The organism is Modestobacter sp. VKM Ac-2986 (genome assembly GCF_026967795.1).
Classification (GTDB): Bacteria; Actinomycetota; Actinomycetes; order Mycobacteriales; family Geodermatophilaceae; genus Modestobacter.
The window spans coordinates 341,794-398,998 of sequence record NZ_JAPVBH010000004.1 but is presented as its reverse complement, the minus strand read 5'-3'; the positions used below and the strand labels follow the sequence as shown (position 1 = coordinate 398,998).

50 protein-coding genes (2 of these 50 running past the window's edge) are annotated in these 57,205 nt (G+C 74.7%); 32 read left to right on the top strand and 18 right to left on the bottom strand.

The window, feature by feature from the left end; all coding sequences use genetic code 11:
- Positions 1-828, top strand: the 3' portion of a protein-coding gene (gene neuC / locus O2W14_RS13010; RefSeq protein ID WP_269176518.1) for a UDP-N-acetylglucosamine 2-epimerase. The gene continues 303 nt to the left of window position 1, outside the view; the window shows 828 of its 1,131 coding nt (coding positions 304-1,131); its start codon lies beyond the left edge, outside the window; its stop codon occupies positions 826-828.
- A gap of 7 nt (positions 829-835) precedes the next feature.
- Here the strand turns inward: neuC and O2W14_RS13005 are convergent, their stop codons facing one another.
- From O2W14_RS13005 to O2W14_RS12990, 4 genes are all read right to left on the bottom strand, one after another.
- Entirely contained in the window at positions 836-1,528 is a 693-nt protein-coding gene (locus O2W14_RS13005; protein ID WP_269176517.1) for an acylneuraminate cytidylyltransferase family protein, read from the bottom strand.
- A 64-nt stretch (positions 1,529-1,592) separates the two neighbouring features.
- Positions 1,593-2,054, bottom strand: a complete 462-nt coding sequence (locus O2W14_RS13000; protein WP_269176516.1) for a hypothetical protein — start codon at positions 2,052-2,054, stop codon at positions 1,593-1,595.
- 55 nt (positions 2,055-2,109) lie between these two features.
- On the bottom strand, positions 2,110-2,772 hold the full coding sequence (locus O2W14_RS12995; RefSeq protein WP_269176515.1) for a hypothetical protein: 663 nt from the start codon (positions 2,770-2,772) through the stop codon (positions 2,110-2,112).
- Positions 2,773-2,856: 84 nt separating this feature from the next.
- Positions 2,857-3,375 carry a GtrA family protein gene (locus tag O2W14_RS12990; protein ID WP_269176514.1) on the bottom strand — a complete coding sequence of 173 codons (519 nt, stop codon included), beginning with the start codon at positions 3,373-3,375 and terminating at the stop codon, positions 2,857-2,859.
- 105 nt (positions 3,376-3,480) lie between these two features.
- Between O2W14_RS12990 and O2W14_RS12985 the strand changes: the two genes are divergently transcribed.
- On the top strand, positions 3,481-4,686 hold the full coding sequence (locus tag O2W14_RS12985; RefSeq protein WP_269176513.1) for a 5-(carboxyamino)imidazole ribonucleotide synthase: 1,206 nt from the start codon (positions 3,481-3,483) through the stop codon (positions 4,684-4,686).
- 2 nt (positions 4,687-4,688) lie between these two features.
- Positions 4,689-5,201, top strand: coding sequence for a 5-(carboxyamino)imidazole ribonucleotide mutase (purE, locus tag O2W14_RS12980; protein ID WP_269176512.1), 513 nt, complete (start codon positions 4,689-4,691; stop codon positions 5,199-5,201).
- 4 nt (positions 5,202-5,205) lie between these two features.
- Here purE and O2W14_RS12975 read toward each other — a convergent pair whose 3' ends face one another.
- Positions 5,206-6,324 (bottom strand): glycosyltransferase family 4 protein, encoded by a 1,119-nt coding sequence (locus tag O2W14_RS12975; RefSeq protein ID WP_269176511.1) that lies wholly within the window; start codon positions 6,322-6,324, stop codon positions 5,206-5,208.
- A complete protein-coding gene (locus tag O2W14_RS12970; RefSeq protein WP_269176510.1) occupies positions 6,321-7,589 on the bottom strand; it encodes a hypothetical protein in 1,269 nt (422 codons plus the stop codon). Before O2W14_RS12970 ends, O2W14_RS12975 begins: the two co-directional genes overlap by 4 nt.
- Before the next feature lie 224 nt (positions 7,590-7,813).
- On the opposite strand from O2W14_RS12970, the gene O2W14_RS12965 reads away from it, so the two are divergent.
- Positions 7,814-10,933: an arabinosyltransferase domain-containing protein gene (locus O2W14_RS12965; RefSeq protein ID WP_269176509.1), complete on the top strand. Its 3,120-nt coding sequence runs from the start codon at positions 7,814-7,816 to the stop codon at positions 10,931-10,933.
- A gap of 34 nt (positions 10,934-10,967) precedes the next feature.
- Here the strand turns inward: O2W14_RS12965 and O2W14_RS12960 are convergent, their stop codons facing one another.
- Together O2W14_RS12960 and O2W14_RS12955 are read right to left on the bottom strand one after the other, a co-directional pair.
- A complete protein-coding gene (locus tag O2W14_RS12960) occupies positions 10,968-11,789 on the bottom strand; it encodes a DUF1028 domain-containing protein (protein ID WP_269176508.1) in 822 nt (273 codons plus the stop codon).
- A 138-nt stretch (positions 11,790-11,927) separates the two neighbouring features.
- Entirely contained in the window at positions 11,928-12,731 is an 804-nt protein-coding gene (locus O2W14_RS12955) for a TIGR03089 family protein (protein ID WP_269176507.1), read from the bottom strand.
- Between the two features lie 163 nt (positions 12,732-12,894).
- Here O2W14_RS12955 and O2W14_RS12950 point away from each other — a divergent pair, with 163 nt between their 5' ends.
- The 6 genes from O2W14_RS12950 (at position 12,895) to O2W14_RS12925 (ending at position 20,106) form a co-directional block, all read left to right on the top strand.
- The gene (locus O2W14_RS12950) at positions 12,895-15,258 is read left to right on the top strand and encodes a hypothetical protein (protein WP_269176506.1); all 2,364 of its coding nucleotides are present in this window, start codon (positions 12,895-12,897) and stop codon (positions 15,256-15,258) included.
- Positions 15,255-15,701 carry a GtrA family protein gene (locus tag O2W14_RS12945; protein WP_269176505.1) on the top strand — a complete coding sequence of 149 codons (447 nt, stop codon included), beginning with the start codon at positions 15,255-15,257 and terminating at the stop codon, positions 15,699-15,701. The genes O2W14_RS12950 and O2W14_RS12945 overlap by 4 nt, the downstream gene beginning before the upstream one ends.
- Positions 15,702-15,762: 61 nt before the next feature.
- Positions 15,763-16,383, top strand: coding sequence for an HAD family hydrolase (locus O2W14_RS12940; RefSeq protein WP_269176504.1), 621 nt, complete (start codon positions 15,763-15,765; stop codon positions 16,381-16,383).
- Positions 16,383-18,602, top strand: coding sequence for a lysylphosphatidylglycerol synthase domain-containing protein (locus O2W14_RS12935; protein WP_269176503.1), 2,220 nt, complete (start codon positions 16,383-16,385; stop codon positions 18,600-18,602). Before O2W14_RS12940 ends, O2W14_RS12935 begins: the two co-directional genes overlap by 1 nt.
- Entirely contained in the window at positions 18,599-19,366 is a 768-nt protein-coding gene (locus O2W14_RS12930) for a glycosyltransferase family 2 protein (RefSeq protein ID WP_269176502.1), read from the top strand. Before O2W14_RS12935 ends, O2W14_RS12930 begins: the two co-directional genes overlap by 4 nt.
- The gene (locus tag O2W14_RS12925) at positions 19,366-20,106 is read left to right on the top strand and encodes a glycosyltransferase family 2 protein (RefSeq protein ID WP_269176501.1); all 741 of its coding nucleotides are present in this window, start codon (positions 19,366-19,368) and stop codon (positions 20,104-20,106) included. The genes O2W14_RS12930 and O2W14_RS12925 overlap by 1 nt, the downstream gene beginning before the upstream one ends.
- Positions 20,107-20,179: 73 nt before the next feature.
- Here the strand turns inward: O2W14_RS12925 and O2W14_RS12920 are convergent, their stop codons facing one another.
- Positions 20,180-22,396: an acyltransferase family protein gene (locus tag O2W14_RS12920; RefSeq protein WP_269176500.1), complete on the bottom strand. Its 2,217-nt coding sequence runs from the start codon at positions 22,394-22,396 to the stop codon at positions 20,180-20,182.
- A 270-nt stretch (positions 22,397-22,666) separates the two neighbouring features.
- Here O2W14_RS12920 and O2W14_RS12915 point away from each other — a divergent pair, with 270 nt between their 5' ends.
- Both O2W14_RS12915 and O2W14_RS12910 read left to right on the top strand, forming a co-directional pair.
- Entirely contained in the window at positions 22,667-23,197 is a 531-nt protein-coding gene (locus tag O2W14_RS12915; RefSeq protein ID WP_269176499.1) for a phosphatase PAP2 family protein, read from the top strand.
- On the top strand, positions 23,194-24,228 hold the full coding sequence (locus tag O2W14_RS12910; protein WP_269176498.1) for a decaprenyl-phosphate phosphoribosyltransferase: 1,035 nt from the start codon (positions 23,194-23,196) through the stop codon (positions 24,226-24,228). The genes O2W14_RS12915 and O2W14_RS12910 overlap by 4 nt, the downstream gene beginning before the upstream one ends.
- A 73-nt stretch (positions 24,229-24,301) precedes the next feature.
- On the opposite strand, the gene O2W14_RS12905 is transcribed toward O2W14_RS12910, so the two are convergent.
- A complete protein-coding gene (locus O2W14_RS12905) occupies positions 24,302-25,834 on the bottom strand; it encodes an LCP family protein (RefSeq protein ID WP_269176497.1) in 1,533 nt (510 codons plus the stop codon).
- 325 nt (positions 25,835-26,159) lie between these two features.
- On the opposite strand from O2W14_RS12905, the gene O2W14_RS12900 reads away from it, so the two are divergent.
- From O2W14_RS12900 to glfT1, 6 genes are all read left to right on the top strand, one after another.
- Positions 26,160-29,627: an N-acetylmuramoyl-L-alanine amidase gene (locus O2W14_RS12900; protein WP_269176496.1), complete on the top strand. Its 3,468-nt coding sequence runs from the start codon at positions 26,160-26,162 to the stop codon at positions 29,625-29,627.
- 50 nt (positions 29,628-29,677) lie between these two features.
- Positions 29,678-30,286, top strand: a complete 609-nt coding sequence (locus tag O2W14_RS12895; RefSeq protein ID WP_269176495.1) for a hypothetical protein — start codon at positions 29,678-29,680, stop codon at positions 30,284-30,286.
- Positions 30,283-34,038: a hypothetical protein gene (locus O2W14_RS12890; RefSeq protein ID WP_269176494.1), complete on the top strand. Its 3,756-nt coding sequence runs from the start codon at positions 30,283-30,285 to the stop codon at positions 34,036-34,038. The genes O2W14_RS12895 and O2W14_RS12890 overlap by 4 nt, the downstream gene beginning before the upstream one ends.
- Positions 34,039-34,100: 62 nt before the next feature.
- A complete protein-coding gene (gene wzm, locus O2W14_RS12885) occupies positions 34,101-34,934 on the top strand; it encodes a galactan export ABC transporter permease subunit Wzm/RfbD (RefSeq protein ID WP_269176493.1) in 834 nt (277 codons plus the stop codon).
- A 2-nt stretch (positions 34,935-34,936) separates the two neighbouring features.
- Complete coding sequence (gene wzt / locus O2W14_RS12880) at positions 34,937-35,743, top strand: galactan export ABC transporter ATP-binding subunit Wzt/RfbE (RefSeq protein WP_269176492.1); 807 nt, start codon at positions 34,937-34,939, stop codon at positions 35,741-35,743.
- On the top strand, positions 35,740-36,645 hold the full coding sequence (gene glfT1, locus O2W14_RS12875) for a galactofuranosyltransferase GlfT1 (RefSeq protein ID WP_269176491.1): 906 nt from the start codon (positions 35,740-35,742) through the stop codon (positions 36,643-36,645). The genes wzt and glfT1 overlap by 4 nt, the downstream gene beginning before the upstream one ends.
- A 173-nt stretch (positions 36,646-36,818) precedes the next feature.
- On the opposite strand, the gene O2W14_RS12870 is transcribed toward glfT1, so the two are convergent.
- A complete protein-coding gene (locus O2W14_RS12870; RefSeq protein WP_269176490.1) occupies positions 36,819-38,801 on the bottom strand; it encodes a glycosyltransferase in 1,983 nt (660 codons plus the stop codon).
- A 5-nt stretch (positions 38,802-38,806) separates the two neighbouring features.
- Positions 38,807-39,994: a UDP-galactopyranose mutase gene (gene glf / locus O2W14_RS12865; RefSeq protein ID WP_269176489.1), complete on the bottom strand. Its 1,188-nt coding sequence runs from the start codon at positions 39,992-39,994 to the stop codon at positions 38,807-38,809.
- 170 nt (positions 39,995-40,164) lie between these two features.
- Here glf and O2W14_RS12860 point away from each other — a divergent pair, with 170 nt between their 5' ends.
- From O2W14_RS12860 to O2W14_RS12840, 5 genes are all read left to right on the top strand, one after another.
- Positions 40,165-41,061 (top strand): glycosyltransferase family 2 protein, encoded by an 897-nt coding sequence (locus O2W14_RS12860; RefSeq protein WP_269176488.1) that lies wholly within the window; start codon positions 40,165-40,167, stop codon positions 41,059-41,061.
- A 13-nt stretch (positions 41,062-41,074) separates the two neighbouring features.
- The gene (locus tag O2W14_RS12855; RefSeq protein ID WP_269176487.1) at positions 41,075-42,172 is read left to right on the top strand and encodes a mannose-1-phosphate guanylyltransferase; all 1,098 of its coding nucleotides are present in this window, start codon (positions 41,075-41,077) and stop codon (positions 42,170-42,172) included.
- Between the two features lie 65 nt (positions 42,173-42,237).
- Positions 42,238-43,008: an SDR family NAD(P)-dependent oxidoreductase gene (locus O2W14_RS12850; protein WP_269176486.1), complete on the top strand. Its 771-nt coding sequence runs from the start codon at positions 42,238-42,240 to the stop codon at positions 43,006-43,008.
- A complete protein-coding gene (locus tag O2W14_RS12845) occupies positions 43,005-43,940 on the top strand; it encodes a DNA-3-methyladenine glycosylase family protein (protein ID WP_269176485.1) in 936 nt (311 codons plus the stop codon). Before O2W14_RS12850 ends, O2W14_RS12845 begins: the two co-directional genes overlap by 4 nt.
- 95 nt (positions 43,941-44,035) lie before the next feature.
- Positions 44,036-44,176 carry a hypothetical protein gene (locus O2W14_RS12840; protein WP_269176484.1) on the top strand — a complete coding sequence of 47 codons (141 nt, stop codon included), beginning with the start codon at positions 44,036-44,038 and terminating at the stop codon, positions 44,174-44,176.
- 29 nt (positions 44,177-44,205) lie between these two features.
- Here O2W14_RS12840 and rfbA read toward each other — a convergent pair whose 3' ends face one another.
- Entirely contained in the window at positions 44,206-45,069 is an 864-nt protein-coding gene (gene rfbA, locus O2W14_RS12835) for a glucose-1-phosphate thymidylyltransferase RfbA (RefSeq protein WP_269176483.1), read from the bottom strand.
- 111 nt (positions 45,070-45,180) lie between these two features.
- Here rfbA and rfbB point away from each other — a divergent pair, with 111 nt between their 5' ends.
- Together rfbB and rfbD are read left to right on the top strand one after the other, a co-directional pair.
- On the top strand, positions 45,181-46,179 hold the full coding sequence (rfbB, locus tag O2W14_RS12830) for a dTDP-glucose 4,6-dehydratase (protein WP_269176482.1): 999 nt from the start codon (positions 45,181-45,183) through the stop codon (positions 46,177-46,179).
- Positions 46,176-47,060: a dTDP-4-dehydrorhamnose reductase gene (gene rfbD / locus O2W14_RS12825; RefSeq protein ID WP_269176481.1), complete on the top strand. Its 885-nt coding sequence runs from the start codon at positions 46,176-46,178 to the stop codon at positions 47,058-47,060. The genes rfbB and rfbD overlap by 4 nt, the downstream gene beginning before the upstream one ends.
- A 90-nt stretch (positions 47,061-47,150) precedes the next feature.
- Here rfbD and O2W14_RS12820 read toward each other — a convergent pair whose 3' ends face one another.
- Genes O2W14_RS12820 through cofD form a run of 3 tightly spaced genes read right to left on the bottom strand, consistent with a single transcriptional unit; the run spans position 47,151 to position 49,867 of the window.
- Entirely contained in the window at positions 47,151-47,750 is a 600-nt protein-coding gene (locus tag O2W14_RS12820; RefSeq protein WP_269176480.1) for a dTDP-4-dehydrorhamnose 3,5-epimerase family protein, read from the bottom strand.
- A 49-nt stretch (positions 47,751-47,799) separates the two neighbouring features.
- Positions 47,800-48,924, bottom strand: a complete 1,125-nt coding sequence (locus O2W14_RS12815; protein WP_442928838.1) for a coenzyme F420-0:L-glutamate ligase — start codon at positions 48,922-48,924, stop codon at positions 47,800-47,802.
- Positions 48,917-49,867, bottom strand: a complete 951-nt coding sequence (cofD, locus tag O2W14_RS12810; RefSeq protein ID WP_269176479.1) for a 2-phospho-L-lactate transferase — start codon at positions 49,865-49,867, stop codon at positions 48,917-48,919. The genes O2W14_RS12815 and cofD overlap by 8 nt, the downstream gene beginning before the upstream one ends.
- Positions 49,868-50,168: 301 nt before the next feature.
- On the opposite strand from cofD, the gene O2W14_RS12805 reads away from it, so the two are divergent.
- Both O2W14_RS12805 and O2W14_RS12800 read left to right on the top strand, forming a co-directional pair.
- Complete coding sequence (locus O2W14_RS12805; protein ID WP_269176478.1) at positions 50,169-50,501, top strand: WhiB family transcriptional regulator; 333 nt, start codon at positions 50,169-50,171, stop codon at positions 50,499-50,501.
- A gap of 125 nt (positions 50,502-50,626) precedes the next feature.
- Positions 50,627-51,523 carry a hypothetical protein gene (locus tag O2W14_RS12800; RefSeq protein WP_269176477.1) on the top strand — a complete coding sequence of 299 codons (897 nt, stop codon included), beginning with the start codon at positions 50,627-50,629 and terminating at the stop codon, positions 51,521-51,523.
- Here the strand turns inward: O2W14_RS12800 and O2W14_RS12795 are convergent.
- Together O2W14_RS12795 and O2W14_RS12790 are read right to left on the bottom strand one after the other, a co-directional pair.
- Positions 51,501-52,532 carry a hypothetical protein gene (locus tag O2W14_RS12795; RefSeq protein WP_269176476.1) on the bottom strand — a complete coding sequence of 344 codons (1,032 nt, stop codon included), beginning with the start codon at positions 52,530-52,532 and terminating at the stop codon, positions 51,501-51,503. The genes O2W14_RS12800 and O2W14_RS12795 overlap by 23 nt on opposite strands.
- Positions 52,533-52,693: 161 nt before the next feature.
- Complete coding sequence (locus tag O2W14_RS12790; RefSeq protein ID WP_269176475.1) at positions 52,694-53,152, bottom strand: metallopeptidase family protein; 459 nt, start codon at positions 53,150-53,152, stop codon at positions 52,694-52,696.
- A 126-nt stretch (positions 53,153-53,278) separates the two neighbouring features.
- On the opposite strand from O2W14_RS12790, the gene O2W14_RS12785 reads away from it, so the two are divergent.
- From O2W14_RS12785 to O2W14_RS12765, 5 genes are all read left to right on the top strand, one after another.
- On the top strand, positions 53,279-53,689 hold the full coding sequence (locus tag O2W14_RS12785) for a DUF3499 domain-containing protein (RefSeq protein WP_331253595.1): 411 nt from the start codon (positions 53,279-53,281) through the stop codon (positions 53,687-53,689).
- 105 nt (positions 53,690-53,794) lie between these two features.
- A complete protein-coding gene (locus O2W14_RS12780) occupies positions 53,795-55,174 on the top strand; it encodes a phosphomannomutase/phosphoglucomutase (protein ID WP_269176473.1) in 1,380 nt (459 codons plus the stop codon).
- Positions 55,171-55,371: a Trm112 family protein gene (locus O2W14_RS12775; RefSeq protein WP_269176472.1), complete on the top strand. Its 201-nt coding sequence runs from the start codon at positions 55,171-55,173 to the stop codon at positions 55,369-55,371. Before O2W14_RS12780 ends, O2W14_RS12775 begins: the two co-directional genes overlap by 4 nt.
- 72 nt (positions 55,372-55,443) lie before the next feature.
- Complete coding sequence (locus O2W14_RS12770) at positions 55,444-56,583, top strand: SIS domain-containing protein (RefSeq protein WP_269176471.1); 1,140 nt, start codon at positions 55,444-55,446, stop codon at positions 56,581-56,583.
- On the top strand, positions 56,580-57,205 hold the 5' portion of the coding sequence (locus O2W14_RS12765) for a cation diffusion facilitator family transporter (RefSeq protein WP_269176470.1). The gene runs 439 nt beyond the window's last position; 626 of the gene's 1,065 nt are visible here — the first part of the coding sequence; the start codon lies at positions 56,580-56,582; its stop codon lies off the right edge, out of view. The genes O2W14_RS12770 and O2W14_RS12765 overlap by 4 nt, the downstream gene beginning before the upstream one ends.

Here is a 57,205-nt window from a genome sequence, read left to right as displayed (position 1 = left end):
GACCGGGTGGAGGCGCTCGCCGGTGCCCTGGCCGGCAGCCTCACCAACACCCGGGTCGCCCATGTCGAGGGCGGCGAGGTGTCCGGCACGATCGACGACTCCATCCGCCACTCGATCACCAAGCACGCCCATCTGCACTTCGTCGCCAATGACGAGGCCCAGCGGCGCGTACTTCAGCTAGGAGAGGACGCGGAACGCGTCCATGTGGTGGGCAGCCCCGAGATCGACGCGCTGGTGGCCGCCCTGGACGCCCCTCTGGAGCCCGTCCAGGAGCGGTACGGCACCCCGACCCGGCCGTACGGGGTACTGGCCTTCCACCCGGTGACCACGGAGCTGGACCGGAATCGGGCGCACGCCGAGGCGGTCGTCGACGCGGTGCTCGACCTCGGCGGCGCCTGGGTCGTGATCGACCCGAACAACGACGAAGGCACATTCGACGTCAAGGCGGCGCTGTCCCGGCTGGACGGCGTCCCCGGCGTGACGCGGCTGCCCTCGATGCGGTTCGCCGCCTACCTGACGCTGCTGCGCCACGCGCAGGTCCTGGTCGGGAACTCCAGCAGCGGAGTGCGCGAGGCGCCGGTGCTGGGCACGCCTTCGGTGAACGTCGGTACTCGGCAGGACGGCCGGTCGCCGGCGTCGTCCGTCCGGCACGTCGACGCCGACTGCCGCGCGATCGTCGCCGCCGTGGAGGACGCCAGCCGGGAGGGTCGAACACTCCCTGAGGAGCACTTCGGCACGGCGGGTGCCGCACGACGCATCGTCGAGGTGCTGCGGGAGGCTTCTTCTTGGGCACTGCCGCTGCAGAAGCGCTTCGTCGACCGGGGCTGACCGTGGGTCAACCGTCCGCGAGCTCCCGGGCGCGGGCGAGGTCGGCGGCCCCGTCGATGTCGATGCTGCGGTGTTCGGGCATCTCCACCACCGCCACGTCCGGGACGACGACGGCGCCTGCCCGCCGGAGGTCGCCGACGGCGACGGCGTAGACGGCTCCGTTGATCCGGTAAGCCGGGGGCAGCTGCTGGCGGGGGGCCTCCAGGGCCGACCAGTCGTGCACCGGTACCGCCCGGCCGGAGGAGTTGAGCACGAGCTCCTTGTACGGGTGGTGCTCGGCCCGGCACGCTGTGAGCGTGGTGCGCACGTCCCCCACCGCGTGCCGCTCCAGCACGGCGGCGACGTCCTCGGGACCCCGGAGCGGAGAGGTGGGCTGCAACAACACCAACAGCGTGTCGGGGTCCAGGGCCAGTGTGTCGGCGACGTGCAGCAACGCGTCCACCGTGCGGCTGTCGTCGGCGGCCAGGGCGGGAGGCCGGTGAACGACGGTGGCGTCCAGCCGGGTGGCCTCGGCCGCGATCTCCGCGCCGTCGGTGCTCACCGCCACGGTCTGTACCCCGGCCGCGCGCGCGGCCCGGACGGCCCGCCCCACCAGGGACGTACCGCCCACGGTCGCCAGGTTCTTCCCCGGCAGTCCTCGCGAGCCGGCGCGGGCGGGCACGATCGCGACCACACCGGGTGCGCCCAGGATGCGGGTCACGCGTCGCGGCGGTGGACGGGACCGCCGGCCCGGCCTTGGCTGGCCACTGCAGCGGGCGAGCCGGTCACCGGTCGCTCTGGGCGAGGGCGTGCTGCTCCAGCCTGCGCAGCCGCTCCTCGTAGGCCGACACCAGGGCGAGCCGGGCGCGGATGCGGGCGTGCTCCTCGCGGACGACATCGACCAGCATCCGGGCCTCGGGCAGGTCGGCCAGCTCACCGGTGTAGACCTGGGGTCGGGATTGCTGCTCCAGCCGCGTCTCGAAGGCGGCGACCTGCGGTGCCAGTCGGGCCAGCTCGTTGGCCGACCAGGAGGACTCCTGCTGGACCGGGTCGAGGCGGCGCTCGACGTGGTCGATCCGGCCGTCGACGTGGCGGTCGTGGCCACCGAGCTCGTCCAGCCGGTGCTCGATCCGCTCGACGCGTCCGCGCAGGTCACCGAGTTGGTGATGCACCTCGTCGAACCGGCGGTCGACCCGCCAGGCGATCATGCGGTCGATCCGGGCCCTGAGCGTGTCCCGCAGTGTCATGTTCGTCCTCCTGAGCTGGTGCTGGTGCTGATGCTGGTCGTGCGGCCATGAGGCCTTACGGCCAGATGGTCGTCCGACCGTCGGAGACCCAGCCGTGGAAGAGGGCGGACTCCAGCGCGAGCCGGTGCTCCGGGCCGACGAGGCAGTCGTCGCCGGAGGAGTGGTCCCACCGCGTCTGTTCGGGTGCGTCCAGGAAGGAGTAGCCGACCACCTGCAGGGTGGCGTCGGGAAAAGTGGTGCGGGCCCACCAGGCGGCCATCGTCCCGGTCGTGGCCCAGAGCCCCTGGGCGACGGAGTCCAGCCCCATGTCCACCGACAAGGGGATGGTCAGGTCGTCGTTGTCCATGTGGACCTGGCCGAGGTCCTGCGGCCACCAGGACGGGATCGAGTCCGGCTCCCAGTGCAGCCGGCCGGGCTCCACGAGCAGGTGCAGCCGTTCGCGGTAGCCGGTGAAGAACCACGGCGTGGCGCGCAGCGCCCGGTTGAAGAAGATGACGTCGGCGCGGCGGCCGTAGGTGGGCGCGTCGCCTTCGTCATCGACGCGGAACCCGTTGACCCGGACCACCAGGTCGCAGTCGTCGACGGCGCGGGCCCGCTCGGGCGAGGGGTCCATCGGCTTGTTGCCGACGACGGCCACGGAACGGATGTCGGGGCTGCGGCCGTAGCTGGCCGCCAGTTCGCGGAGCTGGGCCCGCCGCCTCTCGGCCACCTGGAACACGTCGAGGAGGCTACCCACGGACCTGCCGCCGACGTCCCCGCCGTGGGGGAGCAGGCGACCCGTGGGCCGGGTGGGACCGGTGGGTCAGACCAGGTCGGGGTCGGGGGACCGCGGGGCCACGTGCCGCTCGACCACCGGCGCGGCCGGTGCCACCGGGGCGACGGGCTCGGTGAAGACCCAGCGGCGGTAGCCGAGGTAGCGGATCACGGTGCCCAGCACGATCGAGCCGATGTTGGCGATCTGCAGCACCAGGGCGCTGTCCTGGCCCAGCGGGTAGCGCACGAAGGCGACGACGGCCAGGCCCAGCAGCAGCGTGACGCCGTTGATGGCGGCGAACAGCACGTACTCGCGGCGCACGCTGGAGCGCGTCCGGTGGGAGAAGGACCAGTAGCGGTGGCCGACGTAGGCCGCCGTCATCGACACCACGGTGGCGATCAGGTTCGAGCTCACCGCGCCCACGCCCAGGTGGGCGTAGAGCAGTTGGAAGCAGGCGATCTGGAGGACGAAGCACACCGCGCCCACGACGCCGAAGGCGCCGAGCTCCTTGAGCAGCAGCCGGGAGGTGCTGCGGAGACGGTTGGTCAACGCACCCACTCCAGCCACGTCCCGACTGTACGGCGTGCACGCGGGCCCCGCCGTCGGCTCGCGGGGTCGCCGGTGTGACGTCGGCCGACCGGGTGCCGCCGGGCGACCGCTAACCTCTCGTCGATGCCCGGAGCCCTGGACCCCCGCACCGGCCTGCCCGTCGTCGCCATGGTGGGCGGGGGGCAGCTGTCCCGGATGACCCACCAGGCGGCGGTCGCGCTCGGCCAGTCGCTGCGCGTGCTGGCCACCGACCCCGCCGAGTCCGCCGCGCTGGTGACCGCCGACGTGCAGCTCGGCGACCACCGTGAGCTGGCCGACCTGCAGCGGCTGGCGCAGGGCGCCACGGTGCTGACCTTCGACCACGAGCACGTGCCGACCGAGCACCTGCAGGCGCTCGTCGACGCCGGCCACCGCGTCGCCCCGGGGCCGGCGGCCCTGGTGCACGCCCAGGACAAGCTGGTGCTGCGCCGGGCGCTGGCCGCCGCGGGCGAACCCCAGCCGGCCTGGGCCGAGGCGCGCACCGTGCACGACGTCGCGGAGTTCGGCGCCGAGGTCGGCTGGCCGGTGGTCGCCAAGACCCCGCGCGGTGGCTACGACGGCAAGGGCGTGTTCGTCGTGCACGGCCCCGACGAGGTCGCCGCGCTGCTCGAGCGGCACGGCACCCTGCTGGTGGAGGAGCGGGTGCCGATGGTGCGCGAGCTCGCCGCGCAGGTGGCCCGCTCGCCCTTCGGGCAGGTCGCGGTCTGGCCGGTGGTCGAGACCGTGCAGCGGGACGGCGTCTGCAACGAGGTGCTGGCCCCCGCGCCCGGGCTGTCCGACGAGCTGGCCACCGCCGCCCAGGAGCTCGCCGTGCGGATCGCGGACTCCCTCGGCGTGGTCGGGATGCTGGCCGTGGAGCTGTTCGAGACCGCCGACGGCATCCTGGTCAACGAGCTGGCCATGCGGCCGCACAACTCCGGGCACTGGACCATCGAGGGCGCCCGCACCAGCCAGTTCGAGCAGCACTTGCGCGCCGTCCTGGACTACCCGCTGGGCTCCACGGCGATGACCGCGCCGGTCGTGGTGATGGCCAACGTGCTGGGCGGGGCGACCGCCGACGAGGACTGGTCCGGCCCGGGGCTGGACGAGCGGGTGCACCACCTCATGGCGCACTGGCCCGACGTCAAGCTGCACTGGTACGGCAAGACCCAGCGGCGTGGCCGCAAGCTCGGTCACGTCACCGCGCTGGGCGAGGACGTCACCGAGGTCCGTGCCCGCGCCGTGGCCGCCGCCCGCTACCTGGCCGACGGTGTCGTCGACCCGGCCTTCGCCTTCGACGAGGAGCACTGACCATGAGCACCGCACCCGGTGGGGACCCGGTCGTCGGCATCGTCATGGGCAGCGACTCCGACTGGCCGATGCTCGAGCCGGCCGCGGCGGCGCTGACCGAGTTCGCCGTCCCGTGGGAGGCGCACGTCGTCTCCGCCCACCGCACGCCCCGGCGGATGCTCGAGTACGGCGAGACCGCCGCCGACCGCGGCCTGCGGGTGATCGTCGCCGGCGCCGGGGGAGCGGCCCACCTGCCCGGGATGATCGCGGCGGTCACCCCGCTGCCGGTCATCGGCGTCCCGCGGCCGCTGGACCGGCTCGACGGCCTGGACAGCCTGCTGTCGATCGTCCAGATGCCCGCCGGCGTGCCGGTGGCCACGGTCTCCATCGGCGGCGGCCGCAACGCCGGCCTGCTGGCCGTGCGGGTGCTCGCCGCCGGCGACGAGCGGCTGCGCGCCGCCGTCGTCCGGTTCCAGGCCGAGCTGACCGACTCGGTGCTGGCCCGCGACGCCGCGCTCCAGGACCGCCTCGGCTGACTGCTCAGCGCTGCGGCGCCGCCTCGACCAGCCGCTCGTAGGCGTCGAGGACGGTGCCCACGGCGAACCGGGCCCGGGTCCGCTCGGCGCCGGCCGCCCGGTCCAGCCCGGCCGCCGCCAGCTCGCGCAGCCCGGCGGTGAGGCCGGGGACGTCGCGGGGGGTGGCGATCGCGCCGAAGCCGGTCTCCTGCACCGGGGTGCGCACCCCCGGCAGGTCGCTGGCCAGCGCGGGGACGCCGGCCATCATCGCCTCGACCTGGACGATGCCGAAGGCCTCGAACGCGTTGACCGAGGGCAGCGCGAACACGTCGAGGGAGGCGTACAGGTCGGCGATGTCGGCCTCGGGCAGGAAGCCCAGCAGCCGGATGCGCGGGTCGCCATCGACCAGGGCGCGGACCTCGTCGACGACCGAGCCGCCCACCACCGTGGTGAAGTCGCCGCCGATGAGCAGCCGGGCGTCCGGGTCGCCGAGGGCCTGGAAGGCGCGCACCAGGTACTGCAGCCCCTTCTCCTCCACGATCCGGCCGAGGAACCCGACGTGCAGCCCGTCGCCGTCGCGGAACCGCGGCCGGCCGGCCGGGCGCTCGTGGCAGGGCGGCGGGATGACCAGCGTGCGGCCGCGCATCGCCGGCCACAGCCGGCTGTGCTGCGCGTAGTCGTCGCTGGTGACGACCACGGTCTGCGCCGCGCGCATCGCCCGCCGGCTGGAGGCGTCCACGGCGGTGCGCTGGACGGCGTTGAGCGCGCCCGGCGGCAGGCTGACGTCGCAGTGGTAGGTCAGCGCCACCGGTGAGGCGCAGCGGCCGGCGATCAGCCCGGCCTCCAGCATCGGCAGGTGCAGGTTGGTCAGCCGGGCCCGGCGACTGGCCGCGACGATGCGGGGCACCAGGGTCGGGCTGATCACCCCCTTGCCGAACCGGGCGACCACCGGGGTGCGCTCGACCTCCACGCCGTCCAGGGTCTCGCGCTCGGGCAGGGCCGGGTCGTGCCGGGTGGTGACGACCTTGACCCGGTGGCCGCGCTCGACCAGGCCCACCGCCACGTCGCGGGCGACGTTGGTCAGGCCGCTGACGTAGGGGGCGTAGTAGTTCAACCCGATCAGCAGGTCGTGGTCGGCGCTCATGCCGGCGATCCTCCCCGAGCAGCCGCGCTGGCGGCGGAGGTGGTGCTCGCGCCGGCCGGTGGCCGTGCGGCGAGCAGCACGGCCGCGGCGGCCAGCAGCGCCACCGTGGAGCCGACCGTGAACGCCAGCCCCGAGCGCAGCACCAGGTCGGGTACCAGCACGAACACCACCGCGGCGGCGGCCAGCCCGGACAGCCAGACCACGGCGACCGCGCGGTGGCGCGCGCCGGCGACGAGCGCCTGGCCGGCCACCAGCAGGCCCAGGTGCGCGACGCTGCCCACGGCCAGCAGCGCGATCTCACCCCCCGGCAGCGCGTACCCGTCGCCGAACACCAGCCCGACCACCGGCGGGCCGAGCCACAGCCCCACCCCGAGGGCCAGCACCCCCGCGGCGGCGAGCGCGGCCAGCCCGCGCACCACGGCGGCGCGCAGCCGGGCGCCGTCGCCCTCGGCCTGCACGTGGGTGAGCACCGGGATCAGCGCGCTCTGCAGCGGCACGGCGACGAACAGCGGCAGCCGCACCAGCGTGTAGGAGGCCACGAACTGGGCCGCCAGCACCGCCTCGCCGGCGCCGGCCGCCCCGGTGACCAGCACCGGCGCGGCGTTGAGCAGCACCTGCGCGCACAGCGTGCCGATGAGCAGGTGGCCGACCGCGCCGAGGAACGGCCGGGACCCCGGCTCGCTCGCGACCGGAACCGGGACCGCGCGCCGGCGGCGCAGCAGCAGCCACCCCAGCAGCGGCAGGTGCGCCAGCGCCATCGCCGCGACCAGCGTCCAGGCGTAGGCGGTCGCGCCGGCGTCGGGCGCCACCCAGGTCAGCCCGGCGGCCAGCAGGACCCGGAGGCCGGAGTCCAGCAGCAGCACGGTGCCGTGCAGGCCCAGCCGGCCGGTGCCCAGCAGCAGTCCGCGCAGCAGGAACTGCCCGGCCGAGACGGCGCACACGCACAGCAGGGCGACCAGGAAGCCGACCTGGCCGCCCAGGGCGGGCACCAGCGCCGATGCGGCCAGGAGCAGCACGACCGCACCGGCCAGCGCCAGCCCGGCGAGCGCGACCGGGGCACCGGCCGGCACCCGCGCGCCGGGCGGGCGCAGCTGCACCAGCCGGGCGAGCTCCAGCTCGACGGGGAGGAACGCGCCGAAGCCGACCACCAGGGCCAGCGACCAGTAGGAGCCGAACCAGCCGTAGTCGGCGACGGGGAGCGCCCGGGCCACCAGGGCGAGGTAGGCGTAGGTGGCGACGCCGGAGAGGATGATGCAGACCGCCACCCAGCCCACCGAGCCGGCGCCGACGCGTCGTGGGGCGGGGGGCGCACTGCCGGCTCCGGCCGTCGTCTCCCCGCGCACCTCGGGAACGGTAGTGGCACGGCCCGGCCCGGTGGCCGGGCAGCGACCGGACGGCGGGTCCCCGCGGCCGATCGGCGGTCGGGCAGGGTTCACTGCCGGGGCAGGTGCGGGCGAGGCGAGGAGTGGGTGTGTCGCGAGGCGTTGTGGTGGACGGTCCCGTCGAGGGGTCGACCGGACCCGACCGCGGGGCCACCCGGGTGGCCGGGCGCAGCCGCCGGCGCTGGCTGTCCCCGCTGGCCCTGCTCGCGGGGCTGGTCGCGGTGCTGAGCACCCTGCTGCTCCCGGTGGCCCCGGTCTCGATGGCCGCACCGGTCGTCTCGTGGCCGCAGTCGGCGACGGCCCCGGCCTCGACGATGCTGCAGCTCACCGCCCAGACACCGCTGTCGCTCGACGTCCGGTTCAGCTGTGCGGCGGTGCGGGCCGCGGCCGGCACCGACGACGGCGTCGTGCTGTCCACCGTGCGCCCCGGGCAGCCCACCGCGGCGGTCCAGGGCCTGCTCGTGCGGTCCCTGCCCGGCGGGCTCACCGTCGAGGCCCTCGGCCGCACCCTGGTCCGCGACGTCGCGGTGACCGGTGACTGCAGCTACGCCGTCACCGGCGACGCCGCCGGCCTGGTCCTGAGCCGGGACGGCGACCGGCTCGCCCGCGGCCCGGCCGGCCAGCTGCCGCGGGTCGACGTCCTGGCCACCTCGCTGACCACGCTGTCCCCGGCCGAGGGTGAGGTGCTGTCGGCCGAGATCGCCGTCGACGACCAGTTCGCCACCACGCCCTCGCCGCTGAAGTGGGCGCTGATCGCGCTGGTGCTCCTCGGCGCCGCCGGGTCCGTGGTCTTCCTCGTCCTCGAGCAGCGCGGCGACCGGCCCGCGTCGGTGCCCGGACGTCGCCGGTTCGGGGTGCTGGACGTCGTCGTCCCGCTGGTGATGGTCGCCTGGCTGTTCCTGGCGCCGATGTCCGACGACGACGGCTACTACGCCGCGATGGCCCGCAACGGCGCCGACCAGGGCGCGGTCGGGAACTTCTACCAGCTGCTCAACCAGAACTTCACCCCGTTCACCTGGTCCTACCGCATGCTCGGCGTGTGGCAGCAGGTCGGCGACAGCCCGGCCGTGCTGCGCGTGCCGGCGCTGGTCACCGGCCTGCTGACCTGGTTCGTGCTGCGCCGCTTCACCACCCAGCCGGGTGCGCTGCCGGCGGTGCTGCAGTCCTCCCGCCGGGGCCGGGGGGCCATGGTGCTGGTCCTCGCGGTCGCCTTCCTGGCCTGGTGGCTGCCCTACGGCATGGGCGTGCGGCCCGAGGCCATCGGCGGGTTCCTCGCCGCGGTGACGCTGCTGGGGGTCGCCTCGGGGCTGCGCCGGCGCAGCCTGCCGCTGCTCGGCCTGGCCGTGGTCGCCGCGGCGCTGAGCGCGGTCTGCCACCCGACCGGCTTCGTGGCCCTGGCCCCGCTGCTGGCCGGGCTGCCGCGGATCGTCGGCGTGCTCCGCGAGGGCGTCCCCGCGCGGCGCGCGTGGCTGCGGGGGTTGGCCGTGGTCGCCCCCGGGTCGGTCGCCGGGATCGCCGCGTTCGGCGACGGCTCGCTCAACGACTTCTCCCGCGGCCAGGAGATCTTCCTGTCCATCCAGGCGCAGAACAACTGGTTCGACGAGTACCAGCGCTACAACTTCCTCTTCGCCCCGATCGCCATGGGCGCCTACGCCAAGCGGCTCGCGGTCGTGCTCGGCATCGCCGCGCTGCTGTGGTTCGCGGTGGTCGCCGCGACGTCCCGGCGCCGGGACGTGCTCAGCCCCCAGCTGCTGCTGGCCGGGCAGAGCCTGGCGCTGGCGTTCCTGCTGCTGTGGATCACCCCGAGCAAGTGGACGCACCACTTCGGCGCCCTGGACGGCATCGGCCCGGCGTTCCTGGCGCTGTTCCTGGTCTCCGTGCCGGTCCTGGTGCGCACGGTGCCCGGTGGCCTGCGCAACGGGCCGCTGGTCGGGGCGCTGGCCGCCGGCTCCGCGGTGCTGGTCGTCGCGCTGTCCTTCCACGGGCCCAACGACTGGGCCTACTCCTGGCTGCAGGGCCTCCCGCGTCCGTTGCGGCGGCCGGCGCTCGGTGGCGTCACGCTCGACAACGCGCTGCTGTGGGCGCTGCTCGTCGGTGTGCTGGTCCTGGCCGTGCGGTTGCTGCACCGCCGCCTCCGGCTGCCCCGGCGCCGCCCGTGGGCGACCGCGGTCCCGGCCGCGGTCACCGTGGCCCTGGCGTTGTCGGCGACCTACCTGGTCGGCGGCTTCGCGGTCGCCGCCGTCGCCACGGCGGACACGTACTCGCCGTGGGCCGATGCGATCGCCGACCCGGCGGGCAGCACGTGCGGTCCGGCGAAGGCGATCGTCGCCGCCGACGTGGACGCCGCGCGGCCGCTGACCCGGGTGCCCGGCGCCGCGCCGGCCGTCGCCGTCCCGGAGGACGCCTTCGCCGCCGGGAGCGGCTTCCTCCCGGCCAGCCCGCCGCCCACAGCGCCGGCGACCGAGGTGTGGGGCAGCCTGCGCGGCGAGGCCGACGGCAGCGCGGTCGGGCAGCTCACCACCTCGTGGGCCCAGCTCCCGGCCGACCCGGCCGAGGGCGAGCAGCTCGCCGTGCTGGTGAGCGGGGACCTGACCGAGGGCGGCAACCAGCTCACCGTCGAGTACGGCCGCACCGGCGCGACGGGGGTCCAGCCGCTGGGCTCGGCGGTCCTGGCCGACGACGTCACGTCCCAGACCTGGCGGACCCAGGTTCTCCCGGCCCCGGCCGGGCCCTCGGCCGGGGCCGACGCGGTCCGGCTGGTCGGCGCCGACGCCACCACCGGCATCTCCGGCTGGCTGGCGTTCACCGGCCCGTCCGTGGTGCCGGTGGTGCCGCTGACCGAGCAGCTGACCGGCGACGCGCCGGTGGCCCTGGCCTGGCAGCTGGCCTTCCTCTTCCCGTGCCAGCGGCAGCCGGACCTCTCCGACGGCATCACCGAGCCGGTCGAGCACGCCGTCCTGTGGGGGGACGAGGGGATCAACGGGACCGAGGACGCCACCTGGCAGCTGCCGCGCGGCGGCCTGTTCGCCCCCACCCGCTACGACTCCTCGGTGACCTTCCTCGGCGGGACGTTCCCCGACTTCCCCGAGATCGACACGGTGCAGGTCTTCCGGGTCGTGCCCGCCTACCCGGCGCGCGGCTACGACGTGCGTCGGTCCTCGGTCACCCGCTGGGGCTGGCAGGGGCCGGCGGAGGCCGCCTGGCCCTACGAGACCCCGGAGGAGTGAGCCGGGGGAGTGGGGCCGGCGGGGGGAGGCCGGCTCAGCCCAGCAGTCGGGAGACCCCCGCGAGCCGGGCGTCACCGGCCATCGACGCCAGCCACGCCGACCACCCCGGCCGGGCGCGCATCGCCTCCAGGGCGCTGCGCGCCGCGGCCCGGTCGCCGCGGCGGGAGGCGGCGAGCGCGGCGTAGAGGTCGCGGGCGCCCTCGGGGGCGAAGACCGCCAGCGTCTCGTAGTCCCGCTCGTCGTAGGCCCGCTGCAGGTTCCGCAGCATCCGCAGCTGGGCGACCGGGTCGCCGGAGTCGTCGACCCGCAGGTCCAGCCGGACCCCGTCGTCGTCGTCGGTGGCGGGGGAGCCGCCGACCACCTGCAGCGCCGCGGACTGCCGCCCCCGCAGGTCACCGCCGGCGTCCTGCCCGGCGGTGAGCGCGGCGAGCAGCCGGTCGGCCAGCGGCCCGCCGGTGGCGGTGAACGCCTGCGACATGGCCGGCAGGACGTCGGCGGAGGCGAGCATGTTGCCCTGCACGCTGAAGCCCTCGCCGACCAGGTGCCCGCTCACCGGCAGCGAGCCGCGGCCGGTGTCGGCGGCCACCCGGCCGGTGGCGTCCAGCACGGCGATCTGCCGGTCGACGTCCTCGGCGGCGTGCGCGGCCCGGCGCACCAGGTCCGCGGGCGGGGCGCCCTCGGCCAGCCCGGTCAGCAGCGAGCCGCCCAGCCCCCGCCGGCTGCGCGCCTGCACCGCGACGACGCCGACCCCGGGACGCACGCTGGGCACGACGCGCCCGACGGCGAGGATGCAGGAGGAGACGGCGATGCCCAGGTCGCCGGTGCCGGCGTCCCGCCCGATCACCGAGAAGGTCATCCCGTCACCGCACCCGCACCGCGGGCCGTCGCCTGCCTCATCGCGACCTCCCCGCCGGGGTGGTCCGCCGCCGCCCGGGGACCCATCCTGCCGGGACCGGCCCGCCCCGGTCCGCGCAGCGCGCCGTCCGCCACGGCCTCAGGCCGGGCGGCCCAGCTCGCGGACGCCCTCCAGCGAGAGGCCCAGGGTCGCGGTCACCCGCTCGGTGGCGGCCCGGTGCGGCAGCGCGGACGGCGCCGCCGACCGGCACAGCACCAGCGAGGCGCCGGCGGCCAGCGGGGCGAGCAGCCAGGCCACCGGGCCGGCCTCGGTGGCCGCCCGCTCGTCGACCATCACCCGGTCGCCGGCGACGATGCCCAGCCGGCCGGCGAGCTCGGTGGCGGTGTCGACCAGCCCGGCCAGGGTCAGCGAGCCCCCGCCGAGGACCAGCCCGACGCCCGCGGGGTCGACCGGCTGCCAGGGGGAGAAGACGTCGCCCTGCGCGCGCACCTCCAGCGCGAAGTCACGGGCGGGGCCGGTGTAGCCGGTCATCCCCATGCCCATCGGGTGCAGCGACAGCCCGAGCAGCTCGTCGAGGCCGAGCTCCTCCAGCGGCGGCAGCCGGTCGGCGGCGGCCAGGACGACGTCGGCCGTGGTGAGCCGGTCGTCGTCCTCCGCGGCCGTCTCCAGCACCGCGGCGCCGCAGCTCCACGCGCCCAGCAGGACGGCGGCGGTCTGCCAGTGCACCGGCAGCGCGACGCCGACCGTGCTGCCCGGGCCGACGTCGAACTCGCCCTGCAGCAGGTTGGCCGTCTTCGCCACCCAGTTGGCCAGGGTGGTGCCCGACAGCTCGGTGCGCTCGCCGGAGACGTCGTCGTACTGGGTCAGCATCGGGGCCGCGGGATCGCGCCGCGCGGCCGCGGCCCACAGCTGGCTGGGGTCGGTGGGACGGGTGTGTGTCACGAGAACAGGGTGGCACCGGAACCGACCGCTGCCGCCTGCGCCCTCCCGGGCGCGGTTACAGTCGCCTCGCGAACGCCATGGGTGCTGCGTCGTCGTCGCCCTGCCGGGTGCCGGCCTGCTCCGCACCAGTCGGACAGGACGATGCCAACGGGGAGGCCGAGGGATGATCACGCAGATCGCTGCGCGCGGCGGCGCCACCGCGGTGGTGTCACCGTCCGTGGCCGCCGGGTCGGCGGCGCCGTGGCGCGACCGGCTGCTCGCCGACGTCGGCGCCTACGCCGGGTACGTCGTCCTGCAGCTCCTCCAGCTCTTCGTCCTCAGCCGGCTGGCCCCCCGCTTCTTCTGGTACGACGACTCGCAGGCGCAGTTCGGGCCGATGACCTGGTGGATGGGCCGGCACCTGGAGGGCGGGCGACCGCCGCTGATGGACCCCGAGCAGGGGCAGGCCGGCAACCTCGTGGCCGACATGCAGTACGGCGCGCTGGACCCGCTGCACTGGGGCCTGCAGGCGCTGGCCGCCCGCACCGACGACGCCCTGGTCATGGCCTGGGGGTTCGCGACCATCTGCGTCCTGCTCCTGGGCACCGGTGTCCTCACCCTGCTCCGCCAGCACGGTGTCCACCCCGTCCTGGCGGTGGCCGGTGCCCTCGGTGCGGCCTCCAGTGGCTTCTACCTCTGGTACGGCAGTGCGTGGTGGCCGCTGCTGTGGAGCGTGGCCTGGCTGCCGTGGTTCTGGTGGGGCCTGGTCTCCCGCCGGACGCCGGGCATCGTCGTCCTCGGGCTGGCCACCTGGGCGCTGCTCGCGTCGGGCAACCCCTACATCCTGTTCTTCGCCCTGGCCCTGGTGCTGGCGCAGCTGGTCGAGCTCGTGCGGGACCACACCCTCCGGGTGCTGGTGACCGTGCCGGTGGTCGCCCGGCTCCTGGCCATGCTGGCCGGCCTGGCCGCGGCGTTGCCGACCCTGCTCTCCACGGTCGAGATGTCGCCCTACATCACCCGGCAGGAGGCCGACCTGCTCGTCGGCAACGTCGGCTTCGGGGTGACCAACCTCGTCGACGTGCTGCTCGGGTCGCCGACGCTGATGGGCCAGACGAACGCCTGGTCGGGGAACCTCGGGCTGGTCCCGGGCATGTACACGCTGACCGCCGCGGTGGCCGCGGTGGCCCTCGTGGACTGGAAGCGGGCGGTCCGCTCGCCGGGCGTCCTGACCGCACTGGTCCTGTTCTGCACCGCCGTCGTGTTCACCCAGCTGCCCACGACGGTCTCGGTGTTCCGCTACCCGATCCGCTACCTGGTGGTCGTGCAGGTCGGCCTGGCCGTGCTGGCGCTGCTGGCGGTCACCGCCGCGCCGCTGCTGACCCGGCGCCGGCTGCTCCTGGCCGTCGGCCTGGTCGGTGCCCAGGCGGTGCTGGCCGGGTTCCGCGCCCCGGTCTTCTACCGGTGGCACCTGCTGTCGATGGTGGTGACGCTCGTCGCGCTCGCGGCCCTCGTCGTGCTCGTGGGCGGGATGCGCGCCCGTGCGTCGCGTCCCGGGCGGCTGCCGGTGCTCGGCGCCGCGACCGCCGTCCTCCTGCTCGTGTCGTGGGGGACGGTCTTCATCGGCGAGCGGATGATGGTCTCGCTGGCCGACCGGATGGACGTCATCAACGAGGTGCCCGACCAGGGCGACATGCCCTACCGCGCGCTCTACCCCGGTGAGCAGCTGGGCACCGCGGTGGCCGCGTACCGCGACCGGTCGGTGCTGGTCGACGGCTCGGCCACGGTCATCTCCTACGACTTCGGCGCGGACTCGGGGTGGTCGACCGGCGTCCTGCGCGGCAACGGCAACCTGATGGCGGACTTCCGCAGCGGCAGCGGCTCCTTCGCCGTCTGGCACGGGGCCGTGAACGAGCACTGGTGCCGGACCTACCAGGGGTCCACGTGCGGGGACCCGCAGTGGTTGCTCGACACGGCCCCCGGCACCGGGGTGACCTGGCTGGACCTGCTGTCCGAGGACGACGTGCTGCTGGCCGACGGTGCGCCCGAGCCGATCCGGCAGCACCTGGACGCCACCTGGACCCGCGGCGCCGACGTCGGGGGCTACACCGCCTACCAGCGTGAGGACGGGCTGCCCGGCCGGGTCACCGTCGCCCGCGGGGTGGACGTGACCGAGGGCCCCGGTGGCATCGGCCTGGGCCGTGGGGACGGGCCGATGGAGTCCTACACGGTGAGCACCGGCGCGGAGGCCGGTGAGCTGGCCTTCCGCACGACGTGGTGGCCGGGCATGCAGGCCACCCTCGACGGACAGCCGATCACGGTGGGCACCGTCGACGGGGCCGTGCTGCGGCTGGACCTGCCCGCGGGCCTGGACGGTGCCAGTCTGGAGATCTCCTACGTGCCGATCGGTGAGCGCATCCTGGTGCCGGCCTTCGTGGTCGCCGGGCTGCTCCTGGTCGCCTCCCTGGTCGTCTCGGTCCTCACCGGCCGGCGCGGGGCGCGCGGTGCGGCCTCCCGCCGGGGCCGCGCCCGGGACGAGGTGCCCGCGTGACCGGCCGGATGCCCGTCCACCTGCGCCAGCTGCTGCAGTTCTCCCTCGGCTCGGGCCTCGGGCTGGCCGTCGACCTGGGCCTGTTCGCCCTCGGCGTGCACCTGGGGCTGGAGCCCTGGGCGGCCAACCTGATCAGCGCGGCGGCCGCGGTGCTGGTGGTCTACTTCTTCGTCACCAAGTACGCCTTCGAGGGCGGACGGTCGGCCTCGCGGTTCGTGCTCTTCGTGGGCTGGTACGTCTTCTCGGTGCTGGCCTTCTCGGTGCTGATCGACCTGTTCCAGGAGGCGACGGGGTGGGCCCCCTTCCTCTGCAAGTTGGTGTCCCTCCCGCCCTCCTTCGCCGCCAACTTCGCCGCGAGCAAGTGGCTGTTCGGCCGGGACCCGCGCCCGGCCGGCACCCCCGACGCCGAGGTGCCGTCCGACCTCCGGGACGCAGCGGCCTGATGCCGGCACCGGCGGGCCACAGACCCGGGCGCCACCAGCGCGCCCAGCAGGGAGCCAGACGATGACATCGACCATGACGACGACCGAGGCAGGAGGAGGACCGGTGGACACCGACGGCCGGGCACGCAGCGTGCAGGCCCTCCTCTTCGACCTCGACGGCACGCTGGTCGACACCCGCGAGGCCAACCACCTGGCCTACCGGGACGCCTTCGCCGAGTTCGGCCACGAGCTGACCCCCGAGCAGTTCGCCGGCACCTGGGGCCGGGACTCCCGCGACTTCATCCCCGACCTGCTGCCGGGCGTGGACCAGGCCGAGGTCGACGGCATCCGGGCGGCCAAGAGCCGGCTCTACGCCGCCGAGCTGCACCGCACCACCGTCAACGAGGCGCTGGTGGCCTTCCTCCGCCAGATGGCGCCCACGCACCGCACCGCGCTGGTCAGCACCGCCAAGTCCGGCAACGGCCGGCAGATCCTTGAGGTCCACGGGCTGACGCCGCTGTTCGACGTCGTGGTCTGGGGCGACGAGGTCACCCGCAGCAAGCCCGACCCCGAGGGGTACCTGCGCGCCCTGGAGCTGCTCGGCGTCGACGCCGACCGCTCGCTGGCCTTCGAGGACTCCGCGACCGGCCGTCGGGCAGCGGTCGCGGCGGGCCTCGCCGTGCTCGAGGTGCCGCTGTTCTGATGTCGCACCCCTACTCGCGCGGCCGTGTCGCGCTCATCGTCGTCGCGCTGCTCTCGCTGGCCGGCTTCCTGCTGTTCAACCTCGACGCGCTGTCGGACCTGTGGACCGCGCTGGCGGACTCCCTGGACGGCGGCGACTGGGCCGTCATCGGCGCCGCCGCGGTGGTCCAGCTGCTCGGGCACGTGCTGCGCGCCGCCCGCACCAAGGTGCCGCTGGACAACGTCCGCCGGGGCAGCCTGGCCGGCCAGTTCCGGCACCTGACCATCGGCTACCTGTTCAACGTCGTCTGGCCGCTGCGCATCGGCGAGGTGGTCCGGGCCTGGCTGATCGCCAAGACGGTGCGGATCAGCTTCCTGTACACGCTGCTGGCGGTCATCCTCGAGCGGCTCATCGACGTCGTCTTCGTCTCGGTGATCCTGCTGGTGTTCGTCGCCGTCGTCGGGGTGCCCGAGGGCGGGGTCGTGCCGATCACCGCCGTCGTCGCGCTGGTCGTGGCCGTCGCGCTGATCGTGGCGTTCGTCGCCTTCGTGCGGGAGAACTCGTTCATGCTGCGGGTGGCCTGGCGGGCCTCCAGCTGGCTCAACAACGACCTGGAGAACCGGCTGCGGTTCAAGCTCTGGTCGGTGATCTTCGGCTTCCAGCGGTTCTTCCGGCAGCGCCGGCAGCTGGTCCGCTACGGGGTGCTCGCCCTCGTCTCCTGGGTCTGCTACCTCGCCGCGGCCGTCGCCGTGGCGGTCACCGTGCTGCCCGCCCTCTCCGGTCGGCAGGCCTTCATCGCCGCCACCGCCCCCTCGGCGGTGGTCGGCCCGGCCATCGGCAACGGTGCCCCCGGCGGCTTCGTCGACGGCGTGGTCGAGTTCGTCGAGCGCAGCGGCGGCCTGGGTGGCCGCGAGCTCCTCGTCTTCGCCGGCGCCTCGTGGGTGGTCGCCAACGTGCCGGTGCTGGTCATCGCCGTCGTGGCGCTGTTCGTCAACTGGGCCCGGCGCACCAGCGACCCGCTCGCCGGCGCACCGCTGGCGGCGCAGGACCGCTACGTCAACAAGCTCGCCCGCGAGCAGGACGTCTCGGGCCGGATGACGCACTTCCTGGACTCCTACTTCCGCGGCCAGCACCTCAGCCAGGTCATGCACCGGCTGGAGGTCAACGGCAACGTCAGCCTGGTGCAGTTCTTCAAGGGCGGTTCCAACGCCGTGACCCTGCTGGCCACCTCCGGCGGTGAGCTGTTCGTCAAGAAGATGGTGCCGACCGAGCACGCGCACCGGCTGAAGAACCAGTACGACTGGCTGGCCGAGCGCGCCGACCACCCGCTCCTGGTCACCGTGCTGCGCGAGGAGCACGCCGACGACCACTACGCCATCGACCTCGAGTACCGGCCCAGCAGCGTGCCGCTGTTCGAGTACGTGCACGAGCAGCCGCTGGCGGAGTCCGCGGCCAAGCTGGCCCAGGTCTGGGACTACATGTACGGCCGCGTCTACGACCTCGGGGAGCTCGAGGAGCACCCGGACGTCCGCGACGACTACGTCAGCGAGCGGTTCGTCCGCCGCGTCCAGGCCGCCGCCGAGAGCCACCCGGCGCTGGCCGAGGCGATGAAGAGCGACCGGATCCTGGTCAACGGCCAGGAGCTGGACAACTTCGCCACGATCCTGGACCGGATCACCGCCAACGAGACCGCCTGGCGGGACCTGGCCACCTACCGGACCTCCGCGCACATCCACGGCGACCTCACGGTGGACAACATCCTGGTCGACCTGCCCACGCGCGACGTCCTGGTCATCGACCCCTCCGACGACAACCAGGTGCGCGGCCCGATCATCGACTTCGCCCGGCACATGCAGTCGCTGCTCTACGGCTACGAGTTCCTCAACGAGGACGAGTCGCCGGTCCTGCTCGGCGCCCGCGACGGCATGCCGGAGATCACCTACCGCGACGACCGGTCGGCCCGGTACGCCGAGCTGGCCGACTTCGTCAGCACCGAGGTCATCCCGCGCCACCTCAGCGTCGCCGAGCAGCGCTCGGTGCTGTTCCACGTCGGGCTGTTCTACGGGCGGATGCTCACCCACCGGGTGGTCATCAACTCCGGGACCGTGCTCAAGTACTACGGGGTCTGCCTGCAGGCGCTCAACCGCTTCCTGGACCAGTACGACCTCCCGCGCCGGGACGACCGGGGCGACGACCTCTTCGGCATCGACACCAGATCGGACCAGGTGCTCAGCAAGTGAACGTGGTGATCGCGATCCCGGCGTACAACTGCGCCGCCCAGATCGGCCGGGTGCTCGACGAGATCACCGACGAGGTGGCCGCCCGGGTCTCCGAGATCTGGGTGATCGACAACCAGAGCACCGACGACACCCTGGAGCGGGCGGCCGAGTACCGGCGGAACGGCCGGCTGGGCAACCTGCGGGTGTTCCGGAACCGGCAGAACAACAGCCTCGGCGGCACCCACAAGGTGGCCTTCGAGCACGCCCGGGCCGCCGGGCACACCCACGTGGTGATCCTGCACGGGGACAACCAGGCCAAGAGCGACGAGGTCGCGCTGCTGCTGGACCACGCGCAGGCGCACCCGGAGACGCAGACCGTGCTGGGCTCGCGCTTCAGCCGGGCGTCCCGGCTGCACGGCTACGACGCCAAGCGGGTCTGGGGCAACCGGGTGCTCAACGCCGTCTACAGCGCCGTGGCGCTGCGCCGGCTGGAGGACCTGGGCTCGGGGCTGAACCTGTTCGCGCTGCGCGACCTGGACCCCGCGACCTACCTGCGCTTCGCCAACCAGCTCACGTTCAACTACGAGCTGATCCTGGACCTGGTCGCCCGCCGGGTGCGCTTCGCCTTCGTGCCGATCACGTGGCGCGAGGAGGACCAGGTCTCCAACGCGCGCAACTGGAACATCTTCCGGACGGCGCTCCGCAACCTGGCGCTGTGGCGGCTGGGCCGCCAGACGACCGCACCGGCCACCGGCCGGGACTACGAGTGGGACGAGGTGCACTGATGGCCACGCTGCAGGTGCTCATGCCGATGGGCGGGCTCGGGACGCGGTTCCGCAAGGTCGGCGTCACCACGCCCAAGCCGCTGATCGAGGTCGGCGGCGTGCCGATGTTCCAGCGCGCGCTGGCCTCGCTGGACCCGTGGGCGGGGGACAAGACCGTCACCGTCGTCGTCCGGGAGGACAACGACCGGGAGTTCGACCTGGCCCGCCGGGTCGTGGCCGCCGAGCCCGCGGCGCAGATCGTGCTGCTCGACCACGACACCCGCGGCGCGGTCGAGACCTGCCTGGTCGCCCGCGACCAGCTCGACCCCGACCAGCCGCTGGTCATCATGGACTGCGACATCGCCTTCGTCAGCCCCGCCTACTTCCCGGCGATGCAGCAGGCGGCCGAGCGCCAGGACGTCGACGGCCTGCTGCTGTCCTTCCGGTCCACCGAGCCGCGCTACAGCTTCGCCGAGGTGGACGCCGACGGGCTGGTGGTGCGCACCGCGGAGAAGCAGGCCATCTCCTCCGACGCGCTGATGGGCGTCTACTCGTTCACCTCCGCGCGGGTGTTCCTCGAGGCTGCCGACCGGCTGATGGCCCGCCAGATCGACGCCGCCATGCCCGAGTACTACGTCTCGCTGGTCTTCAACGAGCTCATCGACTCCGGCCGCCGGGTCGGCCTGGTGCGCGGGGACTTCTACTGCTTCGGGACCCCGGAGGAGCTCGCCGCCTTCGAGGCGACCGGCGCCCCCGTCTGAGCCCTCTCGCGAGGCCCCCGACACAGGACGGCGCCCCTCCCGGTCAGCGGGAGGGGCGCCGTCCTGTCCGCGTTCAGAGCTGGGCGGCGATGAACTGCCCCAGCGAGCGGGAGAACGTGGCAGTCAGGTGGCTGCCGTCGAAGTAGACGACCGTCCCGCCCACGACCTCGTGGCACAGCTGCTCGTCGCAGAAGCGGTCGGTCAGGTCGATCACCGAGATGCGGTCGTCGTCCATCGCGACGGCCGCGTCGGCCAGCTGGTCCGGGGTCAGGCGGAGGTCCCGGGGCCCGGCGCAGGGGTCGTCGACCCGCCCGGCGGCGGCGATGCAGTCCGGGGCGCTGACCTCGAGGTTGCGCGACTCGGGGCCGAGGTGGACGCCGTTGGTCGTCGGGACGGCCCGCAGGACGTGGACCTGCTTGCCGGCATCGGCGAGGGTCCGCAGCGGGGCCTGGAGCGTCTCGACCGGGATGGCGTCCTGCAGGCCCCCGGAGCCGTCGACCCACTTGTAGATGTCCGAGCGGTAGCTGGTGAAGACCCGGGTGATGCCGGGGTCCGCGGCCAGCTGCGCGAGCAGCTCGTCCGCCCACACCTTGCAGGCCGGGGGCTCCTCGAGGGGCATGTTGGCGCCCAGGAGCCGGTCGGTGCCCAGCACCGGGCAGCCGGCCTTGACGTAGGTCACCACGGCCCAGCCCCGGTCGTCGGCGACCTGCTGGAGGGCCTCGTACATGCTCGCGGTGTGCGAGTCGCCGATGAGGGCGACGGTCTCGGTCGCGTCGGCGCTGCCGTACCGGCAGGTCTTCAGCTCGGTGGCCGTCCCGCCCTGCAGGCAGGGCATGCCGGCGGAGAGGTCGGACTTGGCGAACGTCGTGTCCACCGTGTCGGTGTAGGCGTACGGGTCGCCGCACTGGCGCTGTGCGTCGGTCGCGCCCGCGCCGAAGCAGGGGTCGCCGCCGGTGGCGAAGGCCGCCGCGGCCGCGCGTGCCCCCTCCACCCGCGACTGGACGTAGAACCACCCGCCGCCGGCGACGCCGAGGACCACCGCGGTGGCCACCGCGGTGGCGGCGAACGTCGTCCCGAGGCCCCGCCTGGCCAGCGGCGTGCCGGTGCGGACCGGGTCCTCCACCGCCACCTTGGTGGCCCAGCCGAGGACGACGGTGGCGAGCAGCACGGCGATCTTGGACCGGGTGCCGAGGTCGTGGCCGAGGGCGAACGGGAGGACGACCACCAGCGGCCAGTGCCACAGGTAGGCCGAGTACGACACGTCGCCGAGGAAGCGGACCGGGCCGAAGTGGGCCACCGCCGTGGGGCTCCAGTCGCCCGCCGGTGCCCCGGCCCAGATGACCGCCACGGTGCCCAGGACGGGCAGGAGCGCGGCGGTGCCGGGGAACGGCGTCTGCGCGGTGAAGGTGAGCGCACTGAGCGCGATCGCGCCGAAGCCGGCCCAGGACACGACGGCGCGGAGCCGGTGGCGGTCCTGCAGCGGGGTCGCCGCCACGAGGGCCAGCAGCCCGCCCAGGCCGAACTGCCAGGCCCGGGCGGGGGTGGTGAAGTAGGCCGCCGGCGGGCTGGTCCGCGTCGTCCACAGCGAGTAGGCGAACGAGGCGACGGTGAGGGTCCCCAGCAGCGCGACGAGCACCGTGCGGCGGCGCGCGCCCAGCCGGACCGCGAGCCAGGTCGCCGCGACGATGAGCAGCGGCCAGAGCAGGTAGAACTGCTCCTCGGTGGACAGCGACCAGTAGTGCTGTGCGGGCGAGGCGGCGTTGGTGTGGGCCAGGTAGTCGACGGCGTCACCGGCGAGCACCCAGTTCTCCACGTACAGCGCGGAGGCGCCGATCTCGCGGAGGAACTGCTGCCAGTAGGTCTGGGGCACCCAGAGGAAGACCGCGACCGCGGTGCTGAGCAGGACCAGCAGGGCCGCGGGCAGCAGCCGCCGGGCACGGCGGGCCCAGAAGTGCCCCAGCCGGACCCGGCCGTTGCGCTCGACCTCGCGCACCAGGTGCCCGGTGATCAGGAAGCCGGACACGACGAAGAAGACGTCGACGCCGACGTAACCGCCGGGCATCCGGAGCGGGACCACGTGGTAGAGCACGACCAGCGAGACGGCGAGGGCGCGGAGCGCCTGGATCTCGACCCGGACGGCCGAGGCCGCCGGCCCTGGGGGTGCCGGCGGCGCGACCCGTGGCGGGGACGAGGGGAGCCCGACGGTCGGGATCCGCTCGGTGCGGTCGTCGACCGGCGCCTGCGCGGTCGCTCCTGACCCCTCGACCACCACGCTGCTGCGACCCCTCACGCTCTCCCCGTTCCCCGTCCGGCGGAGCCCCGTCCCGGAGGGGACGGCGGGTCCACCGGGCTGTCGGTGCCTCCTGAGGGTAAGCGCGGCAGACGGCCCGCCGGCCCGCCGTCCACCTGCGTGGCTGCCCCACGGCGCCGTCGCGACCCGGTGGCACCACCCGACCCACGGGTCGCGCCTCCCGCCGCCCGGCGCGGCCCGGCCCGTCCGCCGGACGGCCCCGCCCGGCTCGTGAGGTACCCGCCCCCCGGTGCCCGTAAGGTCGATCTGATGACCACGACCTGGAGCGAGCGGCTGCAGCGGGCCGAGGTGGCCGTCCTGGTGGAGCTGCGACACGGGCTCGGGAGCGGGACGGCCGTCCCCGCTGCCTCGGCCGTCTCCTGGTTCGGCGAGCACGCGCGCGGCTGGCTGGTGCTGGGCGCCCTCGGCTGGGCCGGCGGGAGACGCCGCCGGGAGTGGGCCGCCGGGGCGGCGGGCGTCGCCCTCGCGCACGCCTCGGCCGTGGCCGCCAAGCGGGTGGTGCGCCGCGCCCGTCCGGCGCTGGAGCACGTGCCGCACCTGGGCGGGGTGCACAGCGGGCTGTCCTTCCCCAGCGCGCACGCCACCTCCACCGCGGCGGCCGTCGTCGGCTACGCCCCGATGGTGGGCCGGCCGGTGATGGTCGGTGCGCTGGGCGCGATGGCGGTCTCCCGGGTGCTGCTGGGCGTCCACTGGCCCAGCGACGTCCTCGCCGGTGCGCTGCTGGGCACCGCGGTGGGTGCCGGCGTCCGTCGGGTCGCCGGCACCGGGGCCCTGGCATGAGCGCCCGGCCCGTCCGCACGACGCCACCGGCCCCGGAGGGCGCCACGCCACCGGCCCGGGAGGGCGCCACGCCACCGGCCCCGGAGGGCACGGTGACCCCGGCGGGGGACGCCGGGTCGCCGCTGGCCGCCGGCGGTGACCGGCCTGCCGGGTTCCGCGGCTCGCTGCCCTGGGGCCTGGTCCGTGCGCTGCGGCCCCGGCAGTGGGTCAAGAACGTCCTGGTGCTGGCCGCGCCGCTGGCGTCGGGCCTGATCGTCGAGGCCGACGTCCTGCGCGCCAGCCTGCTGGCCTTCCTGCTCTTCTGCGCGACCTCCTCGGCCGTGTACCTGGTCAACGACGCGGTCGACGTCGAGGAGGACCGGCGGCACCCGGTCAAGCGGCACCGGCCCATCGCGGCCGGTCTCGTCCCGCGGTCGCTGGCCCTGGGGCTGGCCGTGGTGCTGTTCCTCGTCCCGCTCGCGCTGGCCGCGCTGCTGGCCCGCCCGGAGCTGGCGTGGGTGCTCGGGGTCTACGCCGTCCTGCAGCTGGCGTACTGCTTCGCGCTCAAGCACCAGCCGGTCATCGACCTGGCGATCGTGGCCTCGGGCTTCCTGCTGCGCACCGTGGCCGGTGGCGTGGCGGCCGGCATCGCCCTGTCGCAGTGGTTCCTGCTGGTCGCGGCGTTCGGCTCGCTGTTCATGGTGGCCGGCAAGCGCTACTCCGAGCTGGTCGCCGTCGGCGAGGGTGCGGCGACCCGCCGGAGCCTCAAGGAGTACTCCGAGAGCTACCTGCGGTTCGTCTGGAGCATGTCGGCCGGGGTGACGGTCACCGTCTACAGCCTGTGGGCCTTCGAGGTGGGCGCGAGCGGGGACGGCGTCCCGTGGGCGGCGATCTCGATCGCGCCGTTCGTGCTGGGCCTGCTGCGGCACGCGGTCGACCTGGACAAGGGCGAGGCCGGCGAGCCCGAGGCCGTCGTGCTGCACGACCGGGTGCTGCTGTCGCTGGCCGTGGTCTGGCTGGTCACCGTGGCGCTGGCGGTCTTCGGCGGGTGAGCACACCGCCCGGCGTCCTGCGAGGGGGACGCCGGGCGGTGGGTCGGGCGGTGTGCGGTCCAGCGGGCGCGGCTCAGTAGATGCAGCTGGTGTCCGCGGCCGTGCGCGGGGGCTCGGCCGGGGTCTCGGGACCGGCCACCGGCGCGGCCGGGGTCACGGCCTCGCCCACGCCGTTGTAGTCCGCGCCGAGCACCAGGGTGACGGTGCCGCTGGTGGCGTCCTCGACCTGCCGGGTGACGGCGCCGGGGACCTGGCCGGCGAGGGTGGCGGCGAGCGCGTCGTCCCCGGCGGCGAAGCGGACCTCGGTCACGTCGTAGCCCGCGGAGTCGGCGTTGCCGGTGCCGGTCACCGGGAAGCCGGCGGCGGTGAGCCCGGCGGCGGCCTTGCCCGCCAGGCCGGAGGTGCCCGAGCCGTTGAGGACCTCGACGGAGACGTCGGCCGGCGCCGCGGTGGGGGCTGGTGCCTCGGGCGTGGCCGGGGCGGCCTCCGGTGCGGCCGGCTGCGGCTCGGCGGACAGGTCGGAGAAGAAGGCGCGCAGGGTGGCCGCGTCGGCCAGCCGGATGATCGACCCGGCGTCCTCGTCGCTGTCCACGCCCTCGTTGGGCACGGTCTGGAACTCGATGCTGCCGGCGGTCACCGACTGCATCTGCTGCGCCAGCTCCATCAGGTCCAGGTCGGCGTCGACCGTGAGGGCCTCGGAGACCGCCTCGACCAGCTCGTGCTGGGTGCCCAGGTCACGCAGGACGTCCTCGGAGAGCATCTTGCGCAGCACGCCGGCGAGGAACACCTGCTGGCGGCGGATCCGGTCGAAGTCGCTGCTGGTCTTGCCGATGTTGTGCCGCTGGCGGACGAACTTGAGCGCGTCGGCGCCGGTGATGGTCTGCGGGCCGGCGGGGAAGAAGGCGCCGGACCACCTGCGGTCGTCGACGGCCTCGCACAGGTTGACCTCGACGCCGCCGACGACGGTGCTGAGCTCGAAGAAGCCGAGCAGGTCGACCTCGGCGTAGTGGTCGATGCGCAGCCCGGTGAGCTGGCTGAGGGTCTGCACCAGCAGCTGGGCGCCCTGCGCCGACTTCTCCTCCTCGGTCGCGGACTCCGGGGCATCGGCGCGGCCGTAGGCGTAGGCGGCGTTGAGCTTGGCCTGGCCGTGGCCGGGGATCTGCACGTAGGAGTCGCGCGGGAAGGAGACGAACGAGGCCTTGGAGCCGTCCGCGGGGACGTGCACCAGGATCATCGTGTCGGTGTTGGTGCCGGCGTCGGCGCCGGCCTTGAACTCGGCCAGCTGCTCGTCGGTCAGCGCGGCGCGGCTGTCGTTGCCGACGAGCAGCAGGTTCATCGCCGCACCCGTGGTGACGGTCTCCTCGTTGCCCGACGTCGGGATCGCGTCGGTGCGGGAGACGCTGGCCCCGGCGACCTGACCGAGGTACCAGCCCCAGCCGCTGGTCACCAGCAGCGCCAGCGACAGCAGGCCGGCGGTGACCCGGCCGGTCCACACCAGGCGGCGGCCACCGCCGTCGGCGTCGCGTCGGGCCGGCGACCCGGCCCGGGGGTCGAGTCGGGGCGGCAGGCTCGGGCGGGCCGGCTGGTCGAGTTCGTCTCTGCGCATGTCCTGGTCCCTCACGTCGGGTGCCGACGTCGGTCTGCTGACCAGGGGTGGTCAGACGTCCAGCGGCGTGATCGACCGCGACCATAGGTGCGCCGACGGGCCCGTCCCGGGCTCCTCGGCCGTGTCCCACCACACGAGTCACGTCCCGCACCACCCGTCCCCGAGGCGCTCGTGTCGGCCCCTTCGTCGCTCAGCGTCGTGTTGCCATGACGGAGTGCCACGTCTTCGTCGAACCACCCCGAGTGCCGAGCGACCCGTCGGAACAGCCACGGTGGAGGCGGCCGGAGGCTCCCCGTCCGGCGGGGGCCGGCACCGTCCTGCCCGGGTGCGGCTGACCCGGCGCGGGCGGCGGGTGGTCGCCGGCGCCGTGGCGGCGCTCGGGGTCAGCGGCGTGCTGGTCGTGCTGCCCGTGGTCACCCGCCCGCAGCCGCAGCCGGTGCCGGTGGTCACCTCGACCGAGGCAGTGCCGATGGGCTCGGTCGAGGAGCCCGCACCCGGTGCCGCGGTCGCGACCGCGCCGGCCACCGACGTCCCCGGCGCGACGGCCGAGGCCCCGGTGCTGACCGTGAGCCGGCCCGACACCGGGCCGTTCTCCCTGGTCGGCGTCACGTGGTCGGCGGACGAGGCCGTCACCGACACCGTCGTGCGGGTGCGGACCCGGCCGGCGGCCGAGGCGGACTGGGGCGGCTGGACCGAGATCGCGCCCGAGGCCACGGACCAGGACGCCGGGACCGGGACCGGTGCGGCCGAGCTGCGCGGCGGGACGGCACCGCTGTGGACCGGCGCCAGCACCGGCGTCGAGGTCGAGCTGGTCACCCGCTCGGGGGCCCGCCCCGCCGACGTCCGGCTGGACCTCGTCGACCCGGGCACCAGCGAGGCCGACGCCTCCCTCGGCGAGCCGGCGGCGGTCGCGACCGCGCACGCCGCCGACCCGGGCATGCCCCCGGTGTTCTCCCGCGCCCAGTGGGGCGCCGACGAGCGGATCCGCACCTGGGACCCGGAGTACGCGCCGACCATCGAGGCCGCGACCGTGCACCACACCGCGGACAGCAACGACTACGCCGAGGCCGACGTGCCGGCGATCATGCGGTCGATCTACCGGTACCACACGGTGAGCCGGGGCTGGGGCGACATCGGCTACAACGTCATCGTCGACAAGTTCGGCCGGATGTGGGAGGGCCGCTACGGCGGGCTGGCCAGCACGGTCGTCGGCGCCCACGCCGTGGGCTACAACACCGGCACCTTCGGGGTGTCGATGCTGGGCAACTACGACCTCGTGCCGGTGCCGCAGGCCACCGTCGACGCCGTCTCGGCGATCATCGCCTGGAAGTTCTCCCTCTTCGGCGTCGACCCCCGTGGGACGGCGCGGCTGGGTGCGAACAACTCGGTGTCGCGCCCGACGGTCCACGCGCACCGCGACGTGGGACAGACCGCCTGCCCGGGCCGGTACGGCTACGCCCGGCTCGGGGAGATCCGGGACGAGGTCGCCGCGCAGGTGCAGTCCGCGGCGCGGCTGGTGCAGCAGCGTTACGACTCCGACGCCGCCGTCCGTGCCCTGCTGGGTGCGCGCACCAGCCCGGTCACGGCGATCCCCGGTGGTGCGTTCGCGCACTACGCCAACGGGTCGATCTACGCCTCGATGGGCACCGGTGCGCGCGTCGTCCGGGGTCCGGTGAAGGACCGGTGGGCGGCGCTGGGCTGGGAGAACAGCTCGCTGGGCTGGCCGGTCGGCGACACCGTGACCGGACTGGGTGCCGGTGGCTCGTTCCAGGAGTTCCAGCGCGGCGCCGTCTACTGGTCGCCGGGCACGGGGGCCCGGGTCGTGCCGAACGGCGCGGTGCGGGACCGCTGGGCGGCACTGGGCTGGGAGCGCGGCGCGCTGGGCTACCCGGTCGGCGACGCCGTCACCGGGCTGGCCGGCGGTGGCTCCTTCCAGGACTTCGAGCGCGGCTCCCTCTACTGGTCGCCCGGCACGGGCGCGCAGGTGGTCACCAGGACCGTCCTGCGGGAGAAGTGGGGGACGCTGGGCTGGGAGCGCGGTGCGCTGGGCTACCCCGTGCGCGACGCCGTCACCGGGCTGGCCGGCGGTGGCTCCTTCCAGGACTTCGAGCGCGGCTCGGTCTACTGGTCACCCGGCACGGGCGCCCGCGTGGTCATGGCCGGTGCGCTGAAGGAGAAGTGGGGCACGACCGGCTGGGAGGGTGGCCGGCTGGGCTACCCCGTCGGTGACCAGACCCCGCTCCGGGGCGGCGCCGCCCAGTTCGTGGCGTTCCAGCGCGGCTCGGTGTACTGGTCGGCCCCGACCGGCGCGCACGCCGTCGAGGGCGTCGTGCGCGACCGCTGGGCGGCCGCCGGGTGGGAGAACGGCCCGCTCGGGCTGCCGCTGTCGGACGTGGGCCGGACGCCGGACGGCGCGGCACAGTTCGCGCACTTCGAGGGCGGCTCGGTCTACGCGCACGCCACGCTGGGTGCGCGGGTGCTGTCGACGGTCGTCCGCGAGGCCTGGGGCGCCGCCGGGTGGGAGCGCGGTCCGCTGGGCTACCCGGTGGCCGACGCGGTCACCGCCGCCGGCGGCCGCGGTCAGCTGGTGCAGTTCCAGGGCGGTCAGGTGCTCGCGTCGGCGGCCACGGGCGGCCACGCGGTCTCCGGCGTCCTGCTCACCGACTACGAGGCGGCGGGCGGTCCCGGTGGCGGGCTGGGCCTGCCGACGGCGGACGCCGGCCGGACCGGTGACGGCCGGGCCACGTTCCAGCACTTCGAGGGCGGGTCGCTCTACCGCACCTCGGCGGGTGTGGTGACGGTGCCGGCCGCGGTGCGCGACGTCTGGGCGCGGTCGGGCTGGGAGCACGGTCCGCTGGGCTACCCGGCGGGCGCGGCGACGGTCACCGCCGGCTCCTCGCCGGTCAGCACCGCCCCGGCCGGGGGCACCACGCAGGTGTTCCAGGGCGGCACCGTCTACGTCGGGCAGGCCGGTGCCTTCCCGGTGTCGCGGGCCTTCGAGGCCGTGATGACCGCCGTGCGGGACGTCGCCCCGCTGGGCTGGCCCACCGGTGAGGTGCTGTCGCTGGCCGCCGGTGGCAGCCTGCAGACCTTCGAGCGCGGCTCGGTGTACGCGAGCCCGGCGACGGGTGCCCACGCGGTGGCCGAGGAGCTGTTCCCGGCGTGGGGTGCCGCGGGCTGGGAGTACGGCCCGCTCGGGTACCCGACGACGGACACGGTGGTGCTGCCCGGCGGTGGCCGGTTCGTGCACTTCCAGGGCGGGTCGGTCTACTGGACCGCCGCCACCGGCGCGCACGTCGTCCGCGGCGCGGTCCGCGACGCCTGGGCCCGGTCGGGCTGGGAGGGCGGCCTGCTGGGCCACCCGACGGGCGAGGAGCTGTCGCTGGCCGCCGGTGGCAGCCTGCAGCAGTTCGAGCGCGGCTCGGTCTACGCGAGCCCGGCGACGGGTGCCCGCGCGGTCGCCCAGGAGCTGTTCCCGGCCTGGGGTGCCGCGGGCTGGGAGTACGGCCCACTGGGGTACCCGACGACGGACACGGTGGTGCTGCCCGGTGGTGGGCGCTTCGTGCACTTCCAGGGCGGCGGGTCGGTCTACTGGACCGCCGCCACCGGCGCGCACGTCGTCCGCGGCGCGGTCCGCGACGCGTGGGCCCGGTACGGCTGGGAGGGCGGCCGGCTGGGCTACCCCGTCTCCGAGGTCCGGCCACTGTCGGACGGCGGCGCTGAGCAGGACTTCCAGGGCGGCACGCTGCGCGTGTCGATCACGGGGAGCGCCTCGATCGTGACCGTACGGTGACTGCTGGTCTGGCGCGCCCTCGGGCCGTCTCCGTGCTCGAAGGGGTCCTCATGCACGCACTCCCGTCCGCGACCCGTCGACGGCTCGGCGTCCTGGCCGTCGGCGGGGCGCTCTGCCTGACCGGCTGCGCGGGCAGCGCCGCCGGCCTGCAGGCGCCCTCGGCGGCCGGTGCGACCGGGGGTGCGGTCCCCGTGACGGGTTCCGCTGCACCCACGCCGTCCGCCGCGGCGCCGTCCTCGTCGGTGCCGGCGGTGGCGCCGTCGTCGTCGGGGACGGCACCGTCGACGCCCGCCGTGCAGGACCCGGGCGCCGACGAGCCGGACGAGGAGCTGGCCGCCACCGACCCGCCGCGTCCGCAGACGACGGACGTGGTGCTGAGCTACTCCTACTGGGACCCGGCCACCGCGTCGGTCCTGGCCAGTGGCTACGTCAGCCCGGTGATCGAGGACGGCGGCACGTGCACCCTGGTGCTGACCCGGGACGGACGCTCGGTGACGGCGCGTGCGGCCGCCCAGGCCGACGCCAGCACGACCACCTGCCCCGAGCTGCGGGTCCCCGGCGACCAGCTGACGGCAGGGGAGTGGTCCGCCGTCCTGCGGTACTCCTCCGGCACGACGACCGGCGAGTCGCCGCAGGCCGGCGTCGAGGTGACCCCGTGAGCGCCGCCGGCCGGCACGTGCACCGGCTGGTCCTCACGCTGCTCGTCGTCCTGTGCGGCGCGGCCGCCGTCGCGGGCCTCGCGGTCCCGGGGACCACCGGGACGACGTCGCCCGCGCTGGTCGAGGCGGCCGACAACTCGCAGTTCCGGGCCGGCAACATCATCAGCGACCAGTTGTTCTTCGACGGCGGCGCCATGTCCGCCGACGAGGTGCAGACCTTCCTGCAGCAGAAGAACCCCACCTGCGTGACGCCCGCGGACGGCACGCCCTGCCTGAAGAACGCCCGGCAGGACACCGGGGACAAGCCGGCCGACTCGCGGTGCCCGGGCGCCTACGCCGGTGCGCGCGACGAGTCCGCCTCGACCATCATCGCCAAGGTCGGTGCCGCCTGCGGGATCAGCCAGCGGGTGCTGCTGGTGATCCTGCAGAAGGAGCAGGGGCTGGTCACCGCCAGCGGCTCCAACCTGTACCCCAGGCGCTACCGCGAGGCGATGGGCTTCGCCTGCCCGGACACCGCGCCGTGCCGGCCGGAGTACAACGGCTTCTTCAACCAGGTCTACAGCGCCGCACGGCAGTACAAGAACTACGCAGCGGACCCCGGGAACTACAACACGAAGGTCGGGGTGGTCAACAACATCCGCTTCGACACCGAGGTGTCCTGCGGCAGCTCCCCGGTCTTCGTCGAGAACCAGGCGACCGCGGGGTTGTACAACTACACGCCCTACCAGCCCAACGCGGCGGCGCTGAACGCCGGCCGGGGCACCGGCGACGCGTGCTCCGCCTACGGCAACCGCAACTTCTGGATCTACTACACCGACTGGTTCGGCTCCACGCAGGTCCCCGGCGCGGCGAACGTCACCCGCCGGTGGGCCGAGCTGGGGGGCAACACCGGGATCCTCGGCAGCGCCCAGGCCAGCGTGGTCTGCGGGCTCCCGGCCGGCGGCTGCTACCAGGCCTACGCCAAGGGCGCGGTCTACTGGTCGCCGGTGAGCGGCGTGCACCACGTCCTGTACGGCCCGGTCCGCGACAAGTGGGGCACGACCGGCTGGGAGGGCGGCTGGCTGGGCTGGCCCACCGGCGACCCGGTGTGCGGGCTGGCCGGCGGCGGCTGCCTCCAGGACTTCGAGCGCGGCTCGGTCTACTGGTCCTCGGCCACCGGTGCGCACACCGTCTCCGGTCAGGTGCGCGCCGAGTGGGGGACCACCGGCTGGGAGGGCGGCCGACTGGGCTACCCGGTCCGCGACCAGGGCCGGCTGCCCGACGGGCGCGGCGAGATCGCGGAGTTCCAGCGCGGGTCGGTCTACTGGTCCCCGGCCAGCGGCGCCCACGTGGTGCTGCCCGGTGCGGTGCGCGACAAGTGGGCGGCCTCGGGCTGGGAGGGCGGCCCGCTGGGCTACCCGGTCGGTGACACCACCTGCGGGCTGGCCGGCGGCGGCTGCTTCCAGGCCTTCGAGCGGGCCTCGGTCTACTGGTCGCCGGCGACCGGCGCGCACACGGTGGGCGGCCAGGTCCGCGACCGCTGGGGCACGACGGGCTGGGAGGGCGGCCGGCTCGGCTACCCGGTCGGTGACCAGACCACCGTCCTCGGCGGTGCGGGCACCTTCGTGGAGTTCCAGCGCGGCTCGGTCTACGCCTCCGCGGCCACCGGTGCGCGCATCGTGCTCCCGGGCGCCGTCCGGGACAGGTGGGCCGCCGGCGGCTGGGAGCGCGGGCCGCTGGGCATGCCCACCGGCGACTCCACCTGCGGGCTGGCCGGTGGCGGCTGCTTCCAGGCGTTCCAGGGGGCGTCGGTCTACTGGTCGCCGGCCACGGGGGCGCACACGGTCTCCGGGCCCGTGCGCACGGAGTGGGGGACCACCGGCTGGGAGGGCGGCCGGCTGGGCTACCCGGTCCGCGACCAGGCCCGGCTGCCCGACGGGCGCGGTGAGGTCGCCGACTTCGAGCGCGGCTCCGTCTACTGGTCCCCGGACAGCGGCGCCCACGTGGTGCTGCCCGGTGCGGTGCGCGACAAGTGGGCGGCCTCGGGCGGGGAGACCGGCCCGCTGGGCTACCCGGCCGGCGACACCACCTGCGGCCTCGCCGCGGGCGGGTGCGCGCAGCGCTTCCAGACCGCCTGGCTGTACTGGACGGCGACGACCGGTGCGCGCACGGTGCCCGACGCCGTCCGCACCGGCTGGGTGGCCGCAGGTGCCGAGACCGGCCCGCTGGGCTGGCCGGTGGCCGACGCGGCCGACGTCCCGGGTGGACGCGGTCAGGTGGGCGAGTTCCAGGGCGGACGGGTCTACGCGTCCGCGACGACCGGCAGCCACGCCGTCTCCGGTGCGATGCTGGCCGACCTCGATGCGGCGGGCGGCCCCGGCGGTGCGCTGGGCCTGCCCACGTCCGACGCCGGCCGTACCCCCGACGGGACGGCGACGTTCCAGCACTTCGAGGGCGGGTCGCTGTACCGGACCGCCTCCGGGGTGACGACGGTGCCGGCCCAGGTGCGTGCGGTGTGGGCGCGGTCGGGCTGGGAGCACGGCCCGCTGGGCCACCCCGCGGGCCCGGCGGTCACGGCGACCCCGGGTGTGCTCACCCAGTCCTTCGCCGGCGGCACGGTCTACGTGACGGCCGCGGGCGCCCAGGCGGTGACCACCGCGTTCGAGGCGGCTGCGGCCGCCGTGCAGGGCGTGGCGCCGCTGGGCTTCCCGACCTCGGAGGTCCGGCCGCTGGCCGGCGGCGGGTCGTTCCAGCAGTTCGAGAACGGCTCGGTCTACGCCGGCCCGACGACCGGGGCGCGTGCGGTCGCGCGGGAGCTGTTCCCCGCGTGGGGTGCGCAGGGCTGGGAGAACGGCCCGCTGGGGTACCCGACCGCCGGCACCGTCGCGCTCTCCGGCGGGGGACGGTTCGTGCAGTTCCAGGGCGGGTCGGTCTACTGGACGCCCGGCACCGGCGCGCACGTCGTCCGCGGCGCGGTCCGCGATGCGTGGGGCCGGGCCGGCTGGGAGAACGGCGGGCTCGGCTACCCCACGGGTGCCGAGCGGTCACTGGCCGCGGGTGGGTCGTTCCAGACGTTCCAGGGCGGCTCGGTCTACGCCGGTCCCACGACCGGCGCCCGCGTGGTCGTGAAGGAGCTCTTCCCCGCCTGGGAGGCGCAGGGGTGGGAGAACGGTCCGCTGGGCTGGCCGACCACCGACACGGTGGCGCTGTCCGGTGGTGGGCGGTTCGTGCAGTTCCAGGGCGGGTCGGTCTACTGGACGCCCGGCACCGGCGCGCACGTCGTCCGCGGCGCGGTCCGCGATGCGTGGGGCCGGGCCGGCTGGGAGAACGGCGGGCTCGGCTACCCCACGGGTGCCGAGCGGTCACTGGCCGCGGGTGGGTCGTTCCAGACGTTCCAGGGCGGCTCGGTCTACGCCGGTCCCACGACCGGCGCCCGCGTGGTCGTGAAGGAGCTCTTCCCCGCCTGGGAGGCGCAGGGGTGGGAGAACGGTCCGCTGGGCTGGCCGACCACCGACACGGTGGCGCTGTCCGGCGGCGGGCGGTTCGTGCAGTTCCAGGGCGGGTCGGTCTACTGGACGCCCGTCACCGGGGCGCACGCCGTCCGCGGCGCGGTCCGCGACGCCTGGGCCCGCACCGGCTGGGAGAACGGGTCGCTGGGCTACCCGACGGGCGACGTCCGGACGGCGGCCGGCGGGGGCACCGTGCAGGACTTCCAGCGGGGCACGATCAGCGTGTCCGGTGCCGGTGTGGTCTCTGTGAACGCTGGTTCGTGACGGTGCCCGCAGTCCTGCCTGCCGACGTGGAGCGGCAGGTGGGCCCAGGTAGCGTGGGATCCGTGGCAACTGCTCAGCTGACCGGGTCGACCTTCGGCGCGGCCGTGTCCGATCTCCGCCGGGGGTGGGCACAGCGCGCTCTGTGGGGACACCTCGGCTGGCAGGACATCCGCCAGCGGTACCGCCGCTCGTTCCTGGGGCCGATCTGGATCTCGCTGACGATGGCCGTCACGGCCATCGCGCTGGGGACGCTCTACGCCGGCCTGTTCGACAACGACCTGGCCATCCAGCTGCCCCACGTCCTGGTGGGCTTCATCGTCTGGGGCTTCATCTCCGGCTGCATCAACGAGGGTGCGGAGGTGTTCACCTCCAACGTCGGCCTGATCACCCACCTGCCGGCACCGCTGAGCGTGCACATCTACCGGCTGGTGTGGCGGCAGACGCTGTTCTTCCTGCACAACCTCGTGGTCTACGTGGTCATGCTCTTCATCTTCCACCAGGACCTGAAGTGGACCGCCCTGGCCGTGATCCCGGCGTTCGGGCTGCTCGCGCTCAACGGCGCCTGGGCGGCCCTGCTGCTGGGCATCGTCGCCACCCGGTTCCGCGACTTCGTCCCGATCGCGCAGTCGATCGTCCAGCTCGCCTTCTTCCTGACGCCGATCGTCTGGATCTACGACGAGCTGGCCCGCAGCCCCAACCCGACGATCGCCGAGCGCGCGAAGCTCGCCGAGTTCAACCCCTTCCTGCACTTCCTGGAGATCGTCCGGCGTCCCTTGCTCGGGCAGGACCAGCTACTGCACCACTGGATCGTGGTCCTGGCCATCACCGTCGTGGGCTGGGCGCTCACGATGGTCGTGCTGCGCCGGTACCGCGCCCGCGTCTCGTATTGGGTGTGAGCATGTCCTCGACAATGCAGCAGGTCAGCATCGACACCAGGGGGGCCTGCGTCGACTTCCCGATCTTCGACGCCCGCAGCCGGTCGCTGAAGAAGACGGTGATGGGCCTGGTCGGTGGCAACATCGCCAGCGGCAGCAAGGTCCCGATCATCGAGGCGCTGCGCGACATCGACGTGCACCTCGAGCACGGGGCCCGGGTGGGCCTGGTCGGGCACAACGGAGCGGGCAAGTCCACGCTGCTGCGCCTGCTGTCGGGCATCTACGAGCCCACCCGCGGCACCGCCTCGATCAACGGGCGGGTCGCGCCGGTGTTCGACCTCGGCGTCGGCATGGACCCGGAGGTCTCGGGCCTGGAGAACATCATCGTGCGCGGGCTGTTCCTCGGCATGACGCGCAAGGAGATGGAGGCGCGGGTCGACGACATCGCCGAGTTCACCGAGCTCGGCGACTTCCTCCGCATGCCGCTGCGCACCTACTCCACCGGCATGCGCGTGCGGCTGGCCCTGGGTGTGGTCACCAGCATCGACCCGGAGATCCTGCTGCTGGACGAGGGGATCGGCGCGGTCGACTCCAACTTCCTGGACAAGTCCAAGAAGCGGCTCAAGGAACTGGTCGAGCGCTCCGGTCTGCTGGTGTTCGCCTCGCACTCCGACGCCTTCCTCCGCGACCTCTGCGACACCGCGATCTGGATGGAGCACGGCCAGATCAAGGCCCACGGCGACCTCGAGGACGTCCTCAAGGCATACAAGGGCGATGACTACCGGACGCCGGAGAAGACCAGCCGCGAGCGCGGGAGCGCCGAGGCGTGAGCCCGGCGGACGGCGGCCGGGTGGTCGCCGTGATCGTCACCCGGCACCGCCGGGAGCTGCTCACGGCCAGCCTCGCGGCGATCGCCGGCCAGACCCGCCGGCCCGACCACGTGGTCGTCGTCGACAACGGCCCCGACCAGTCCGCCGAGGACGTCGTCGCCGCCAGCGGGCTGCCGGTCACCTACCTGCCCAGCGAGCGCAACCTCGGCGGGGCCGGTGGCTTCGCCCTGGGCATGCTGCACGCCCTGGCCCTGGGGGCGGACTGGGTGTGGTGCGCCGACGACGACGGCCGCCCCGCCGACGACCAGGTGCTCCGGACGCTGATGGACTGCGCGGAGCGCCACGGCCTGGCCGAGGTCTCCCCGCTGGTCACCGACCAGGCCGACCCGGACAAGCTGGCCTTCCCGCTCCGCCGCGGGCTGCGCTGGCGCCGCCGCCGCAGCGACTTCGCCGGCGTCGAGCTGCTGCCCAGCTACGCCTCGCTGTTCAACGGCGCGCTGTTCCGGGCCGAGGCCCTCGACGTCGTCGGCGTCCCCGACTACCGGCTGTTCTTCCGTGGCGACGAGACCGAGGTCCACCGCCGGCTGCTGCGCGCCGGGCTGCCCTTCGGCACCTGCACCGCGGCGGCCTACCTGCACCCCGAGGGGACGACGGAGTTCGAGCCGATCCTCGGCGGCCGGCTGTCGGCGCAGTACCCGGGCAACGACGTCAAGCGCTTCTTCACCTACCGCAACCGCGGCTACCTGATGGCCCAGCCCGGCATGCGGTGGCTGCTGCCGCTGGAGTTCGTCCGGTTCGGCTGGTTCTTCCTCGTCACCCGCCGCGACCGCGCCGGCTTCCGGGAGTGGCTGCGGCTGACCCGGTCCGGCCGCCGCGAGCGCTTCAGCCGCCCCGGGGCCTGAGGAAGGACCCTGCTGCCCCCCACCACTCGCAGGCTCGTGGTGGGCCCCTGCAGCAGACGAAGGACCTCTCTGCCCCCCACCACTCGCGAGCTCGCGGCGGGGCCCTGCAGAGAGGCCGGAACGACTGAGGCCCCCGACCGTGTGGTCGGGGGCCTCAGTCGTTGCTGCGGGGGTCAGACGCGCTCGTAGCCCCACTCGTCGAACGCCGTGGTCCAGCGGTCGATGGAGGTGAGCTCGCCGGCCGCGGCCCGGTACCGCTCGGTCAGGGTCGGGAAGTCGGTCGACATCTGCCGCAGCAGCTGCAGCGAGGTGGCGGCCAGCCGGCGGAAGGTCGCCGGGTCACGGCGCCGGAAGGTCACCCCACGGCCGTCGGCGGTGCCGACGGTGGCGCTGTCGAGCCGGGACAGCAGGAACCACTGGGCGTCCTGGAACGCCAGGTTCAGCTGCGGGGTCTCGACGTTCTCCGGGGCCACCGGGCGGGTGTTGTGCGCCAGCGCCTTGACCAGCGTGGAGCCGATCGACCGGGCGCCCACCGGGATCCGGCGGAACCGCAGCGCCTTGGCGGTGGTCATCGAGGGCAGCGGCAGGTCCGCGGAGGACTCCAGCACCTGGCCGTCGGCGTGCGTGGTGCGCACCTTGCGGGCCTGCACCACCGAGGTGGGCATGTCGGCGAAGAGCTTCTCCGGGCCGGCCAGGAAGTCCCGGTAGGCCTTGTGGTGCAGCTCGACCGTGGAGTACTGCAGGTTGATCAGGAACCGCATGTCGGCCTTGATCATCTCCCGGAACATCTTCCCGCCGTGGCGGTAGGGGGAGTGCAGCGCCGCGGCGATGAGCCGGTTGCGGATGTGGAAGTAGGCCTGCCAGTCGCTGGCGTCGTCCTTGTCGCCCCAGGACAGGTGCCAGATGGCGGTGCCCGGCAGCGACACGGTCGGGAAGCCGCCGGCGAAGGCGCGCAGGCCGTACTCGGCGTCGTCCCACTTGATGAAGACCGGCAGCGGCATGCCCACCTTCTCCACCACGGCGCGGGGGATCAGGCACATCCACCAGCCGTTGTAGTCGACGTCGATGCGGCGGTGCAGGTCGCGGGAGTCCCGCAGGGTCCGGCTGCCGAAGTCGTGGTGGTAGTAGGTGTTCGGGGCGTTGGTCCAGAAGAAGTCCGACCGGTCGACGATCTCGCCCATGCTGTGCAGCACCGAGCGGTTCTGCAGGGCCAGCATCTGCCCGCCGACCAGCGTCGGGCTCTTGGTGTAGGCGGCGAACGCGCGCGCCCGCAGGATGCTGTCCGGCTCGATCATGATGTCGTCGTCGAGCAGGATCACGTGCGTGGCGTCGCTGGTGGTGAACGCCTCGTGGATGGTGCGGGCGAACCCGCCGCTGCCGCCCAGGTTGGGCTGCTCGATCACGTGCAGCCGGTCGCCCAGCGCCGTCTTCACCTCGGCGTAGCCGGCGGCGTCCTTGACGTGGTTGTTGCCCTGGTCGGCGATGGTGACCAGCGCCAGCCGCTCGAGCACCGCGTCGTCCTCGACCAGCGCCTTGGCCGCGGCCAGGGCGTCGATCGGGCGGTTGTAGGTGCAGATGCCGATCGCCAGCTTCGGCTCCTCGACCGGCGCCTGCGGGGCGTACCAGCCGGACTCGCTGACCACGGTGTCGGTCTCGGCGGTGACGTCGAACCAGTACCAGCCGCCGTCGATGAACGGGGCGAGGTCGAGCTCGAACTCCAGGGTCTGCCGGCCACCGGTGTGGGTGACACCGGTGACGTGCATCGACTCGCCGTCGGCCTTGGACCGGTGCACGTCGATGCGGCAGGTGCCGTCGACGGTGACCTGCAGGACGACGGTGCGCAGCACGCTCCACCGGCGCCAGTAGCTGGCGGGGAAGGCGTTGAAGTAGGTGGCGAAGGAGACCTCGGCACCGGCGGCGATGGTGGCGGCGTAGCGGCCGTCCTGCTTGACCCGCTCGTCGGCGTTCTGCTCGTCGAGGTAGAGGCTGCGGACCTTCAGCTGGTCGGCCGGGCGGGGCATGAGCACCCGCTGCAGGAGGTGGACCGCCTTGTGCGAGGTGAGGTCGGCGGCTGCGGGCTCGCTGACCGTCTCGGGGGAGACGGGGGCCGCCTCGCTGAGGTCGGCGGCCGGCTGTGCGGCTTCGGTGGTCGTCATGGGGGTCAGTCCTCCAGGCGGCCGTCGAGCGAGCCGCCCTCGTCGAAGAAGGGTCGGATCCGGTTGTCGAACATCGTCAGGGCGGAGCCGATCGCCATGTGCATGTCCAGGTACTTGTAGGTGCCCAGTCGGCCGCCGAAGAGCACGCGCTTCTCGGCCGCCTCCTTGGCGGCGAGCTCGCGGTAGGTCTCGAGCTTGGCGCGGTCCTCGGCGGTGTTGATCGGGTAGTACGGCTCGTCGCCGGGCTCGGCGAAGCGGGAGTACTCGCGGACCACGACGGTCTTGTCGGTCGGGTAGTCGCGCTCGGGGTGGAAGTGCCGGAACTCGTGCACCCGGGTGTAGGGCACGTCCTCGTCGGCGTAGTTCATGACCGAGGTGCCCTGGAAGTCACCGATCGGCAGGACCTCGGTCTCGAAGTCCAGCGTGCGCCAGCCCAGCTCGCCGGCGGAGTAGTCGAAGTACTTGTCGATCGGGCCGGTGAAGATGGTGGGCACGTCGGTGGGCAGCTCGTCGCGCACGTCGAAGTAGTCGGTCGACAGCCGCACCTCGATGTTCGGGTGGGAGGCCATCGTCGTCAGCCACGCGGTGTAGCCGTTGACCGGCAGGCCCTCGTAGGTGTCGTTGAAGTACCGGTTGTCGAAGGTGTAGCGGACCGGGAGCCGGGCGATGACCGCCGCGGGGAGGTCCGTGGGGTCGGTCTGCCACTGCTTCTTCGTGTAGGCGCGGATGAACGCCTCGTAGAGGGGGCGGCCGATCAGCGAGATCGCCTTCTCCTCGAGGTTGGCCGCCGACGCGGTGTCGATCTCACCGGCCTGCTCGGCGACCAGGGCGCGGGCCTCGTCGGGGGAGAAGCTCTTGCCGAAGTACTGGCAGATGGTGGCCAGGTTGATCGGCAGGGAGTAGGTCTGGCCGTCGTAGATCGAGTACACCTTGTGCTGGTACTTGGTGAACTCGGTGAACTGGTTGACGTAGTCCCAGACCCGCTTGTTCGAGGTGTGGAAGAGGTGGGCGCCGTACCGGTGGATCTCGATGCCGGTCTCGGGCTCGGGCTCGGAGTAGGCGTTGCCGCCGATGTGGTCGCGCCGGTCGATCACCAGGACCCGCTTGTCCAGCTGGCTGGCAACGCGCTCGGCGACGGTCAGGCCGAAGAAGCCGGAGCCGACGATGACGAGGTCAGGGCGTGCGTCAGTCACGAGCGCCGACGGTACCGGTAGACGGGCCCCCAGCCCCCTCGGGCGGCGAGTCGGCGTGTGTGGAGACCCGTTCCGTCACATCGGCCCCACGCACCCCGGCGCGGGCCCGTCCGGACCCTCCTCCGGCGCCGTCCGAGGCGGCGCCGGGGGGCAGTGCCTAGGGTCGGTGCGTGGTCGCCCCCTCCCCGCTGCGCGTCGTCGCCGTCACCTACTCACCCGGCACCGCCCTGGACGGCTTCGTCGAGTCCCTGGCCGAGGCCACCACCGGGCCCACCGAGGTGGTGCTGGCCGACAACGGCTCGACCGACGGCGCCCCGGAGCGGGTGAGCGCGGCCCACGACAACGTCCGGCTGCTGCCGACGGGGGGCAACATCGGCTACGGCGCCGCGGTGAACGCCGGGCTCGCCGACGTCACCGAGGGATGGGCGCTGGTCTCCAACCCCGACGTCCGCTTCACCCCCGGCGCGGTCGACGAGCTGCTGGCCGCCGCCGCCCGCTGGCCGCGGGCGGCGACCCTGGGCCCGGCGATCCTGACCCCCGAGGGCGAGCTCTACCCCTCCGCGCGCGACCTGCCCCGGCTGTCCACCGGCATCGGGCACGCCCTGGTCGGCTGGGCGTGGGCGGGCAACCCGTGGACGGCGCGCTACCGCCGCGAGCGCGAGGCCCCGCGCGAGCGCCCGGCCGGGTGGCTGTCGGGCTCCTGCTTCCTGGTCGACCTGGCCGCCTTCCACGCCGTCGGCGGCTTCGACCCCGGCTACTTCATGTACTTCGAGGACGTCGACCTCGCCGCCCGGCTGGGCCGCCGCGGCCACCTCAACGTCTACGTGCCCTCGGCGGTCGTGGTCCACGAGGGCGGGCACGCCACCCGGCGCTCCCCGCACCGGATGCAGAAGGCGCACCACACCAGCGCGCTGCGCTACCTGTCCGCGCAGCACCCGGGGATCGCGAACGCACCCCTTCGGGGGGTGCTCCGTGTCGGTCTGGGACTGCGCATGCTGATCTCGTACGTCAGCGGCCGCGTGGCCGCCGGTGCCCCGTTCCAGCGCGGCGCCGACGAGCTGGACTGAAGGAGGCACGGCTGTGCGACACGCGGTGATCATGGCGGGCGGTTCGGGGACCAGGCTCTGGCCGCTGTCCCGGCAGGCACGACCCAAGCAGCTCCTGGACGTCGTCTCCGACGAGACGGGTGCGCACAGCCTGCTGGCCGAGGCGTTCACCCGGCTGGAGGCGGTGCTCCCGGCCGAGCAGATCTGGGTCTGCACCGCGGCGCGCTACGCCGACGACGTCCGGGCCGCGCTGCCCCGGCTGCGCGCGGACCGGCTGGTGCTCGAGCCGGTGGCCCGGGACACCGCGAACGCGGTCGGGCTCGCCGCCGCCCTGGTGGCCGACGTCGACCCCGACGCCGAGCTCGCGGTGGTCAGCGCCGACCACGTCATCCGCCCGGTGGCGGAGTTCGCCGCCGCGCTGGGCACCGCCTACGACGTCCTCGCCGTCCGCCCCCGGGCGCTGGTGACCCTCGGGGTCACCCCGACGTCGCCGGCCACCGGCTTCGGCTACGTGCAGAAGGGCGCCCCGACCGAGGTGCCCGGCGCGGCCGAGGCGGCCTCGTTCCGCGAGAAGCCCGACCGGGCCACCGCCGAGGGCTACCTGGCCAGTGGTGAGTACGTGTGGAACTCCGGCATGTTCGTCTGGCGGGCGCAGACGGTGCTCGACGCACTCGCCGAGCACCTGCCGGCCTCCGCCGCCGGGCTGGACCGGGTCGTCGCCGCACCCGCGGGCCCGGAGCGGGACGCCGTCCTGGCCGAGGTCTTCCCGACGCTGCCGAAGATCAGCGTCGACTACGCCGTGCTCGAGCCGGCCGCCGCCGAGGCCGGCCGGGTCGTCGTCGTCGACCTCGACGTCGACTGGCTGGACGTCGGCTCGTGGCCGGCGCTGGCGCACACGCTCACCCTCGACGAGGCCGGCAACGCCACGCGTGGGCTGACCGTGCTCCTGGACAGCTCGGGCAACGTGGTGCTCTCCGACGACCCCGAGCACGTCATCGCCCTGGTGGGCGTGCGGGACAGCGTCGTCGTGCACACCGCCGACGTGACCATGGTCTGCCCGGTCGGTGACGCCGAGCGGGTCAAGGCGCTGCTCGCCCAGGTCGAGGCGCAGTTCGGGCCGCGGTTCGCCTGACAGGGGCTCCCGGCTCCGGTCTCGACCCTGGAGCCGGGCCGCCGGGTCGGGTTACCTTGGCCGGCATGAAGGACCTCGCTGTCGCCGCTGTCGTCACCGGCGGGGCCTCCGGGCTCGGCGCCGCCACCACCCGCGCGCTCACCGCGGCCGGCGTGGCGGTGACGGTCCTGGACCTGCAGGAGGAGCTGGGCACCGCGCTGGCCGCCGAGCTCGGCGGGGACACCACGTTCGTGCGCACCGACGTCACCGACGAGGCGTCGGTGCAGGCGGCGGTCGAGGAGGCCACCGGCAAGGGCCGGCCGCTGCGGATCGCGGTGAACTGCGCCGGCATCGCCTGGGTCGGGCGCACGCTGGAGCGCGACGGCTCGGCGCACGGGCTGCCCGACTTCACCCGCACCGTGATGGTCAACCTGGTCGGCACCTTCAACGTGCTGCGGCTGGCGGCGGCGGCGATGGCCCGCACCGAGCCCGCCGCCGACGGCTCCCGCGGCATCGTCCTGAACACCGCCTCGGTGGCCGCCTACGAGGGGCAGATCGGCCAGGTCGCCTACGCCGCGAGCAAGGGCGGCGTCGTGGGCCTCACCCTGCCCGCCGCCCGCGACCTGTCCGCGGTCGGCGTCCGGGTCTGCACCATCGCCCCCGGCCTGGTCGACACCCCGATGGTCGCCGGGCTGCCCGAGGCCGCACAGCAGAGCCTGGCCGCCGGCATCCCGTTCCCCAAGCGGCTGGCCCGCCCCGAGGACTACGCCGAGCTGGCGCTGGACGTCATCCGGCACGACTACCTCAACGGCGAGGTCATCCGGATGGACGGCGCCCTCCGCATGGCGCCCAAGTGAGCTCCGCGACCGAGCTGGGGCACGACGCGGTCTTCACCCCCGACTGGCCGATCGACGTGCGCCGCATCCTGTCCCGGGACCGGCGCGGCACCGGCGACCCGACGCTGCGGATGGCCGAGGACGGCGTCTGGCGGACGACGAGCACCCCCGACGGCCCCGCCACCGTGCGGCTGTCCGGCGGCGCCACCGCGGTGCGGGTGCAGGCGTGGGGGCCCGGTGCCGACTGGGCCGGGGCGACCGCGGCGCGCTGGCTGGGCGCCGAGGACTGCGTCGACGGCTTCGACGCCGCCGCCCACCCGCTGGTGGAGCGGCTGCACCGCGCCAGCCCGTGGCTGCGGCTGGGCAGCACCGGGCGGGTGTGGGACGCCCTGCTGCCCGCCGTCCTGGAGCAGAAGGTCACCGGCATCGAGGCGCACCGCACCTGGCGGGAGCTGCTGCGGCTGGCGGGGGAGCCGGCGCCCGGCCCGGCACCGGAGGGGATGCGGGTGCTGCCCTCGCCGGAGCGGGTGCTGGCGGTCACCGACTGGCAGTGGCACGCCTGCGGCCTGGACGGCGCCCGCCGCCGCGCGCTGCGGGCGGTCGCCTCGGTGGCCTCCCGGCTGGAGGTCACCGATATGCGTGACCACGAGGAGGACTGCGCGCTGCTGCGCCGCCGGCTGCAGTCGGTGCCCGGCATCGGGGTGTGGACCGCCGCCGAGGTCGTGCAGCGCGCGTTGGGCTGCCCGGACGAGGTCAGCGTCGGGGACTACCACCTGAAGAACCTGGTCGGCTGGTCGCTGGCCCGCCGCAAGACCGACGACGCGGGGATGCTGGAGCTGCTCGAGCCCTGGCGCGGGCACCGACAGCGCGTCGTCCGGCTGCTCGGGATCGGCGGCAGCATGCCGCCCAAGCGCGGCCCCCGGATGGCGCCGACGGACTACCGGGCCTTCTAGGCCTCCGCCGGCTCGCGGCCTCCTCGCAGGGGCCCGCCACGAGCCCGCGAGTGGTGGGGGGCGAGGAGGTCCTTCACCAGACGCGGGGACGGCTGGTGAGCGACCAGCTGGCCAGCGGGTCCAGCGCCTCGCGGGAGGACGTGCCCGCCGGGGCGCAGCAGGCGAACAGCGTCCGGCCCGGGTCGCCGGGCATCGTCAGCGAGCTCGCGCTCACCACCGACGTCGTCCCGGCCTGACCTGACCGGGGGGACGGCGTCCCCCCGGCTCAGCCGGCGAGCAGGCCGAGCAGGTAGGCGCCGTAGCCGCTCTTGCCCAGCGGCTCGGCGATGGCGCGCAGGCCCTCGTCGTCCAGCCAGCCGTTGCGCCAGGCGACCTCCTCGATGCAGCCGATCTTCAGGCCCTGCCGTTCCTCGACCACGGAGACGAACTCGGTGGCCTGGCGCAGCGAGGCGAAGGTGCCGGTGTCCAGCCAGGCGGTGCCGCGGTCCAGCACGGTGACGGTGAGCCGGTCGGCGCGCAGGTAGTGGTCGTTGACCGCGGTGATCTCCAGCTCGCCCCGCGCGCTGGGGGTGATGCCGCGGGCCACCTCGACGACGTCGCGGCCGAAGAAGTACAGGCCGGGGACGGCGTAGGAGCTCTTCGGCGTGGCCGGCTTCTCCTCGATGGACAGCACCCGGCCGGACGCGTCGAACTCCACGACGCCGTAGTCCTGCGGGTTGGCCACGTGGTAGGCGAAGACGTGCCCGCCGTCGGGCTCCGGGAGCCGGGAGAGCGCGGTGCCCAGGCCCGCGCCGTAGAAGATGTTGTCGCCCAGCACCAGGGCGGCGGCCTGCCCGTCGAGGAAGTCCGCACCGATCAGGAACGCCTGCGCCAGGCCCTCGGGGCGGGGCTGCACGGCGTACTCGATCCGCATGCCGAGCCGGCTGCCGTCGCCGAGCAGACGGGCGAAGGCGTCCCGGTCCTCCGGGGTGGTGATGACCAGGACCTCGCGGATCCCCGCCATCATCAGCGTGGACAGCGGGTAGTAGATCATCGGCTTGTCGTAGACCGGCATGAGCTGCTTGCTGACGCCGAGGGTGATCGGCCACAGACGACTGCCGGTCCCACCGGCCAGGATGATCCCGCGCATGGGCTGAACTTAGAGCCCGCGTCCGGACACGGGCAGTCACGCTCACCCCGGCGGATGACCGACACCGCTTCGTCCCCCGGCCGTCGGCCCGCGTTGACTACGGTCACCGGCATGCGCGTCCTGGTCACCGGCGGTGCCGGCTTCATCGGATCCCACTACGTCCGGACCATGCTGTCCGGCGGCTACCCGGGCTTCGAGGACGCCGAGGTGACGGTGTTCGACAAGCTCACCTACGCCGGCAACCTGGCCAACCTGGCCCCGATCGCTGCGAACCCGCGCTACCGGTTCGTGCAGGGCGACATCTGCTCACCCGCCGACCTCGACGCCGCCGTCCCCGGGCACGACGTGGTGGTCAACTTCGCCGCCGAGTCCCACGTGGACCGCTCGATCGGCGGGGCCGCCGCCGACTTCGTGCTGACCAACGTGCTCGGTGCCCAGCAGGTGTTCGAGGCCTGCCTGCGCCACCGGGTCCGCCGGGTCGTGCACGTCTCCACCGACGAGGTCTACGGCTCCATCGACACCGGCTCCTGGACCGAGGACCACCTCCTGGAGCCCAACTCGCCCTACTCGGCGGCCAAGGCCGGCAGCGACCTGATCGCCCGCGCCTACGCGAAGACCTACGGGCTGGACATCTCCGTCACCCGGTGCAGCAACAACTACGGGCCGTACCACTTCCCGGAGAAGGTCATCCCGCTGTTCGTGACCAACCTGCTCGACGGGCACACGGTCCCGCTCTACGGCGAGGGCGCCAACGTGCGCGATTGGCTGTTCGTCGACGACCACTGCCGCGGCATCCAGCTGGTGCTGGAGCAGGGCGCGGCGGGGGAGTTCTACAACATCGGCGGCGGCCGGGAGCTGTCCAACCGGGAGCTGACGGAGAAGCTGCTGGCGGCCACCGGCCGCGACTGGAGCTACGTCGACCACATCGTCGACCCCCGCGGCGGTGGCCACGACCTGCGCTACTCCGTCGACCACTCGAAGACCGCCGCCCTCGGCTACGCCCCGCGGATGGGCTTCGAGGAGGGGCTGGCGCTGACCGTGCAGTGGTACCGGGACAACCGCGCCTGGTGGGAGCCGCTCAAGGCCGCCGCCGCCACCGCCCGGGCGTGACCGCCCCGACCGCCTGGCTGGTCACCGGCGCGACCGGGCAGCTGGGCACCGACCTGCAGGCGCTGCTCGCCGGCGCCGACGTCACCGCCCTGGGCCGTGCCGCGCTCGACCTCACCGACGAGGCGCAGGTGCGCGGGGTGGTCGGCGCCTGGCGGGACGACGCCCTGGCCCGCGGCGCCCGCCCGGTGGTGCTCAACGCCGCCGCCTACACCGCCGTCGACGCCGCCGAGGGCGACGAGACGGTCGCCGGGCTGGTCAACGGGTCGGCGCCGGGCTGGCTGGCCGAGGAGCTGGCCGGCCGTGGCCGCCTGGTGCACGTCTCCACCGACTACGTCTTCGCCGGCGACGCCGACCGGCCCTACCGCACCGACGACGAGCCGGCCCCGAGGACGGCGTACGGGCGCACCAAGCTCGCCGGCGAACGCGCCGTCGCCGCCGTGGACGACGACGCCGTGGTGGTGCGCACCGCCTGGGTGTACGCCGCGCACGGGAAGAACTTCGTGCGCACCATGCTCCGGCTGGAGTCCGAGCGGGACACCGTCTCGGTGGTGGCCGACCAGACCGGCAGCCCCACCTGGGCCGCCGACCTCGCCCGCGCCCTGGTCGAGGTCGCGCAGACCTCGACCCGCGGCGTCCTGCACGCCACCAACACCGGCGCCACCACCTGGCACGGGCTGGCGCAGGCGGTCTTCACCGGCGCCGGCGCCGACCCCGCGCGGGTGCTGCCCATCCCGACCAGCGCCTACCCGACCCCGGCCCACCGGCCCGCCTACTCGGTGCTGGCCGGCACCGGCTGGACCGCCGCCGGCCTCACCCCGCTCCCGGCCTGGGAACCCTCGCTCCGCGACTGCCTCACCGCCCTCGGCGCGCTTCGCCCCTGACAGCCCGTGAGGGCGAAAGTGGCCACTTCCGCCCCTCACGGCTCGTCGCGGACCGGAAGGGGCCATGTTCGCGGACATGGCCCTCGAGGGTCAGGCTCGCTGCTCGGCGTAGCGGGCGGTGCACTGCTCCAGGGTGGGCAGCAGGCCCTGCTCGCGGGCCTGCTCGAGGGTCGGGGCGGCGAGGTCCTTGGCCGACAGCTCGAACTCCAGGTCGGCCGGCCACGGCAGGTCCAGCGCCGGGTCCAACGGGTGGACGCCGAACTCCCGGCCCGGGGAGTAGCCGCTGGAGACCAGGTAGGTCACCGAGCTGGCGTCGGCCAGGGAGACGAACGCGTGACCCAGCCCCTCGGCCAGGTACACCGCGCGCGGCTGCTCGCTGTCGAGCACCACCGCGTCGTGCACGCCGAAGGTGGGTGAGCCGACCCGGACGTCGACGACCACGTCGAGCACCCGGCCGGCCGGGCAGTAGACGTACTTGGCCTGCCCCGGCGGGACGAGGGCGAAGTGCACGCCGCGCAGCACGCCACGGGCGGACACGCTGTGGTTGGCCTGGGCCAGGGGCAGCGGGCGCCCCACGGCCTCGGCGAGGACGTCGGCGCGGTACCACTCGGTGAACCGGCCCCGGGCGTCACCGTGCGGCACCAGGTCCAGGACGTAGCTGTCGGGCACGGCGAGCTCGCGGATCTCCACGGCCCGACGCTATCGACTGCACCCGGAGGGGCACAGCCGCACCCACCCCTCAGTGAGGAGGGGCGCCCAGCCGCAGCCGGCCGACCAGCGAGCTGCCGCCGAGGGTGGCCACCGGCACCCAGCGGGTGGCCCACCCCTCCGCCTGCAGCTGGACCAGCGCGGCGCCGACGAGCGCGCCGACGGACAGCGCGGCCCCCGGCGTGACCGGCTCGGCCAGGTGGACGGCGACCACGTCGCCGTCGGCACCGTCGTCCTCCAGGCCGTAGCGGAAGACGACGGGGAACTCCGGCAGCGCGGTGACCGCGACCCGGAACGCCTCGGTGACCGCCTGCCCGGCGCCGGGGCGGCGGGTGAGCAACGGCGCCGGGCCGCGGCTGCCGACCAGGTCGCGGGTGCCGGTGGCGAACAGGTCGCCCGGGCCCAGCCGCACCAGCGGGCGCGTGCCGGTGTCCGGCGCCGGCGCGGTGAGGTGCAACCCGCGGACGACGGCGACCGGGACGCCGCTGAGCTTGCCCTTCACCAGGTCGGCGGCGGCGGCGAGCTCGTCGACCACCGCGACCTGGGTGGTCTCCAGCCGGTTGCCGTGCGAGTCGAGGCTGCCGCGGTGGTCGACCAGCGCGGGCAGCCCGGCCGCGCCGATGGCCACGTCGGCCACGCCGTCCCGCCACGGGCGGCCGAAGGTGTCGCTGACCACGACCGCCACGGTCACGCCCAGCAGCTCGGCCAGCCGCTCGCGCAGTCGGCGGGCGGAGGCGTCGGCGTCGGCCGGCAACAGCACCAGGGTGTCGGCGGCGACGTTGGAGGCGTCGATGCCGGCAGCGGCGACGACCCAGCCGTGCCGGGTCTCCACGATCCGTAGCGGGCCGCGGCGGGCCACCACCCGCACCGTCTCGTCGGTGATCGCCTGCTGCCGCGCGGCCTCCCGGTCGGCGCCGGGCTCGACGCGCACCAGGTTGCCCTCGACCTTGGCCACGACCTTGCTGGTCACCACCAGGACGTCGTCGTCGGCCAGCCAGGGGGCGGCGGACGCGAGGGCCGCGGCGAGGTCGTCCCCGGGGACGAACTCCGGCAGCCCCGGCACCGGGTGCACCGAGATCCCCGGCTCAGGCCCCCCTGCAGGGGCCCGCCGCGAGCTCGCGAGTGGCGGGGGGCAGGGGGGTCCTCCGTCAGACACCGGCGGCGTCCAGCGCGGCCCGGGCCAGCGCGCGGGTGGCGGCCGGGTCGCTCATCAGCAGCGGCACCGAGCGGACCTCGACACCGGGGACGGCGGCGGCGTCGCCGGTGTGCACCAGCCAGGCGTCGAGCACCCCGCCGGCGGAGCGGGCGCCGTAGTGCCGGCCCACGCCCTCGGCGCTGACCTCTACGCCCAGCACCGGCAGGCAGCGGTCGGCCATGCCGCGCAGCGCCGCGCCGGACACGATGGGGGACACACCGACGACCCGCCCGGACGCGGCCCGGAGCGCGTCGCGGACGCCCGGCACCCCCAGCACGGTGCCGATGGACACCACGGGGTTGGACGGGGCGAGGAGCACCGCGTCGGCGGTGGTCAGCGCCTCCACCACCCCCGGACCGGGCCGGGCGTCCTCCACGCCGACCTGGACGAACCGGTGCGCGTCGAGCGCGGCGCGGTGGCGCACCCACCACTCCTGGAAGTGGATCGTGCGCTCGCCACCGGTCGCCGGGTCGTCGACGACCACGTGGGTCTCCACCCGCTGGTCGCTCATCGGCAGCAGCCGGACGCCGGGCTGCCAGCGCTGCGCCAGGGTCGCGGTGACCTCCGACAGCGGGTGGCCTGCGCCGAGCATCCGGGTGCGCACCAGGTGCGTGGCGAGGTCGCGGTCACCGAGGCCGAACCAGGTCGGCTCGGCGCCGTAGGCGGCCAGCTGCTCCTTGACCGTCCAGGTCTCGCCGCGCTGGCCCCAGCCGCGCTCCTCGTCGATCCCGTCACCGAGCGTGTACATCACGGTGTCCAGGTCGGGGCAGATCCGCAGCCCGTGCATCGTCACGTCGTCGCCGGTGTTGACCACCGCGGTGACCTCGGCGTCGGGTGCGGCGTCCAGCAGGCCACGGAGGAAGCGGGCGCCACCGACGCCACCGGCCAGAACGACGATGTGCACCCCGCCATGGTGCCTGATCGGCAGAAGTGCACCGGGCACCCGGCACCGGCCCCGGCGAACTGCACGAAACGGGCCTGTCCCCATGGCAGATGGTGTCCAGGCGGGCGGCGTGTCGGGGTGGCTGGTGACCACCACCGGACGACGCGGGACGGGTGTGACCTGTGAGTCTGGGCATTACACCGGTCCGACTTGACCCCGACTCAACGACACGCGTGTAATTCCGATGTCGTCATCAGGCGCTGGCCGCCCGGGAACCGCCCGGGGACGCACGCCGTGACGGAGCGAGAGGGGACGCAACGTGATGGCCGAGGTCTCTTGGTTGAGCGAGCACCAGTCCACGACGGCGCCCACGCCGGCTGCCGACGTGCGGGGTGCGACCAGCGTCTTCGACGCCGGCTTCGGCCTGCTGGACGGCGACGAGCAGGGGTGGCAGGAGCGCGCGCTGTGCGCCGAGACCGACCCGGAGGCCTTCTTCCCGGAGAAGGGCGGCTCCACCCGCGAGGCGAAGAAGATCTGCACCGGCTGCGAGGTCCGGGCCGAGTGCCTGGAGTACGCGCTGGGCAACGACGAGCGGTTCGGCATCTGGGGCGGCCTCTCCGAGCGTGAGCGCCGCCGCCTCCGCCGCCGCGCCTGAAGAAGGACCCCGTCGCCCCCCGCCCCTCGCAGGCTCGGGGCGGGGCCCTGCGACGGGGCCGACCGACACCGCGCTGCTGACCGTTGGTCCACCCGGTCCCCCTCGGGTGTGGTCGACTGAGCGGTGTGCTGATCCGCGTGGCCGACGGGCGCGCGCCGGTGCTGCGTGAGGTCCGCGCCGCCGCGCCGCTCATGGCCGACCTCGCCGCCCCCGTGCCCGCCCGCGGGCCCTGGCTGACCGCCGCCCTCAACGTCCAGCCGACCCGGCCGCTCGCCCGGGTCCGCCCCCGCGCGGTCGTCGTCGAGCGCACCCCGGGCGGCGGCCCCGACGGCGCCGCCCTGCTCGCCCTCAGGCGCCGCGGCGCCACCACCGCGGTCACCCTGCTCGGCGCCGAGCCCGGCCCGCTGCCCGAGGGGCGCCCGCCCGCCCGGCTGCTCGCCCGCGACCCCGAGGTCGCCGCGCAGCTGGCCGAGGGCCTGGTCGACCTGCTCGAGCGACTGCGCGGACCGTGGACGCTGCGGCTGGCCGGCCTCCCGCTCGGTGACCCGACGCTGGCCTCCCTGGCGGCGGTGATGCCGGACTCCCAGCTGTCCAACAGCCGCAGCCGCCGGCTCGTCGACGAGCTCGACACCGTCGCCGACGTCCGCCGCACGGTCGACCCGGCCGAGCTGGAGCGCGAGCTGCCGGCGGTGCTGGCCCGGGTGCCGGCGCCGCAGCAGGTGTTCGTCCGCGCCGCGGCCCGGCTGCACGCCGCGATCGGCCAGCTCGAGCTGGCCGTCGTCCCCGGCCGGTCGGCCGGTCAGCCGACCGCCGTCCTGCTGACCCTGCTCGACCGCGGTCCCGCCGGGACCGACCGCTGGCCGTGGTGGGGGAGCAGCGAGGTCGGCGGGCTCCGCCGGGAGCTGGGTCAGCCCTCGGTGACGCTGACCGCCTCCGCCGGGCTGGTGCGGCTGGGCCGGCGCTCCCCGCTGCGGTCGACCGGCGGCGCGGGGACCGCCGTCAGGGGTGCTGCAGCCGGTTGACCCCGGGCTCGGCGACGGCCGGGGCGAGGTCCAGACCGATCCGGACGACGCCCGTCGCCGGTGCCGCGCCGTCGCGCACCGGGCCGTCGGGGGTGAACGCCGCGGCGAGCTGGTACGTCCGGCCCGTGTAGACCGGCGCGGTGCCGTTGGGGCGCGTGTAGGTGGCGAACCGGCCGGTCAGCTCCACCCGGTCGCCGTCCCGGGAGACCTGCAGACCCGGGTCGGCCAGGTCGGCGTACTCGGTCGGGGTGGGCACGCAGTTGGCCTGCGTCGGGTCGGCCGGCGGCTCGGGGGTGAGGCAGTTCCAGGTCGGCAGCCGCACGTGGGCCAGCGACCGTCGGCCGTCGGTGGTGACGCTGACGCCGGGGTAGGTGACGGTCAGCCCCACCGCGCGCTGCTCGAGCACCAGGCCCTGGAAGGTCGCCGTCGCCGCGACGCCGGAGTCGGCCAGCGGCACCGAGGTCAGCGCGAGCGCCCCGGCGGGGGTGTCGGCGTCCGCCGCCGGCGCCGCGGGGGTGGGTGCGGGGGTCGGGGTCCCGCCGGCCGGGGTCGGGACGCTGGCGTCGGCGACGGGGGAGGTGACCGAGGAGCCGCCGGCGAAGGCGACCAGGACCGCGGCCACCAGCAGCACGGCCGAGGCGGTGAGCCCCACCGTCCCGCCGCGGCCGGGCGGGGCGTCGTCCCGGCGGGGCGCGGGGGAGGCCGCCGCGGTCGAGCCGGTCCGCGGCGCGTCGGCCACCGGTGCCCGTCCGGTCACGGGCGGCGTGCCCCGGTCGCCGTCCGAGCCCGGGGGGCGGTCCAGGAAGCCGGGGAGGTCGTCGACGGCGAAGCCGGTCGCCGGCGCGGGCGGTGGCTCCACCGCCGGGGCGGGGGCCCGCTGGGCCCGGGCCGCGCGGCAGCCGCGCAGCACCCCACCGACGAGGACGCCGACGAGCAGCGCCAGCGCCAGTCCGACCAGGACGCCGACGGCGATCCAGGTGCCCGGTTGCGCCTCTGCTGCAGTGCCCATGTCACCGCCCAGCATGTCAGCGGGGCCGGTCCTGCTCCACCGCTCCCACCCGACCGGCTCCTCGACAGGGGCCCTCCGCGAGGGCCCGCCGCGAGTCGGAGGATCCCGTCCTCGTCGTCCCTCGCACGCTCGGGACGAGCCTCGGGACGGGGGGTCCTCCGTCAGCCGGTGGGGTCGATCTCCTCCGGGTCGCGGCCCAGCAGCACCGCGACCTGGTCGACGACGACGTCGCGCACCAGGTCGGCCAGGTCGTCGCGGTCGGCGGCGCGGATCTCCAGCGGGCGCCGGTAGACCACGATCCGCGGCGGGTGCTCCTGCCCGCCCTCGCGGTGCGCGGGCAGCACCCGGGCGAGCGGGACGCTGCTGTCGTCGAGCACGTCGGAGTCCAGCACCACGTCGTCCGGGCTGCTGTGGTCGACCCAGGGCACGTCCTCGACGGCGAACTCCACGCCGGCCAGCTCCCGCTCCCAGCGGCGCTCCAGGTCCTCCACCGCGTCCAGGACGAGGTCGTCGAACTGCTCCGCGCGGCTGCGGGACAGCGGCACGGTCGGGGGGACGAGGCGGCCGCGCAGGCCGCGGCCGTGGCGGTCGCGCCGGGCGCGTGCAGGGGGACGGTCCATCGCGGGGGGCAGCCTACGTCGCCGTCCGGCCGACCGGCGCCGGCAGCGGTACGGCCGTGCCGGGACCGGGGCCCGCGGGACGGGGGGTGCCTGGCGGGACCAGAGGTGAACCTGGTGCCGACCCCGGTGTCGGTGCTGCCCGCACCGGGGGTCCGGGATTACTGTGCTGGACGTGAGGAACCGGTGGTGAGGCAGTCTCGGCGGTGCTCGCGCAGCGGCTGCGCGCAACCGGCAGCGGCGACCCTGACGTACGTGTACGCGGAGTCCACGGCCGTGGTCGGCCCGCTCGCGACGTACTCGGAGCCGCACAGCTACGACCTGTGCGAGTTCCACGCCGAGCGGCTCACCGTGCCGCGCGGGTGGGAGGTCGTCCGGCACGAGATCGACGCCGAGGACGCCGGCCCCACCGGTGACGACCTGCTCGCCCTGGCCGACGCCGTCCGCGAGGCGGCCCGTCCCGAGCCGCCGCGCGACCCCGCCGACGACGGCAGCGGCATGCGCCGCGGGCACCTGCGCATCCTGCCCGACCTCCCCTGACGGGGGGGCATCGGCCCGCTCGACGCGCCTGTGAGCCGCTCGCGCCGATAGGGTCGGGCGCCGCCGGTCGCCGGACCGTGGCTCCACGAGTGCGAGGGTGAGCTGTTGTCCGACCTGTCGTCGATCATCAAGGCCTACGACGTCCGGGGCCTGGTCCCGCAGCAGTGGGACGAGGACGTGGCCCGGGCCATCGGGTCCGCGTTCGCCGAGTTCGTGCACGCCGAGACCGGCGCGACCACCGTCGTCACCGCCCACGACATGCGTGAGTCGTCGGTGCCGCTGTCGCGGGCCTTCGCCGAGGGCGTGCTGTCCCGCGGCGTCGACGTCGTCGAGGCCGGGCTGGGCTCCACCGACATGCTGTACTTCGCCGCCGGGTCGCTGGACATGCCCGGTGCGATGTTCACCGCCAGCCACAACCCGGCGCAGTACAACGGCATCAAGCTCTGCCGGGCCGGTGCGGCGCCGATCGGCCAGGACTCCGGGCTGGTGCAGATCCGCGAGGTCACCGAGCAGCTCGTGGACGGCGCGGCCGTCTTCGAGCGCGAGGTGACCCAGCCGGGCACGGTGACCAGCCGCGACCTCGTCGCCGAGTACGCCACCTACCTGCGCGGGTTGGTCGACCTCTCCGGCATCCGCCCGCTCAAGGTCGTCGTCGACGCCGGCAACGGCATGGGCGGGTTCACGGTGCCGGTGGTGCTCGACGGGCTGCCGCTGGACGTCGTCCCGATGTACTTCGAGCTCGACGGCTCCTTCCCCAACCACGAGGCCAACCCGCTGGACCCGGCCAACCTCGTCGACCTGCAGGCCGGCGTGGTCGAGCACGGCGCCGACATCGGGCTGGCCTTCGACGGCGACGCCGACCGCTGCTTCATCATCGACGAGCGCGGCGAGCCGGTGAGCCCCTCGGCGATCACCGCCCTGGTCGCCGTCCGCGAGCTGGCCAAGGGCACCGGGACGACGATCATCCACAACCTGATCACCTCCCGGGCCGTGCCGGAGATCGTCCGCGAGCACGGTGGCGAGCCGGTGCGCACCCGGGTCGGCCACTCGTTCATCAAGGCCGAGATGGCCCGCACCGACGCCGTCTTCGGTGGCGAGCACTCGGCGCACTACTACTTCCGCGACTTCTGGCGCGCCGACACCGGCATGCTCGCCGCGATGCACGTGCTCGCCGCCCTGGGCGAGCAGCCGCGCACGCTGTCGGAGATCAGCGCCCAGTACGAGCGCTACGCCGCCTCCGGCGAGATCAACTCCACCGTCGCCGACGCCGCCGGCCGGGTGGCTGCGGTGCGGGAGACCTTCGGCGCGCGGGACGGCGTCACCTTCGACGAGCTCGACGGCCTGACCGTGTCGCTGCCCGACGGCTCCTGGTTCAACCTGCGGGCCAGCAACACCGAGCCGCTGCTGCGGCTCAACGTCGAGGCGCCCGACGCCGCGGCGATGGCCGGGCTGCGCGACGAGGTGCTCGGGCTGGTGCGGGCATGACCGCCGCCGGCGAGGACACGCTGGGCATCGACCCGGCGCTGCTGGAGATCCTGGCCTGCCCCGACACCCACCACAGCCCGCTCACGGTGGACGTCGAGGCCTCCGAGCTGGTCTGCCCCACGTGCCGGCGCGCGTTCCCGGTGCGGGACGGGATCCCGGTGCTGCTCCTGGACGAGGCGCGGCAACTGCCCGCCTGACCGGGTTTGCGGGGTCGCCCAGGGGTGCACCACCCTGGGCATGGAGCTGACGCACGCCCCCAGGGCAGCAGCATGACCTCGCCCGAGCTGGCCGAGGAGGTCCTCGACGACCTGACGCTGCTGCGCGCCCGCGACCCCCGGGGGTTGCTCCCGGCCGTCGCCGGCGCCGGGGCGCAGGTGCGGGAGACCGCCCGGCTGACCCAGGAGGCCGACCTGTCCCGGGTCACCTCCGCCGGCCGGCCTCGCGGGCTGGTCGTCATCGGCCGACGCGAGGGCGCGGTGGCCGGGCAGCTGCTGCGCGCGCTGCTCGGCCCGGCCAGCCCGGTCACCGTCGACGTCGTGCCCGGCCCCGACCTCCCGGTGTGGATGGGCCCGTCGGACATCGCGGTGATCGCCACCCGCACCGGGGCCGGCCGGTACGCCGTCACCCCGGCGTACGAGGCGGCCCGCCGCGGGGTGGCCGTGGTCGGCATCGGCGCCGGGGACGCGCCGCTGCACGCCGCCTGCGCCAGCTCCCGTGCGCCCTACGTCGCGCTCCCGTCCACGCGGGTCCGGCACGCCACGCTGTGGTCGCTGCTGACCCCGATGCTGCTGCTCGCCGCCGAGCTGGGCCTGGTCGGCGCCGAGGTCGCCGACACCGAGCAGGTCGCCGCAGCCCTGGACGAGGTCGCCACCGAGTGCGGTCCGGCCCGGGAGTCCTTCGTGAACCCGGCCAAGACCCTGGCCCTCGAGCTGCTCGACGCCCTGCCGGTGATCGCCGCCGAGGGTCCGCTCGCCGGCGCCGCGGCCGGCCGGGTCGCCGACCAGCTGGCCACCCTGGCCGGGCTGCCGGTCGCCGGCTTCCGGCTGCCCGACCAGCGGGTCGCGCTGCGCACCGTGCTCGCCGGCCCGCTGGCGACGTCCGCCGGTCAGGACGACTTCTTCCGCGACCGCACCGACGACGCCGGCCGTCGGCTGCGGCTGATCACCGTCCGCGACGCGCACGCCGCCGAGCACGACGGCGACGAGCGCGAGCCGCACTCGGCCGGCGCGGCCACCGCCGAGGCCCTGCGGATCGCCGAGGCGCACAACGTCCCGGTGTCCGCCCTGGCCCACTCCGAGTCCGGCCAGCACCCGCGGCTGGCCCGGCTCGCCCGTCAGCTCGCCGTCGCCGACTTCGGCGCGGTCTACCTCGCACTCGCGCTCGACCACGAGAGGGCCCTCCAGCCATGACCGACCGCACCACGGCCCCCGCCTCCGGCGCCCACCCCGCACCCACCGGACCCGGCGCAGGGAAGGACGGGCACGCCACCGGCGCCGATGACGGCGGCGGGGAGCACGGCGGCGGCGGGCACGGTGGCGGCGGGCACGGCGGCGGGACGACGGCGATCATCGCGGCCCTGGGCGCCAACCTGGGCATCGCGGTCGCGAAGTTCGTCGCCTTCCTGATCACCGGTGCCTCGTCGATGCTGGCGGAGGCGATCCACTCCGTGGCCGACTCCGGCAACCAGGTGCTCCTGCTGGTCGGTGGCAAGCGCTCCAAGCGCGCCGCGACCCCCGAGCACCCCTTCGGCTTCGGGCGCGACCGCTACATCTACAGCTTCATCGTCGCGATCGTGCTGTTCAGCGTGGGTGGCCTCTTCGCGATCTACGAGGGCGTGCACAAGGTGCGCGAGGAGGCCGAGGTCGAGTCGCAGACCGTCGCCATCGTCGTGCTGCTCGTGGCGATCGCGCTGGAGAGCTTCTCGCTGCGCACCGCGCTGAAGGAGACCAACGCCGTCCGCAAGCCGGGGGAGAGCTACTGGGCCTTCATCCGGCACGCCCGCGCCCCCGAGCTGCCCGTCGTCCTGCTCGA

Coding starts and splice junctions, on each gene's coding strand:
- O2W14_RS12985 (WP_269176513.1), top strand. CDS start 3,481: ATGCCCGGAGCCCTGGACCCCCGCACCGGCCTGCCCGTCGTCGCCATG.
- O2W14_RS12905 (WP_269176497.1), bottom strand. CDS start 25,834: ATGCGCAGAGACGAACTCGACCAGCCGGCCCGCCCGAGCCTGCCGCCC.
- O2W14_RS12850 (WP_269176486.1), top strand. CDS start 42,238: ATGAAGGACCTCGCTGTCGCCGCTGTCGTCACCGGCGGGGCCTCCGGG.
- O2W14_RS12790 (WP_269176475.1), bottom strand. CDS start 53,152: ATGGACCGTCCCCCTGCACGCGCCCGGCGCGACCGCCACGGCCGCGGC.
- rfbB (WP_269176482.1), top strand. CDS start 45,181: ATGCGCGTCCTGGTCACCGGCGGTGCCGGCTTCATCGGATCCCACTAC.
- O2W14_RS12940 (WP_269176504.1), top strand. CDS start 15,763: ATGACATCGACCATGACGACGACCGAGGCAGGAGGAGGACCGGTGGAC.
- rfbA (WP_269176483.1), bottom strand. CDS start 45,069: ATGCGCGGGATCATCCTGGCCGGTGGGACCGGCAGTCGTCTGTGGCCG.
- O2W14_RS12925 (WP_269176501.1), top strand. CDS start 19,366: ATGGCCACGCTGCAGGTGCTCATGCCGATGGGCGGGCTCGGGACGCGG.
- wzt (WP_269176492.1), top strand. CDS start 34,937: ATGTCCTCGACAATGCAGCAGGTCAGCATCGACACCAGGGGGGCCTGC.
- O2W14_RS12805 (WP_269176478.1), top strand. CDS start 50,169: ATGGCCGAGGTCTCTTGGTTGAGCGAGCACCAGTCCACGACGGCGCCC.
- purE (WP_269176512.1), top strand. CDS start 4,689: ATGAGCACCGCACCCGGTGGGGACCCGGTCGTCGGCATCGTCATGGGC.
- O2W14_RS12915 (WP_269176499.1), top strand. CDS start 22,667: ATGACCACGACCTGGAGCGAGCGGCTGCAGCGGGCCGAGGTGGCCGTC.
- O2W14_RS12950 (WP_269176506.1), top strand. CDS start 12,895: ATGATCACGCAGATCGCTGCGCGCGGCGGCGCCACCGCGGTGGTGTCA.
- O2W14_RS12870 (WP_269176490.1), bottom strand. CDS start 38,801: ATGACGACCACCGAAGCCGCACAGCCGGCCGCCGACCTCAGCGAGGCG.
- O2W14_RS12935 (WP_269176503.1), top strand. CDS start 16,383: ATGTCGCACCCCTACTCGCGCGGCCGTGTCGCGCTCATCGTCGTCGCG.
- O2W14_RS12960 (WP_269176508.1), bottom strand. CDS start 11,789: ATGACCTTCTCGGTGATCGGGCGGGACGCCGGCACCGGCGACCTGGGC.
- O2W14_RS12795 (WP_269176476.1), bottom strand. CDS start 52,532: ATGGGCACTGCAGCAGAGGCGCAACCGGGCACCTGGATCGCCGTCGGC.
- O2W14_RS12775 (WP_269176472.1), top strand. CDS start 55,171: ATGACCGCCGCCGGCGAGGACACGCTGGGCATCGACCCGGCGCTGCTG.
- O2W14_RS12770 (WP_269176471.1), top strand. CDS start 55,444: ATGACCTCGCCCGAGCTGGCCGAGGAGGTCCTCGACGACCTGACGCTG.
- O2W14_RS12975 (WP_269176511.1), bottom strand. CDS start 6,324: ATGAGCGCCGACCACGACCTGCTGATCGGGTTGAACTACTACGCCCCC.
- O2W14_RS12910 (WP_269176498.1), top strand. CDS start 23,194: ATGAGCGCCCGGCCCGTCCGCACGACGCCACCGGCCCCGGAGGGCGCC.
- O2W14_RS12895 (WP_269176495.1), top strand. CDS start 29,678: ATGCACGCACTCCCGTCCGCGACCCGTCGACGGCTCGGCGTCCTGGCC.
- O2W14_RS13000 (WP_269176516.1), bottom strand. CDS start 2,054: ATGACACTGCGGGACACGCTCAGGGCCCGGATCGACCGCATGATCGCC.